Raw genomic sequence first — 57,671 nt, 5'->3', positions numbered from 1 at the left:
CTTAACTATCAGGGCATCATACTTACCTGCGAATAAATTAGCAGGGGATATGTACTATTGGCACCGCATCGATGAAAATCGGTATGGGATCATCCTGTTGGATATGATGGGGCATGGCATATCCGCCTCACTTGTGTGCATGTTCATTTCCTCCGTATTGAGGGATGCCATCAGGACACATACGGATCCAGTGGCAGTAATAAACGAATTGAATCACTGGATGAGTACCCTTAATAAAGAAGAAAATCAAGTGCATTATTATTTTACCGCGATTTATATGATCATTGATACAGAGCAAAAGACAGTGGAATATGTGAATGCCGGACATCCTCCGGGATTTGCTTTAATGGACGATGGAAAAGTGGCCTCACTTTCAAAAGGGACATGTCCTGTTGGGTTCTTCACCGAGATGAAAATAGAGAAGTCCGTTATTCATTATGAAGAGAAGATTCAGCTTATGCTATTTACGGATGGAGTCATGGAAGCGATAGATCGAGAAGGGACGGAAGGACTCGACCAAATAAAAGAAGCGGTCTCGACGAGATGGTTTGATTGTAAAGAATCTCCCCCTATCGATTTTTTGATGTCCCCGGAAATGCAGAAAGATCAACCTGATGATATGTGTGTTGTTGTTATTCAAGCAAATTGAAGAAGGAAAGAGGCGGCAGATTATCTGCCGCCTCTTTTCTATAAAAAGGGGAATCATTTTTATATGAAATGAGAATGTTCGTTAAGAGAGTTAATCATGTATTCGCTATTTGCAATTAACGGTCATTTTTCAATTTACTAATGCCATCTTGGAGATTGCCTTTTAATTTATCGACTTTACCTTCTGCTTGTAAGTGAGGATCATTTTTCGCGTTTCCGACTTGGTCTTTCGTTTCACCTTTAACTTTATTTACAGTACTTTTTACTTTGTCTGATAAACCGCTCATTATGTTACCTCCTTTTTCTTATATACTATATATACCCATGAAGTGTATGGGTAAACCTGAATTATATGGAGAAAGGAGTTTAAGAAGCGATTATTGCCCTGTTACTTAACCTTTGAATGAACTGATATGACCGTTCAATGATATGATCTTTGTCATGATCCAACGAGGCCACATGATATGAATTTTCAAGAGAGGCCATCTCCTTATCACCGGAAACAACAGTATCGTAAATATGATAGGAACACGAGTCTGGTACAACGTGATCTTCTGGAGAATGGAAGAGAAGTATCGGGCACGAAACGTCTATTAGTTTTTGACTGGTATGTTCCATTATATCAAGCAATTGATTAATCGCTTTTGACGGAACTCGATCATATGTGATTTCTTTGGTTGTATCGTCTTTTATGTCAGGCTTGCCTTCAGGAACGAAGCGTGGTACCGATTGGTTACGATATATTTCATATTCAGGAACTTGGAGAGCGGCATTGATGGTGAGAATTCCATCGCAAGCCACTTTTGTCGCTAAGTCGAGAACAAGGGCGCCTCCCATAGATTGTCCGATGGCGAATACATGGGTGCAGGTTCGTTTTAATTTTGTATAAGCCATTTCAACATCTTGTATCCACTCCTGATAATGACTCGTTTCCATTTCATATTCATCCGTTCCGTGGCCCGCCAGTCGAGGAGCGAAGACAGTAAAGCCTTTGGCAGCGAATTTTTCACCTAAATACCTTACGCTTTGTGGCGTTCCGTTAAAACCATGGCAAATAAGAATGCCGATAGAATTGCCGGGTAAGAAAAAAGATTCCGCACCTGGTATTACCATTGCTGCTGTCATATTCCCATCTCCTTTAATTTAGCTAAGTTTTGTTGAAAGAAAGCTTATAAATAAAATTAACTATTCCGATTATTTTACTTGGTTATATAATAGCATAATGAAAATTGTGAAGTCAACTTGGTTATATTTCAAACTTCATTATTCATTAAGAAGCATTTAAAAGAAGATATAAAGATACTTATTAGGTCTATTCGATGTATGGTTGCTATTCATTCTATTATATAAGTTCTGTCTTGGAATCGTTGATAAACTGAAGAAGCTAATAACCTGTGCAAGATATAAATATAAGAAATGGAGAAAAAGCGTTGACATTATGGTAGGAAAGGATTAATATAAATAAGCACCAACTAAGACAAACGAAAAACTTCATCGCTTTTGGCAGATTGCTGAAAAGAAATAATAACTATTGACTTCTTACTATGAAAATGATAAGATGAAATGGTCGCTGAAAAACACAGCGATTAAAAATAAGTTGAAAACTTCGCAGAAGTTGACAACTAATCAATAAGATGTTATGATGAATAAACAAGCCGTTCGAAAGAACGATTGTGAAAATTGCTCTTTGAAAACTGAACAAAACAAAGCGCCAACGTTAAATTTTAAGTGAGCACACACTATTAAAAAAGCAAAATGAGCAAGTCAAACATTTCTTCGGAGAGTTTGATCCTGGCTCAGGACGAACGCTGGCGGCGTGCCTAATACATGCAAGTCGAGCGAATCGATGGGAGCTTGCTCCCTGAGATTAGCGGCGGACGGGTGAGTAACACGTGGGCAACCTGCCTATAAGACTGGGATAACTTCGGGAAACCGGAGCTAATACCGGATACGTTCTTTTCTCGCATGAGAGAAGATGGAAAGACGGTTTACGCTGTCACTTATAGATGGGCCCGCGGCGCATTAGCTAGTTGGTGAGGTAATGGCTCACCAAGGCGACGATGCGTAGCCGACCTGAGAGGGTGATCGGCCACACTGGGACTGAGACACGGCCCAGACTCCTACGGGAGGCAGCAGTAGGGAATCTTCCGCAATGGACGAAAGTCTGACGGAGCAACGCCGCGTGAACGAAGAAGGCCTTCGGGTCGTAAAGTTCTGTTGTTAGGGAAGAACAAGTACCAGAGTAACTGCTGGTACCTTGACGGTACCTAACCAGAAAGCCACGGCTAACTACGTGCCAGCAGCCGCGGTAATACGTAGGTGGCAAGCGTTGTCCGGAATTATTGGGCGTAAAGCGCGCGCAGGTGGTTCCTTAAGTCTGATGTGAAAGCCCACGGCTCAACCGTGGAGGGTCATTGGAAACTGGGGAACTTGAGTGCAGAAGAGGAAAGTGGAATTCCAAGTGTAGCGGTGAAATGCGTAGAGATTTGGAGGAACACCAGTGGCGAAGGCGACTTTCTGGTCTGTAACTGACACTGAGGCGCGAAAGCGTGGGGAGCAAACAGGATTAGATACCCTGGTAGTCCACGCCGTAAACGATGAGTGCTAAGTGTTAGAGGGTTTCCGCCCTTTAGTGCTGCAGCTAACGCATTAAGCACTCCGCCTGGGGAGTACGGCCGCAAGGCTGAAACTCAAAGGAATTGACGGGGGCCCGCACAAGCGGTGGAGCATGTGGTTTAATTCGAAGCAACGCGAAGAACCTTACCAGGTCTTGACATCCTCTGACAACCCTAGAGATAGGGCTTTCCCCTTCGGGGGGCAGAGTGACAGGTGGTGCATGGTTGTCGTCAGCTCGTGTCGTGAGATGTTGGGTTAAGTCCCGCAACGAGCGCAACCCTTGATCTTAGTTGCCAGCATTCAGTTGGGCACTCTAAGGTGACTGCCGGTGACAAACCGGAGGAAGGTGGGGATGACGTCAAATCATCATGCCCCTTATGACCTGGGCTACACACGTGCTACAATGGATGGTACAAAGGGCTGCAAACCTGCGAAGGTAAGCGAATCCCATAAAGCCATTCTCAGTTCGGATTGTAGGCTGCAACTCGCCTACATGAAGCCGGAATCGCTAGTAATCGCGGATCAGCATGCCGCGGTGAATACGTTCCCGGGCCTTGTACACACCGCCCGTCACACCACGAGAGTTTGTAACACCCGAAGTCGGTGAGGTAACCTTTATGGAGCCAGCCGCCTAAGGTGGGACAGATGATTGGGGTGAAGTCGTAACAAGGTAGCCGTATCGGAAGGTGCGGCTGGATCACCTCCTTTCTAAGGATAATTACGAGAGCGCTTTTGTTTTGTTCAGTTTTGAATGAGTAATTCATTCAAATAGGAAAGACAAGCATCACGATGTGATGGATTCTTTCTGCTTTGTTCCTTGAAAACTAGATAATAGATAGAAGGCAATTAATTTTTTTCAAAGCATCTGTAAGATCTTTTTTAACGGTTAAGTTAGAAAGGGCGCACGGTGGATGCCTTGGCACTAGGAGCCGATGAAGGACGGGACTAACACCGATATGCTTCGGGGAGCTGTAAGTAAGCTTTGATCCGGAGATTTCCGAATGGGGAAACCCACTGTTCGTAATGGAACAGTATCTTTACCTGAATACATAGGGTACTGAAGGCAGACCCGGGGAACTGAAACATCTAAGTACCCGGAGGAAGAGAAAGCAAATGCGATTTCCTGAGTAGCGGCGAGCGAAACGGAATTAGCCCAAACCAAGAGGCTTGCCTCTTGGGGTTGTAGGACACTCAACATGGAGTTACAAAGGAACGGGGTAAATGAAGTGATCTGGAAAGGTCCGTCAAAGAAGGTAAAAACCCTGTAGTTGAAACTTCGTTCCCTCCTGAGTGGATCCTGAGTACGGCGGGACACGAGAAATCCCGTCGGAAGCAGGGAGGACCATCTCCCAAGGCTAAATACTCCCTAGTGACCGATAGTGAACCAGTACCGTGAGGGAAAGGTGAAAAGCACCCCGGAAGGGGAGTGAAATAGATCCTGAAACCGTGTGCCTACAAGTAGTCAAAGCCCGTTAATGGGTAATGGCGTGCCTTTTGTAGAATGAACCGGCGAGTTACGATTTCATGCGAGGTTAAGTTGATAAGACGGAGCCGCAGCGAAAGCGAGTCTGAATAGGGCGAATGAGTATGAGGTCGTAGACCCGAAACCAGGTGATCTACCCATGTCCAGGGTGAAGTTCAGGTAACACTGAATGGAGGCCCGAACCCACGCACGTTGAAAAGTGCGGGGATGAGGTGTGGGTAGCGGAGAAATTCCAATCGAACCTGGAGATAGCTGGTTCTCTCCGAAATAGCTTTAGGGCTAGCCTCAAGATGAGAGTATTGGAGGTAGAGCACTGATTGGACTAGGGGCCCCCAACGGGTTACCGAATTCAGTCAAACTCCGAATGCCAAATACTTATTCTTGGGAGTCAGACTGCGAGTGATAAGATCCGTAGTCGAAAGGGAAACAGCCCAGACCACCAGCTAAGGTCCCAAAGTATACGTTAAGTGGAAAAGGATGTGGAGTTGCTTAGACAACCAGGATGTTGGCTCAGAAGCAGCCACCATTTAAAGAGTGCGTAATAGCTCACTGGTCGAGTGACTCCGCGCCGAAAATGTACCGGGGCTAAACGTATCACCGAAGCTGTGGATTGACACCGTATGGTGTCGATGGTAGGAGAGCGTTCTAAGGGCGTTGAAGTCAGACCGGAAGGACTGGTGGAGCGCTTAGAAGTGAGAATGCCGGTATGAGTAGCGAAAGAAGGGTGAGAATCCCTTCCACCGAATGCCTAAGGTTTCCTGAGGAAGGCTCGTCCGCTCAGGGTTAGTCGGGACCTAAGCCGAGGCCGAAAGGCGTAGGCGATGGACAACAGGTTGATATTCCTGTACCACCTATACATCGTTTGAACGATGGGGGGACGCAGAAGGATAGGGTAAGCGCGCTGTTGGATATGCGCGTCCAAGCAGTTAGGCCGGAAACGAGGCAAATCCCGTTTCCATTAAGGCGGAGCTGTGATGGCGAGGGAAATATAGTACCGAAGTTCCTGATTCCACGCTGCCAAGAAAAGCCTCTAGTGAGATGTAAGGTGCCCGTACCGCAAACCGACACAGGTAGGCGAGGAGAGAATCCTAAGGTGTGCGAGAGAACTCTCGTTAAGGAACTCGGCAAAATGACCCCGTAACTTCGGGAGAAGGGGTGCTTTTTAGGGTGAATAGCCCAGAAAAGCCGCAGTGAATAGGCCCAGGCGACTGTTTAGCAAAAACACAGGTCTCTGCGAAGCCGCAAGGCGAAGTATAGGGGCTGACACCTGCCCGGTGCTGGAAGGTTAAGGGGAGAGGTTAGCGCAAGCGAAGCTTTGAACCGAAGCCCCAGTAAACGGCGGCCGTAACTATAACGGTCCTAAGGTAGCGAAATTCCTTGTCGGGTAAGTTCCGACCCGCACGAAAGGTGTAACGATCTGGGCACTGTCTCAACGAGAGACTCGGTGAAATTATAGTACCTGTGAAGATGCAGGTTACCCGCGACAGGACGGAAAGACCCCGTGGAGCTTTACTGCAGCCTGATATTGAATTTTGGTACAGCTTGTACAGGATAGGTAGGAGCCTGAGAAGCCGGAGCGCTAGCTTCGGTGGAGGCGTTGGTGGGATACTACCCTGGCTGTATTGAAATTCTAACCCGCGCCCCTTATCGGGGTGGGAGACAGTGTCAGGTGGGCAGTTTGACTGGGGCGGTCGCCTCCTAAAGAGTAACGGAGGCGCCCAAAGGTTCCCTCAGAATGGTTGGAAATCATTCGTAGAGTGTAAAGGCACAAGGGAGCTTGACTGCGAGACCTACAAGTCGAGCAGGGACGAAAGTCGGGCTTAGTGATCCGGTGGTTCCGCATGGAAGGGCCATCGCTCAACGGATAAAAGCTACCCCGGGGATAACAGGCTTATCTCCCCCAAGAGTCCACATCGACGGGGAGGTTTGGCACCTCGATGTCGGCTCATCGCATCCTGGGGCTGTAGTCGGTCCCAAGGGTTGGGCTGTTCGCCCATTAAAGCGGTACGCGAGCTGGGTTCAGAACGTCGTGAGACAGTTCGGTCCCTATCCGTCGCGGGCGCAGGAAATTTGAGAGGAGCTGTCCTTAGTACGAGAGGACCGGGATGGACGCACCGCTGGTGTACCAGTTGTCTTGCCAAAGGCATAGCTGGGTAGCTACGTGCGGACGGGATAAGTGCTGAAAGCATCTAAGCATGAAGCCCCCCTCAAGATGAGATTTCCCATGGCGCAAGCTAGTAAGATCCCTGAAAGATGATCAGGTTGATAGGTCAGAGGTGGAAGCGTGGCGACATGTGGAGCTGACTGATACTAATAGATCGAGGACTTAACCAACGCTTTAAAAAAATGAAATACCTTCTTATTATCTAGTTTTGAAGGAACAACGTTCCTTTCATGTTTGGTGGCGATAGCGAAGAGGTCACACCCGTTCCCATTCCGAACACGGCAGTTAAGCTCTTCAGCGCCGATGGTAGTTGGGGGTTTCCCCCTGTGAGAGTAGGACGCCGCCAAGCCATTTCAAAGATCAGCCATCCGGCTGGTCTTTTTTGTGTTCATAAGGTCATGAAAAAAGATGGCTGTACAGTGTTGCTTTCTTGACCACATAATAAAAGACTGCATTAAACGGTCTTGTCGTTATTTGATTTCTCTTCATATTGAATGTGATGCTTGGTATCCTGTATTGGATTATCTTTTTGTATATCGTCACCTTTAATTCCCATTGTGATGTCATCATAAGGTGTGTATCTATTTGAAGGCGTTGATTTCTTTTTAATCAGCCGATAACAAACAAAGCCTATTACAGAAATAACAAATAAAGTATAAACATATGCCATTTAATCACTCCTTAAAAAAGATTACTTACTACTTTATTTTAATATCCCATAATACCCCTTTTTCGAAAACAACAAACTTTACGAAAACAGCGAAAAAGATAAAAACCTTTTAGGCTTTGTCGGGATACCTTCAAATCTGACCAACTAATGTGTGTATTTTCCTTTAGCAAAACGGACCTTGAAACCATTCTTGATCTAACTTTGAGAAAAAGAATTATTTATTGTGAAATGTGTTGACTTTATGTTAGGAAAGGATTAATATAAATAAGCACCAACTAAGACAAACGAAAAACTTCATCACTTTTGGCAGATTGCTGAAAAGAAATAATAACTATTGACTTCTTACTATGAAAATGATAAGATGAAATGGTCGCTGGAAAATACAGCGGTTTAAAATAAGTTAAAAACTTCGCAGAAGTTGACAACTAATCAATAAGATGTTATGATGAATAAACAAGCCGTTCGAAAGAACGATTGTGAAAATTGCTCTTTGAAAACTGAACAAAACAAAGCGCCAACGTTAAATTTTAAGTGAGCACACACTATTAAAAAAGCAAATGAGCAAGTCAAACATTTCTTCGGAGAGTTTGATCCTGGCTCAGGACGAACGCTGGCGGCGTGCCTAATACATGCAAGTCGAGCGAATCGATGGGAGCTTGCTCCCTGAGATTAGCGGCGGACGGGTGAGTAACACGTGGGCAACCTGCCTATAAGACTGGGATAACTTCGGGAAACCGGAGCTAATACCGGATACGTTCTTTTCTCGCATGAGAGAAGATGGAAAGACGGTTTACGCTGTCACTTATAGATGGGCCCGCGGCGCATTAGCTAGTTGGTGAGGTAATGGCTCACCAAGGCGACGATGCGTAGCCGACCTGAGAGGGTGATCGGCCACACTGGGACTGAGACACGGCCCAGACTCCTACGGGAGGCAGCAGTAGGGAATCTTCCGCAATGGACGAAAGTCTGACGGAGCAACGCCGCGTGAACGAAGAAGGCCTTCGGGTCGTAAAGTTCTGTTGTTAGGGAAGAACAAGTACCAGAGTAACTGCTGGTACCTTGACGGTACCTAACCAGAAAGCCACGGCTAACTACGTGCCAGCAGCCGCGGTAATACGTAGGTGGCAAGCGTTGTCCGGAATTATTGGGCGTAAAGCGCGCGCAGGTGGTTCCTTAAGTCTGATGTGAAAGCCCACGGCTCAACCGTGGAGGGTCATTGGAAACTGGGGAACTTGAGTGCAGAAGAGGAAAGTGGAATTCCAAGTGTAGCGGTGAAATGCGTAGAGATTTGGAGGAACACCAGTGGCGAAGGCGACTTTCTGGTCTGTAACTGACACTGAGGCGCGAAAGCGTGGGGAGCAAACAGGATTAGATACCCTGGTAGTCCACGCCGTAAACGATGAGTGCTAAGTGTTAGAGGGTTTCCGCCCTTTAGTGCTGCAGCTAACGCATTAAGCACTCCGCCTGGGGAGTACGGCCGCAAGGCTGAAACTCAAAGGAATTGACGGGGGCCCGCACAAGCGGTGGAGCATGTGGTTTAATTCGAAGCAACGCGAAGAACCTTACCAGGTCTTGACATCCTCTGACAACCCTAGAGATAGGGCTTTCCCCTTCGGGGGGCAGAGTGACAGGTGGTGCATGGTTGTCGTCAGCTCGTGTCGTGAGATGTTGGGTTAAGTCCCGCAACGAGCGCAACCCTTGATCTTAGTTGCCAGCATTCAGTTGGGCACTCTAAGGTGACTGCCGGTGACAAACCGGAGGAAGGTGGGGATGACGTCAAATCATCATGCCCCTTATGACCTGGGCTACACACGTGCTACAATGGATGGTACAAAGGGCTGCAAACCTGCGAAGGTAAGCGAATCCCATAAAGCCATTCTCAGTTCGGATTGTAGGCTGCAACTCGCCTACATGAAGCCGGAATCGCTAGTAATCGCGGATCAGCATGCCGCGGTGAATACGTTCCCGGGCCTTGTACACACCGCCCGTCACACCACGAGAGTTTGTAACACCCGAAGTCGGTGAGGTAACCTTTATGGAGCCAGCCGCCTAAGGTGGGACAGATGATTGGGGTGAAGTCGTAACAAGGTAGCCGTATCGGAAGGTGCGGCTGGATCACCTCCTTTCTAAGGATAATTACGAGAGCGCTTTTGTTTTGTTCAGTTTTGAATGAGTAATTCATTCAGATAGGAAAGACAAACATCACGATGTGATGGATTCTTTCTGCTTTGTTCCTTGAAAACTAGATAATAGATAGAAGGCAATTAATTTTTTTCAAAGCATCTGTAAGATCTTTTTTAACGGTTAAGTTAGAAAGGGCGCACGGTGGATGCCTTGGCACTAGGAGCCGATGAAGGACGGGACTAACACCGATATGCTTCGGGGAGCTGTAAGTAAGCTTTGATCCGGAGATTTCCGAATGGGGAAACCCACTGTTCGTAATGGAACAGTATCTTTACCTGAATACATAGGGTACTGAAGGCAGACCCGGGGAACTGAAACATCTAAGTACCCGGAGGAAGAGAAAGCAAATGCGATTTCCTGAGTAGCGGCGAGCGAAACGGAATTAGCCCAAACCAAGAGGCTTGCCTCTTGGGGTTGTAGGACACTCAACATGGAGTTACAAAGGAACGGGGTAAATGAAGTGATCTGGAAAGGTCCGTCAAAGAAGGTAAAAACCCTGTAGTTGAAACTTCGTTCCCTCCTGAGTGGATCCTGAGTACGGCGGGACACGAGAAATCCCGTCGGAAGCAGGGAGGACCATCTCCCAAGGCTAAATACTCCCTAGTGACCGATAGTGAACCAGTACCGTGAGGGAAAGGTGAAAAGCACCCCGGAAGGGGAGTGAAATAGATCCTGAAACCGTGTGCCTACAAGTAGTCAAAGCCCGTTAATGGGTAATGGCGTGCCTTTTGTAGAATGAACCGGCGAGTTACGATTTCATGCGAGGTTAAGTTGATAAGACGGAGCCGCAGCGAAAGCGAGTCTGAATAGGGCGAATGAGTATGAGGTCGTAGACCCGAAACCAGGTGATCTACCCATGTCCAGGGTGAAGTTCAGGTAACACTGAATGGAGGCCCGAACCCACGCACGTTGAAAAGTGCGGGGATGAGGTGTGGGTAGCGGAGAAATTCCAATCGAACCTGGAGATAGCTGGTTCTCTCCGAAATAGCTTTAGGGCTAGCCTCAAGATGAGAGTATTGGAGGTAGAGCACTGATTGGACTAGGGGCCCCCAACGGGTTACCGAATTCAGTCAAACTCCGAATGCCAAATACTTATTCTTGGGAGTCAGACTGCGAGTGATAAGATCCGTAGTCGAAAGGGAAACAGCCCAGACCACCAGCTAAGGTCCCAAAGTATACGTTAAGTGGAAAAGGATGTGGAGTTGCTTAGACAACCAGGATGTTGGCTCAGAAGCAGCCACCATTTAAAGAGTGCGTAATAGCTCACTGGTCGAGTGACTCCGCGCCGAAAATGTACCGGGGCTAAACGTATCACCGAAGCTGTGGATTGACACCGTATGGTGTCGATGGTAGGAGAGCGTTCTAAGGGCGTTGAAGTCAGACCGGAAGGACTGGTGGAGCGCTTAGAAGTGAGAATGCCGGTATGAGTAGCGAAAGAAGGGTGAGAATCCCTTCCACCGAATGCCTAAGGTTTCCTGAGGAAGGCTCGTCCGCTCAGGGTTAGTCGGGACCTAAGCCGAGGCCGAAAGGCGTAGGCGATGGACAACAGGTTGATATTCCTGTACCACCTATACATCGTTTGAACGATGGGGGGACGCAGAAGGATAGGGTAAGCGCGCTGTTGGATATGCGCGTCCAAGCAGTTAGGCCGGAAACGAGGAAAATCCCGTTTCCATTAAGGCGGAGCTGTGATGGCGAGGGAAATATAGTACCGAAGTTCCTGATTCCACGCTGCCAAGAAAAGCCTCTAGTGAGATGTAAGGTGCCCGTACCGCAAACCGACACAGGTAGGCGAGGAGAGAATCCTAAGGTGTGCGAGAGAACTCTCGTTAAGGAACTCGGCAAAATGACCCCGTAACTTCGGGAGAAGGGGTGCTTTTTAGGGTGAATAGCCCAGAAAAGCCGCAGTGAATAGGCCCAGGCGACTGTTTAGCAAAAACACAGGTCTCTGCGAAGCCGCAAGGCGAAGTATAGGGGCTGACACCTGCCCGGTGCTGGAAGGTTAAGGGGAGAGGTTAGCGCAAGCGAAGCTTTGAACCGAAGCCCCAGTAAACGGCGGCCGTAACTATAACGGTCCTAAGGTAGCGAAATTCCTTGTCGGGTAAGTTCCGACCCGCACGAAAGGTGTAACGATCTGGGCACTGTCTCAACGAGAGACTCGGTGAAATTATAGTACCTGTGAAGATGCAGGTTACCCGCGACAGGACGGAAAGACCCCGTGGAGCTTTACTGCAGCCTGATATTGAATTTTGGTACAGCTTGTACAGGATAGGTAGGAGCCTGAGAAGCCGGAGCGCTAGCTTCGGTGGAGGCGTTGGTGGGATACTACCCTGGCTGTATTGAAATTCTAACCCGCGCCCCTTATCGGGGTGGGAGACAGTGTCAGGTGGGCAGTTTGACTGGGGCGGTCGCCTCCTAAAGAGTAACGGAGGCGCCCAAAGGTTCCCTCAGAATGGTTGGAAATCATTCGTAGAGTGTAAAGGCACAAGGGAGCTTGACTGCGAGACCTACAAGTCGAGCAGGGACGAAAGTCGGGCTTAGTGATCCGGTGGTTCCGCATGGAAGGGCCATCGCTCAACGGATAAAAGCTACCCCGGGGATAACAGGCTTATCTCCCCCAAGAGTCCACATCGACGGGGAGGTTTGGCACCTCGATGTCGGCTCATCGCATCCTGGGGCTGTAGTCGGTCCCAAGGGTTGGGCTGTTCGCCCATTAAAGCGGTACGCGAGCTGGGTTCAGAACGTCGTGAGACAGTTCGGTCCCTATCCGTCGCGGGCGCAGGAAATTTGAGAGGAGCTGTCCTTAGTACGAGAGGACCGGGATGGACGCACCGCTGGTGTACCAGTTGTCTTGCCAAAGGCATAGCTGGGTAGCTACGTGCGGACGGGATAAGTGCTGAAAGCATCTAAGCATGAAGCCCCCCTCAAGATGAGATTTCCCATGGCGCAAGCTAGTAAGATCCCTGAAAGATGATCAGGTTGATAGGTCAGAGGTGGAAGCGTGGCGACATGTGGAGCTGACTGATACTAATAGATCGAGGACTTAACCAACGCTTTAAAAAAATGAAATACCTTCTTATTATCTAGTTTTGAAGGAACAACGTTCCTTTCATGTTTGGTGGCGATAGCGAAGAGGTCACACCCGTTCCCATTCCGAACACGGCAGTTAAGCTCTTCAGCGCCGATGGTAGTTGGGGGTTTCCCCCTGTGAGAGTAGGACGCCGCCAAGCCATTTCAAAGATCAGCCATCCGGCTGGTCTTTTTTTGCAGGTGTTTTTCCTTCAGTATCTTTTTATTTAAACCTGTTAAAAAGGTTGGGACTCAAAAGGACCAAAAAGAAAGTTATAGGCAGTATAAATGGTAGGACATACTATAAATGCATCTGAATCTCTACAGCTATCTGTATTATCCATATCTGTTTAAGACAAAGGGACAGAATTCTTCGTTTCTGTAGGGATATATGTTAAACTTAACGTAGTTCTGAAACTGTCAATGGGGGAATAGCCGATGGATACCTCTGCTAAAGATGAAATGATTTTTTCGTTTGCTGAATGGTTGAGAGACCAAGGCAAATCAGCTAATACGATCAAAACGTATACTGGTGTCCTTTCACAGTTTTGTGACCAGACACAAAAGATATTGACGGAGATTCATTCTGAAGATGTTCAGGGTTATCTTGATTATTTAGAAAATTGCAAGAAAAGCCCGGGAACAATCGAAAAACACTATATCGCCCTAAATGTTTTCTTTAAATTTTTAGGCAAACCGCAAGTTATGCTTTCTGTGGAACGTAAGGTTAAGGAGCACAAGTTTGAGATACCTGAGACTTTAAGCATAAATGAGCAGCAGATCCTGTTAAGGGATATAGAAGCAGAAGGAAATCTAAGGAACATTGCCATCGTCTACCTTTTGTTACATACTGGAATCCGTGTCTCTGAATTATGTGACTTAAATGGTCGTGACGTCATTATGGAAACAGAGCGAAATTATATACTTGTCAGGAACGCAAAAGGTGAAATCGATAGATCCGTTCCCCTTACACTATCGGCTATACAACATGTAAAAAATTATCTTTATTCTTTAAAAGAAAAAGCAGATCCGTTATTCATCTCAAGCTATAATCAAAGGATCACTCCCAGGTCGGTTCAATATATTTTAAAAAAATACAATGTGCATCCACATAAACTGCGACATACCTTTTGCCAAAGGTTAGTGGATAATGGAATAGATATACAAACGATATCCAAGCTTGCCGGTCATAAAGATTTAAACGTAACGAAGCGTTATCTAAAAGAAAAATCGCTGGATCTGGCAAATGCGATAGACCAAACTTTCACCAAACACTAATCTATAGAAATTAAAAGGGAAAGCGAGTCCTTTCCTTTTTTTTTGTTTAAATCAAGTTTAAAAACATACAAGTTTCCTTGAAATGAGGAATAGGACGTTTTGTCTTATCAGACGGGGCAGGTTAAATGAAGAGGGAATAAAGTTCCGTCAAAAGAGGTCCTGAAGTATGAGGGTTAATATATTAAGAGCATATTGATCAATTGTTGAATCAAAAAAGAGGGGATTCCTAATATAAGGAATCCCCTCTTTCTTTTTCTTCTTTACTTAACTGTTTTTTTCTTCTTTTTACCTATTTTCATTATTACTTCATATACTACCGGTACTATTACAAGTGTTAGCAATGTAGAACTCACCAGTCCGCCGATAACGGTAATTCCCAAACCTTGTGATATTAATTCGCTGCCTTCCGCACCGATTGCCAAAGGTATTAAAGCGCCGATTGTGGCCAGGGCAGTCATCAGGATTGGACGTAGACGGGTGGATCCTGCCTCGAGTAAAGCTTCCCTGGTAGATAGTCCGGATTCTTCATTTTTGATAACGCGGTCCACTAATACAATGGCGTTGGTTACCACGATGCCAATAAGCATTAGGACACCCATCATTGCCGAAACGCTGATGGTCTCACCTGCAACGAATAGCCCTGCCAATGCCCCGATTACCGTAAATGGTAAGGAGAAGAGAATGGCTATTGGTGCTAAACCACCATGGAAAGTAACGACTAGGACAAAGTATACGATAGCAACGGCCGCTAACATAGCGATACCAAGTTGAGTGAATGATTCTTGGATATCTTCCGTTACTCCGCCATAGTCTATAGAGACGCTTGCGGGAAGGTCTAATTTATCAACTTCCTTTTGTACCTCAGCTGTTACTGCTGCTACATCATCCGATTTGATTGTTGCAGACACGTCGGCATAAATTTTTCCATCGCGGCGGCTGATTGTATCGGAAGCTTTGCCTTCTTCGATTTTCACAAGCTCTTTCAATGGGATTTCCATTCCCATAGGAGAAGAAATTTTCGTATTCTCAAGATCTTTTTTGTCTTCGAATGCCGTTTCTTCTGTCTCGACATATACTTTGACTTCTTCTCCATCTTTCTTAATCGTAGTTATAGCATCATCTTTATTCGTGTTTGCAATGGACATACCAATTTGTGCAGCTGTCAGTCCAAGATCGCTTAGCTTTTCCTGGTCTGCAACTAGTGTATATTGCTCATAAGCATCGGAAAGACTTGTATCAACATCTTTTAAATCTTTATTTTTCTTCATGATATTTTGAATATCGTCAATTACCGGTTCAATGTCTTTTTGTGTATTTCCGTAAACAAATAGTGTGGTTTCGTTGCTTGCTGTTGACGTGAATTCTTGTTGTTTCCATGTTCCTGGTGAATCAAGTTCAGTTAAATCTTTTATGACCGTTTCTTTTTTGTCCCCGAAATTTTCGGTGTCTTCATCATAGAGTACATAGAAGAGAGCCGAGTTACTCGAGCCGCCCATCATGCCGCCCATCATGCTTTCACCAAGTGTGTATTGAACGGTCTTCACATCGTCTTTATCCATGAAGTATTTTTCTACTTTTTCTGTTTGCTTTTCAATATCCTCTTTTAACTCTCCGGGTGCGGGAGTGTAAGTGACGATAATCGTTTTTTCTTCATCTGCAGGCATGAAGCTGACACCGATGCTTGGGATTAGGAATAAGCTGCCGGCCAATAATACAATGGCTGTACCGAAAGTGATTAACTTATGGTTTAACGACCAATCCAGTGCTTTTCGGTAGAATGCAGATAGTTTGCTTGGTTTTTCTTCATGTGATTTTAATTCTTTTTTAGATAGTCCCTTTTTAAATAAAGAGTCTGCCATTGCCGGAACAAGTGTGATGGCGATTATTAAGGAAGCGACTAATGCAAACACCATTGTTAAGGCGAATGGCATGAATAGTTCCCCGACAGGTCCTGTAACGCTTGCTAAAGGCAAGTATACGGCTACAGTAACGATTGTCGATGAAAGGATAGGGATGAACATTTCCTTAGTGGCTGATCGTATTAATTCGCCGCCTTTTAATTGTTCGCCTTTTAAAGCCATTCTCCTATAAATATTTTCAATGACGACAATGGAGTCATCGACGACTCGGCCAATGGCAACTGTCATGGCCCCCAGTGTCATGACATTCAATGAAATATCCATTTGTTTGAGCACCAAAAGGGCTGCTAACAGGGATAATGGAATCGAAATGACAGAAATGAGAGTCGTTTTAAAGTTCCTAAGGAACAGCATGATAACAATGACTGCAAACAGACAGCCGAAGAGTGCCTTGCTGATCATGGTTTCCACAGAATCTTTAATCGGTTGGGCTTGATCAAGCGTAGTGTGTACACTTACGCCTTTAAATTCTTCTTTGAAGTTCGATACTTCTTCTTTTACGTCGTCTACGATTGCGACTGTATCGGCATCAGGCGATCTTGTAACCTGAATCCCAATCGATTCGCTACCGTTTGTTCTTGAAATCGATTCAGCCTTACCGGTGATTTTAACATCGGCAATGTCTGATAATTTGACATTTTGTAGTTGGGCAGGACCCGTTTCCATTTCAGGAGATAATTGATTGGTTTCGGGTACGGTTTGTGTTGGCGTTCCAGTTTGAGAGCCGCCGGTTAAAGGTATCTTAATATTTTTCAGGTCTTTTAATGTGGAGATGTTTCCATCCACAACGATCGTTTTTTCTTTATCATCAAAGTTATATATGCCAAGCGGCATGTTGACGTTTGCGGCCTGGATAACCTTCTTTACGGTATCTTCATCGAGCCCGTATTGAGCCATCTTTTCCTGGTCGAATACAAGGCTGCCTTCATTTACTTGTTGTCCGGAAATTGATACGGATGTCACGCCGTCAATTCCTTCAAGTTTAGGTACTAACACATCTTCCACATTTTTTGTAAGAGCTGGTAAATCCGAACCCTTATCTGTTACACTGAGTGCGACGACAGGAAAAGCGTTTAATTCTAATTTAGATACGCTTGGGTCATCCACTCCCTCAGGCAGTTCTAGTTTCTCTAAAGCTTCTTTCACTTCTTTTACTGCATCGTCCATATCCGTATCATAATCATATTGTAATTGGATGGAAGAGACATTAGCCATGGACGAAGAACTGACTAATTCGACTCCTGGCAAATTTGTTACTTTCTGCTCAATCTGGTCTGTGAGTTTATCTGCTACTTCTTCAGGTGCAGCTCCAGGATATACAGTGGAGATGCTTATTAAAGGAGTCGAGATGCTTGGAATGGTTTCTTGTTTCATGTTTAAACCGGAGTATAAACCAGCTGCTACGATGATGATCGTAAGCAACCAGATTGCCAATTTATTCTTTAATGAAAATTTTATTATTGAATTCAAGCTTGTACCCTCCATACATAAAATTGTGACTAGTCGGTCATAGACTCAAATATATAGTATATGGATTATGATTGCAATAGATAATATTCGTTAGTGTTAACGTTGTGATTTCAAGGGTTTTGGGATACAATTCGGAAGATGTGACCCATTGGTCATCAATTGATAATTTTAAGAGATAGGATGAATTTGATGAAAGAAAAAAATAAGATGATCATAGATAAGTCTGTAGAGCTTTTCGCGGAAAAAGGCTATCATGCTACTTCCGTTCAGGAAATTGCTGAAAAATGTGGGATAGCAAAGGGGTCTTTTTATAATTATTTTAAATCTAAGGAAGAATTACTAGTCTCCATTTTTAAATTTTATTATGAAGCGTTGACGGACTCATTACTTGATCTTGAACTGGATGCTTCATTGTCCAGTAAAGACAAATTCATGAGGCAGATCACTGTTCACATTGAGCATATGACGGGAAATACCAACTTGATTCAAATGATGATGCAGGAACAAATGGTTCATATCAGCAAAGAACTAGATAGATTTTTACATTATATCCATGAAGAGGGCTTGATTTGGTTCAAACGTAAAATTATTGAGCTGTACCCGGGACTTTCGGCTGATCTTCTGCCGGATTGCACCATAATTTTAGATTCCCTTTTCAAAGGATATATCGGAATATTGATAAGGAAACAAAATGCTTTCGATGTGGAATTGTTACCTAGCTTCATATTGAACCGGATGGATTCCATTATCGCAAGCCTGCAGAACATGGAAGATCCATTATTGAAACAATTTCCCCTACCAGGATGCTCGATGCGGGATATGAGCCCAAAAGAAGAAATTCATTCGATTATCGTCAGGATGCTGGAAGTGGAAACACGTAAAGAAGAGGGAATGGAAACACGTAAAAATACGGAAGCTTTAAAGGCGATCCAGGAAGAGTTTTCAAAAGTTAGACCAAGCCCCATCATCTTGGAAAGCCTTTTGTTATTTTTGGAAAAAAATGATAAAAGAAGTCCCTTGTGTTCAAAGCTTATCTTAATGATGAAGGATTATTTGACGAATATATGAAGGCTTTACCGAAAGGGGCGTATAGCCTCTTTTTTTCAATTGAATCTTAATGAGTTTCAAAAGCGGGGGTTTAGGAAAAAGAATAAGTGATGGGAAGAAGACAATTCTTTCAATAATATGGGGGCAAGAATCATGCGATGGAAAAAGGGAATGCTGATTTTTAATGAAAATGCCGGGAATGATAAACTCGAAAGGAATCTTGAGGGTTGTCTTCCAGTAATAGCTCCACATATTGATGAGTTCCTCATTCTACAAACAAAGGAAAAAGGCGATGCATGCCGTTATTGTTTGGAATTTGGTGAAGACATGGATGTAGTTTTTGTATTAGGAGGAGATGGAACGGTACATGAGTGTGTAAATGGCCTTTCACCACTTCGGAGGCGGCCGTTGTTTGGAATTTTACCTGGAGGGACTTGCAATGACTTCTCCAGAACATTAAAGATTCCTCAAAATGTTCGTCAAGCTGCAGAAGCACTAGTAAATGGCAGGGTTCGTTCAATTGATATCGGGCAGGCCAATAACGATTATTTTTCTAATTTTTGGGGAGTAGGACTAATTTCAGATGCATCAAGCAATATTGATGAGCAGGAAAAAAGCAGGTTCGGAAAGATAGGATATTTATTAAGTGCTGTAAGGACGATTGGTGAGAATGCTCCCTTTCCCTATAAACTAGAATATGATGGGGAATTCATTGAAGGGGAAGCAGTAATGATTTTGGTCTTGAATGGTTGTTTTATCGGCACTAATTTATTGCCCTTTCCCATGGTTAGTCCAGACGATGGGCTCTTTGGCGTTGCCATCTTGGAGAATGCAAGCCTTGGTGCATTACTAGAAATAATAGCCATGAAACGTTCACGGACTGAAAATCTGAGCTTTGGCTCTGGGGTGACTTATATACAAGCCGGTGCCCTGACCATTGAAACCAAGATGCCGCTTGATGTGGATATGGATGGAGAGAATTATAGACAAACGCCTGCGCACATTAAAGTCCTTGCCCATCATTTGTCAGTATTAACTCCAAATTAGTTTGGGTGACTAAATTTGAAGGGTAAGGATTATGTGTTTTTTTTGTTTATTCATTCCTTATTTCTGCAATTGTTTCCAAAATAAGATAAAATATATGATGATATATCATTTTTTGCAGGAGGACCACATATGGTGTACCAGGTCAGATTGTTAAAAGGCATTTTAGAGCCTTATCGGAGTCGTTATCAGCTGCAAAATGCAGAGGCAGTCACAAAGCTTGGAGTGAAATTACTATTTTTATATTTTCTTAGCCTTATAGTATTCGCCATTGGAGGATATTTTGGTATTGGTTCAGAATCATTCTCCAAAGAAATCACGAAGATGAGTGTCAATGAATTCGAAGCAGCAAAGTTGCTGATTTTGAGCGGCAATATAATAACAGGCATAATCGACCCTTCCATATACATATTTTTAGCAGCTCTATTCTTTTGGATCGTTACTGATATCCCATATATAAAATTAGTTATCGTTCAAATGATTCTTTTTGGTTTGCAATTAGTGGAAAAAACATTACTGATTCCTCTATTCGTTTTAATGGATATAGGCAGCGATGCTAATCCTTTTTCATTGGGGATCATCAGTCAGTATGTTCTCAGAAGTGATTATTTCATTCACCTTTTCAGCGAAATCACCATTTTTCAATTTCTTATTATTGCTCTGCAATATTTTTATTTAAAGGAATTTTCAGAACGAAATAATTATTTGGTCCTTTTAATGATTGTTCTATTCTATCTGGCCACATGGTTTGTTAAAGCCTTTTTAGCATACATCCAAGTAGGCGTATTTGTATAAGGCGGGTGAAAAGGATGAGCGGGAAATGGAAAATAGCAGCGGTCTCGATTGCGTCGATAGTGTTAATAACCGTTAACATATACCTTATTGAAAAAAAAGAAAGCAAAGTGGAGCGAACTGTTTTCGTTGAAAACTGGACAAAGGTAAAAAAAGATACAATTACGGATACTATTCAAACTAAAGGGGTAATTAAACCTGTAGAAGAGTATGATATCTATTTCGATACCAAGAAAAATGATTTTAAGAAATTCCTTGTAAAAGAAGGCGATTCGATTACGGCTGGCTCCTCGTTGTTTGAGTATACGACGACCGAACTTGATGCGCTTAAAGCGAATTTGGAAGCGGAGAAAACGGCAGCTGAGGGAGAAATTGCAGGGGTTGAGGAATACATAGGGAAGTTGAGGTCTTATCAAGGGACCTTGACCAGTGATCCTGAAAAAGCATCCATTGATGAATCGGTGGAAAAAAACTTGAATATTGATATAACAACAGGCTCTTCAGATCTTATTAAAAGTAACATTGAGCAAGAAATGTACAAGCAGGAACTAGAAAAAAACAGTTTGAATGAAAAAGTGAAAATGCTTGACGCTAAATTAAGTTCAATTGAGGAGCAGTCAAGTGCGATCGTGACGACGAGCGAGGCTGATGGTGTAGTTAAAAATATCAATAAAAACCTGAATAATCCCATTATATCCATCGTTTCAACAAATATGGCAATTGAAGGGGATTTCTCCGAAGAGGAAATGAAAAAGGCTGAAGTGGGCATGACTATAAAAGCAAGTTCCTCTGATTCAAAAAAGGCATTGAAAGGAACGATAGGCCGTATCCATTCCTATCCAGCTGAAGAGCCGTCATTAAAAAAAGATAACAGATTTCCATTTCAGGCTTTAATCGAACCGGAAGGCGAAGAAACGGAACTTTTGTTGGTGGGATCCAAAGTGAACCTTACTGTAATAACCAATGAGAAAGCCGGTGTACCCTCCGTTCCTATAGAGGCGGTACATTACCAAAAACAGCCTCATGTTTACAAATTGACTAAAAAAGGCTATGTGGATAAACATTACATCACAAAAGGGCTTAAGGCTGAAGGTAAGCAAGAAATTATAAAGGGACCGTCGGTAGGTGACGTCATCCTCATGGAGCCGAATGTGGCAGTGAAGAACCATTCTTATTTTATTACTCCAATTCAATTTGAAAAAGTGAAAGCTGCAACTTATAAAAAATTCACCTCTAGGGAAAAAGTAAGATACCTGTTACTTGGCATTTTGGAAAAATAACCGCATTTTTCTTCAAGAGAGGTGATGTCAAATTAGTTATTAATTATATATCAATATAACTTATATTGATTTAAAATTGGGAAGAGTAATTATAGATACAATAGTCTTTAATGCAGAATATTCAGACATATTTAAAGATTTTTTCTAGAACTGGATGCGAATAAATATTTACAGATTATCATTTTTAGTATAATATTTTATTATAAGTTAACTCGCTTAATCTTATTCCAAGAACGGGGGACCCATTTTTGTGGATTTTATCCGCTAGGGGTGAATTCAGAAATGAAAGGGCTTTGTGTTTCCAATTCCTAACCCGACAGCTAACCTCGTCAGCGTCTTTAAGGGAACATGTGTGAATATTCACGCCAATAAGAAATCGACACATGAAGTGTCTTTTTTTTCGGCGTAAAGACAGAGTTTTTCAAAAAAAGAAAAATTACTTTCTTTTTATTAGTATCTTGTTTCCCTTACCGAGACAAAAATGTTTTTGCATCAAAGACTTTATGGAAGGTGAGGAAAGTAAATGAAGAAATTCAAATTAAGTTTAGCTAGCCAAATTTTCATTGGTTTAATTCTAGGGATTATCGTTGGTGCCATTTTTTATGGTAGTGAGACGGCCCAAAACTTTTTACAGCCATTCGGAGACATTTTCCTACGAATGATTAAAATGATTGTAGTACCAATCATTGTGTCAAGTCTTATCGTTGCAGTTGCAGGTGTAGGCGATTTAAAATCAGTAGGTAAACTTGGAGCTAAATCAATATCATACTTTGTTGTGGTAACTATGATAGCGATTGCTGTTGGTTTAATTTCAGCGAATATCATCCAGCCTGGTGTTGGTGTAAATATGGACAAGCTAGAACAAACTGATATTTCTACGTATGTTGATACAGCCGAAACTAAGCAACATGAATCGTTCGTAGATACAATCGTTCACATTGTGCCATCCAATCCAGTTAAAGCCATGGTAGAAGGCGATATGCTAGCAATCATTTTCTTCTCCGTGTTGTTTGGACTTAGTATTGCGGCCATCGGTGAAAAGGGTAAACCAGTATTCCGTTTCTTCCAAGGTGTAGCTGAAGGAATGTTCTACCTAACTAACATGGTCATGAAATTCGCTCCTATCGGTGTATTTGCACTAATCGGTGTGACTATTTCCAAATTCGGTTTGGAATCTTTAATTCCGTTAGGAAAGTTAGCGCTTTCTGTTTACGGAACAATGATTTTCTTTGTAATAGTCATTCTTGGTCTTATTGCGAAATTTGTCGGATTCAATATCTTTACGTTGATTAAACTTCTAAAAGAAGAATTGATTCTTGCTTTCTCTACTGCAAGTTCAGAAGCGGTTCTTCCTAAGATTATGGAAAAAATGGAAAAAGCGGGATGTCCGAAACATATTGCTACATTTGTTATTCCGACTGGATACTCCTTTAACCTTGATGGTTCTACATTATACCAAGCGTTAGCAGCTATCTTCATCGCTCAAATGTACGGAATCGATTTAAGCATGTATGAGCAAATTACGCTAATGCTAGTGTTAATGATCACGTCCAAGGGGATTGCGGGTGTACCGGGTGTATCTTTCGTAGTTCTTTTAGCGACATTGGGAACTGTCGGTATTCCTATTGAAGGTCTAGCATTTATTGCCGGTATCGACCGTATTCTTGATATGGGACGTACAGTAGTAAACGTTATCGGTAATTCACTTGCAGCAATCGTCATCTCTAAATGGGAAGGTCAATTCAACCCTCCTTCCAAAAAGGAACTAGAACAAGTTTCTTAATACAAAAAATCCAGAGTGAAATATCACTCTGGATTTTTTTGAATTAAAATGCGCTTCCTGATTTTTGAACGATCCAGAAGCGGCAATCGGAAGAGAAATCGTTGACATCTTCGTTTTCATCAAATAATTCACTGCGGTAAAAGCTCTCAATGACTGTAAGCCCTGCTTCCTCCAGGCAATCAAGTACTTCAAGTTGTGTTGGGATATGGAGGTATGTATCTTTTTGAAACGTTCCGGATGTGAGAATATCCCCAAACTCATAAAGCCTCTCATCTTGTTTACCTCCACACCAAATAATTTCCTCCTGCTCCCAGAAGTTCAGGTAATTTTCATTTTTATCACGGTCATGTGTTGTGAAAATGAAGATTCCTTCAGGTTTTAAAATACGGTTGATTTCTTTTAAAGCCAATGTGCGGTGTTGTCGCTGGGGAATTTGCATTAACCCATTAAAAGCAAAGATTGCTTTATCGAATGATGCGTCCTTGAAAGGGAGGTTCGTGGCATCTCCAAGGATAAATGGGATGTCCAGGTTATATTCATGCGCTATTTTTTCGGCTTCATTAAGCATGGCAAGGGTTAGATCGATTCCCGTTATATTTTGAAAACCTGTTTTATATAGTGCGAAGGTGGTTCTTCCTGTACCGCATCCGATATCAAGGATTGCATCATTCTGATATAAATATTTTTCGAATGCATATTTCTCTGATTTCCAAAAACCTAATTTTTTAGTTGCATCAGCATAAAGGGAAGCGGCCTCATGAAAAGAATTAATGATAAAACCTTTTTCAATTTTATCCATGATCAATTCCTCCAGAATTTTATTTTTTACTATTAAATGGATATTAAAAGTTGTCGAGTGTGTTCCTTAACCTTAGGTTAATATGGAGGGTTATATAACTTACGTGAAAACCAAAAAGTTTGATAAAATAACATTATTGATAGTGAGCTCGGAGGGGATCAGGTTATGAAGAATGATAGTAATGATATCTTATATATGCATATGCAGGCTTCCGAACGGTTTGTCCTTTTTAATGGAATCAATTTTCGTGAATTCGTCTATTCGCTGCCATATACTTTGGATTCCATCTTATTATTGAAACATCAATTCGATGGTGGGGAATACAATTTGAATGTCCTGCTAGAGAGCGCTTCATCTGAAGATATTGCGAAGCTCGTTAAAGAAAATGTCCGGGCATATGGAGATTTCTGTTGGATCGATTTTGAAGAAGCGGAAGGTCTGGATGAATTGGATGGAAGGGAAATAGCGGAACTTTTATATTTAGGGCACACAAAAACCCATCTAGATCCCCCATTTTTCCGTAAATTGAATAATCAATTTGTGTACCTTGCCCAGGATGATGGCTGGTTCAATAAAATTTATTTTCGTTCTCTTTCGACATATTATATGATGTTAGGAAGCCTGATTCCGCTAAAGCTGGAGCCTTTAAAAGTTGAGAGGACGTGGCTTGGAATCAGAAAGAAAGAAGAGCTGACGGCGATTCCGCCAGAAATCATTTCTTCCTTGGCTCATATTCTGGCAGAGGGGCTCGTTTTTTCCTTTCGTCATGTTAAGTATACAAGAACGAAAATTGAGATACCTGCATGGGTCGTAGGGGATTATTTAAACATGGATGAAATGCATGATGACTTTTCGGATAGAGATATTAAGGAGCCAGATGCTTTTATTACCTTCAATCGAAAAGAAAAGGTATGGGAAAGCATTATTAAAAATACATCATCCTCCTAATTATCCCGACTTCCGAAGTTCGTGGATTGGGTGATTTGAAATCATTGAATTTTTTAGGTGTAAGACTTACCATCTCATGCATAAAAGATAAGAGAGGGCGACGCACAGGATGTGCTAGCACAGGTGTTGCCATAGGACGTGGCGAATTTAACCTGTGCTCCGCTGATGGTAATCATTGTAAAAGCACTAATGATGGAAGTATCGTTTTACCCCGCATTAACAGGCAGTAGGGCAGGCGGGTGTAAGTTGTAATAAAAAAGAAATATGGAGTTTGCTTTATCCGTTTTAGTGTAAAGTGATACAATGGACATGGTTAAAAGAATATTGGAGGGTAATAACTCATGAAAACTAAACTTGGTTTGCTTTATGGTGGAAAATCTGCGGAGCATGAGGTTTCTATGCAGACGGCTTTAGCGGTCATTAAAGCTCTCGATTTAGCAAAGTTTGATATATATCCGATTTACATAACAAAAGAGGGTTCATGGATTAATGGACCGAAGTTAACAGGACCTGCTGAGAATGTGGAGGCTTTGACATTTTCACCGGAAAAATCGAGCTCGCCTCTTGCCTTGCAGGCACATTCAACTGATGAAAATAGTGAATCAACAGGGTATGACGTAATTTTCCCATTGCTTCACGGACCAAATGGAGAAGATGGGACCGTACAAGGGATGCTGGAACTATTGAACCTTCCTTATGTAGGAAATGGCGTTTTAGCTTCATCAGCAGGAATGGATAAGGTCATCATGAAAAACATTTTTGCTCAAGCGGGACTTCCTCAAGTCAAATACACTTGGTTCATTCGTTCTGAATGGGAGAAGAATACTGAAAGTGCCATTAAAAAGGTAGCGGATGAATTGGGGTACCCTTGTTTTGTCAAACCTGCCAATTTAGGCTCGAGTGTGGGTATCAGCAAATGTAATGATGCTGATGAATTGGAAAAAGCGGTAGCGGAAGCTTTTCAATTCGATCGGAAGATCATCATTGAAGAAGGGGTCGTTGCTCGTGAACTCGAGTTTGGTATTCTTGGTAATGATGAACCGTCTTGTTCCGTGGCAGGCGAAATCATCCCTAAGAAAGATTTTGCCTTCTATGATTATTCAGCAAAATATGTAGACGGTAATTCAGCGATGGTCATCCCGGCGGAGATAACGGAAAGCGAGTATGCAGCTTTATCCGAAATGGCCATTACTGCCTTTAAGTCATTGGATTGCTCTGGATTGGTTCGCGCTGATTTCTTCTTAACAAATGAAGGGCAAATCTATATTAATGAAGTGAATACAATGCCTGGGTTTACTCCTTTCAGCATGTTTCCGTTATTGTGGAAGCACACAGGTGTCGACTATCCAGCGTTAATTGAAAAACTCGTGAAACTTGCCTTGGAACGTCATCAGGAAAAACAACAAATCAAATATACAGTTTGATCATGCAGGTAATGTATCAGTAAACTTCACAATCCATCAAACTTTGATTTGATGGATTCCAATCAGCAGGAACCGGTGCGATTTAAACTGGTTTCTGCTTCGTTTGGTTAATGGAAGAAGAGAGCGATTAACGGTTCGATGAATGTAGGAGGAACAAAATGATAAAGAGAACGTTAAAACAAGTACATGAAATGGCAGAGGGATTGAATGATATCAGTCCATTCCAGTCCAAAGGGATTAATGGGGTTACCATCGATTCAAGAACGGTTAAGGAAGGGTGTTTGTTCATTCCGCTTAAGGGTGGGCAGGTTGACGGCCATCAGTATGTCAAGCAAGCTTTAGCGCAAGGAGCGGCGGCTTCTTTTTGGCAAAGGGATGTTCCGAATCCTCCTAATGATTTACCGATAATCATTGTCGAAAATACCGAAAAGGCACTTCAGCAATTGGCGCGTTCTTACCGTCAGCAGTTGAATATAAAAGTCATTGGGATAACAGGCAGCAATGGTAAGACGACTACGAAAGATATGACAGCTGCGCTGCTGGCCACTACCTATAAAGTTCATAAAACCAATGGGAACTTCAATAATCATTTAGGTTTGCCGCTAACGGTGCTTTCTATGGAAGAGGATACTGAAGCGGCTGTTTTGGAAATGGGAATGAGCAGCCGCGGTGAGATTGAGTTCTTATCCAAAATGGCAAAGCCTGATGTAGCGATCATTACCAATATCGGTGAATCACACTTATTGGATTTAGGATCACGCGAGGAAATCGCGAATGCAAAGTTGGAAATTGTCGAAGGTTTGGCGAAAGATGGAACGCTGATTTATCATGGTGATGAACCATTGCTTCGCAATCGGATCAAAAAGGATTTTCCTGATTTAAACGTAATATCTTTTGGACGTACGGAACAAAATGATTTATATCCACAGACAATTAGTCAAGGAGCAGACAGTACCAAGTTTACAATCGCAAGTGATGAAAAGGAAATCAATTATGAGATACCCGTTTTAGGCAATCATAATGTTCTCAATGCATTGGCTGCCATCTTGGTTGCCAAAGAATTCAATGTGGATGATTCAGCGATCCGTAAAGGTCTGTCAACCATTCAGTTAACTAATATGAGAATGGAATTGGTCGAGGGCGCAAAAGGGCAGAAAATCATCAATGATGCGTATAATGCCAGTCCAACTTCAGTTAAGGCAGCAGTGGAGTTGGTTGAGGGATTATCTGGATTCGAGAAAAGGATACTTGTATTGGGAGACATGTTGGAGTTAGGGCCACAGGAAAAAGACTTTCATTTGAAAATTGGTGAATTGATTTCCAGTGAGCGGATTGATATGATCTTCACGTATGGTCCTTTAGCCGAGTTTATTGCCAAGGGAGCGAGCAAGGCTTTTTCATCGGAGAAGGTTCGTCCTTTTCAAGATAAGCAGGAGCTTATAGAGGAACTTAAGTCGTCTACACAGGAAAATGACATCATTCTTGTCAAAGCTTCTAGGGGCATGAAGCTGGAGGAAGTCGTTCAAGCCTTACAAAAATAAAAAAGCGTAGAAAGGGCCGTTTCTTTTTTGAAACGGCCTTTTTTATCGTACTTAAAAAAGTGTCCCGGCAATAATGCAGATGTCATCGTTAATTACTGAATGCCTCATCCTTGAGACCAATAGCTCCTGAAGAAGGTCATGTGTATTTAGATGGACATTTTCGATGAATTCCCTTTCGATATTGTCAGATCGGTCAATGGCGGAAGGGATGAGCGTTTTAGAGAGTCCATCTGTATATATGACAAAACGGCTTCCTGGTTCATAATGAAAGACTATTTTTTTCAGGGGCAATTCGGGAATCGGTCCGCTTGGGGTAGCCCCTTCGTTCAAATTGAGAATTTGATTGGTGCATGGAGAATACAAAAAGGCTGAAGGAAGTCCGTAGTTCACATATTCTATGAGTCGATCCTTTGTATTCACGTATGCGATGAAGGCTGTAATACGAGCATGGTTTTTATTTTCCTGTTTAACTCCTTGAAATAGGTCCCGTATATGTTTGTCCAGTTCCTCTATTATGAAAATGGGATCTTTTGCACGTTTGATAAGGTCGGGCATCAATGTGCGTATGGACATGTTTATAAGTGCTGTATGGATGCCCTTTCCGAATACATCGATCATTATGAAGCCATATATCCCGTCATCAACCTCGGTCCAGTAAAATAAATCCCCTGATAGTTCACTCGAAGGCTGGGAAAGACCTTTGACCTCTATATCTTCATTATTGATCGACAAAGGTAGACCTGACAGTTGAATGCCCTTAGCGATTCGCAGGCTCCTTGCTGATTTTTGGTGTATCTTTTCAAGCTCTTGCCCCTTCATTTTTGCCGAAAACAGTTGCATGCTGATGTTTCGTAGTGACTTTAATTTAATCCTGACTTCTACTGAATCGGCAGGGACCGCCATGGTTTCATATAAGGTCTTTTCTGGTAAATCCAGAGGGGGCTCCATTCCTAAAGCACGTTTGTAAATGAATAAGATAGGGATTTCGTGAGATTCAGCTAAGGCGAACAAAGAAGTTTGCTGCCAAGAATCTTTTGATATGTGTAGAGGTAAAATAAATAATGATTTCATTAAGTCCGTTGAATCCTCGAATAGATGACTTTGGTTGAGTGGATCCTCCAAAAAGGTGACTTTCTTGTTCATTTTCTTTAAGATTCGACCAAAATCCTTACATAAAGGAACATCTATTGTGAATATATTCATATAACCCCCTATTGTTTTGTTGATAGGTCAATCATACTGCATTTAGACTTATTTACTATAATTTTCGAGTGAAAAGATGGAATTTTCAAAAATATGATGATCCCATATACCTGGAAATTCAATGGGGATTCATAATAAGTCCTTTCTTTTTCCAACGGGGGTAACCTTTGAAGGTGTCCATTCATTCGGACTAATCCTTCCTGAAAAAGGTTTGTTGAAACTATTTGATTTACACACATATCATGTATATAAATGGATGTTCGTTTTGTAAAACATATAATATTTCTGCTGCAATTTTAAGATATAAATAAAGTTCCATTTACTCATAAATGGATACAGTGAGTCGACAGGGGGGCGGAATGGTCTCTTAAAACAGGACTAGTTTACTGTTTTATGAAATCCTCCTAACTGGATTTCTGAAAACAACTGAAACGTTTATTAAAGAAAAAAACTGTATGCAAACTCGCTTTCTTCGAATTTTTCTACAGTCTGAATCGACTTTCGTGTGAATGGATATAGTAACTACGGTAATCCTATTGAATAAATAAGGCTGCATAATTATCAGGTGGAAATATCCAATTTCTTTGTTTTTAAAACGATCTAAAGTTTTTAGTAACTCTGAATGGGGCGATATCCTTTATTGCATTAACAGTTTGAAAATGGTAATATGAGTATGAGTTTAAATGTCTTATCATTGATGATTATTTAAATTAATCAGGTTGAGGCAACAAAATTGTATGTTCTTACATGTTTCATGAGTTCATTCTTGAGATTATTTTAGATTAAATAGGCCGCGCGTCTGGTCATATATAAAAGCTGCATCTCTTGGCGGCTTTAGTAGCTATTAGGGAATCAAGCCGCATTTAAGCGCTTTTCCACTTCTGCAAATCCTCAACGCACCGGGCCTGTTTTGTATAAGAATCTTGGCTCTCGTCAAGTTTTGTTCATACAGTCTTTTTAAGTCTGATGAATAATAGGTGCAGCAGCCCTCACCTGAATAAAACGGTGAAACACCCGTTTATGCTACTTTTAATTTTCCATATTGAATTTAATTTTGGTTACATGTACTTTTAAAAAGATGAGCGTATGTTAATGATAAGTCTACACGTGCGCGAAGTTAAAAATGCCAGTGAATGTCCGTACTGGTATATTTCCTTTTTAAAAAATCATATTGAGTTCATTTGAACTAAAAGGCAGACATACTTTTAGGTGATAATGATAAACTTTTTATAAGAGATAAAGAAGAACATCCGTCATGATGATGAGGATTTGAACTAAAACATCTGTGCATGATCCATGAATGCACGTGTAAATTTACGATATAAAAAGGAGTACGAAAACATTGACATTGTTTAGCGAATTAGGATTAGATAGAACGTCCATGAAATCAATAGAAAAAATGGGATTTGAAGAAGCGAGCCCGATTCAATCCCAAACGATACCTCTAGCACTTGAAGGTAAAGATATCATTGGTCAAGCGCAAACGGGAACAGGTAAAACAGCGGCATTCGGTATTCCATTGATGGAAAACATCGATATTAATAACGAAAACGTGCAAGGAATTGTCATTGCACCTACACGTGAGCTTGCGATTCAAGTTTCCGAGGAACTTTTCAAGCTTGGTTACGGAAAACGCGCTCGTGTACTTGCAGTTTATGGTGGACAAGACATCGACCGTCAAATCCGTGCTTTAAAGAAAAAACCACATATTATCGTTGGTACGCCTGGTCGTCTTTTAGACCATATCAAACGTAAAAATATTAAATTAGGCGGAGTTCACACTGTAGTTCTTGATGAAGCGGATGAAATGCTTAACATGGGATTCATTGAGGATATCGAATTGATCCTTTCAACAGTTCCTGACGAAAGGCAAACATTGCTTTTCTCAGCTACAATGCCTGATCCAATCCGTAAAATTGCTGAAAGATTCATGCAGGAACCCGTTCTTGTACGTGTAAAAGCAAAAGAAATGACAGTGGATCGTATCGAACAATATTACTTGGAGTTAAAAGAAAGTGAAAAATTCGATACACTTGCACGCCTTTTCGATATTCAAACACCGGATCTTGCCATCGTCTTCGGACGTACGAAACGCCGTGTCGATGAATTGGCATCTGCATTGAATATCCGCGGTTATATGGCTGAAGGCATTCATGGTGACCTTAGTCAGGCAAAACGCCTTTCTGTATTGAAAAAGTTTAAAGACCGCAGCATCGATGTACTCGTTGCTACTGATGTGGCTGCACGTGGACTTGATATTTCAGGCGTTACTCACGTATACAACTTTGATATCCCTCAAGATCCGGAAAGCTACGTTCACCGTATTGGACGTACAGGACGTGCGGGTAAACATGGTATTGCCATTACGTTTGTAACACCAAGAGAAAGAGGCCAACTGCATGCAGTTGAACATACAACGAAAAAACGTATGGAGAAACTTAAGACTCCTACGTTAACTGAAGCGTTGGAAGGTCAACAAAAAGCAGTAACGGAAAAAATCCTTAACACAATCGAGAATGAGGATTTAACTTTATACCTTGGTCAAGCGGAAGAATTATTACAAAAACATAGCGCAGCGGATTTAGTTGCAGCTATGCTTAAATCAATGACAAAAGAACCGGATCAAACGCCTATCAAGTTAACGGAAGAATCTCCATCTCCAATGCGTCGCAATCGCGGAGGAAGCAGTTCTTCTAGTAACAGACAGCGCAATGGTCGCAGTTCTTCAGGCAGAAAAGATTACGGTAGCGGATCAAGTAAACGCCCAAGCACGAACCGTAAATCGAATGGTTACGGAAACCGCAGCACAAGCCAAAAAAGAGAAAAAACAAATAAGATTTAATTGAATTGGAAATGCCGCTCATTTGAGCGGCATTTTTTTATGTGCATCTCCATACTTCATATGGTATCCGAATGGTTAGCGGTTTTTGGATGGACTGCTCAATGCCTTTGTTTGAAAAGGGGTTAATTCCCAGCATTTAATTATAGTATAATGGATGAAAGCGAAGGATGGATGATGAAAATTGTTTTAAAATTACCTGTCCAGAAGAGGAGAAGCACATGGAACCTGAAAATCGTATATCTAATAAGGCCTTGACCGTATGGAAAATCAGTGGGCTTATAAGCTGTTCAATTACTTGGATTATAAGCATCGCCGTACTCGTGCTTACAATCATTTTTGATTGGACATATTGGGTGTTTGTTGCGTTGATCTTAATTTCGATTATCCAATCCTATCTGGCCATCTTTCTAATTCCATCGGTGAAATGGAAGAGATGGCGTTATGAAGTAAGAAATACCGAAATTGATATCCAAAGTGGTATTTTCGTCATTAAAAGAACACTCATACCCATGATTAGGGTTCAGCATGTTGAAACGAAGCAAGGGCCATTATTAAGAAAATACGATTTAGCCTCCGTTGAAATTTCCACTGCAGCGACCCTTCATGTTATCCCTGCCCTGGACCTAGCTGAGGCAGATGAATTGCGGCACTATATTTCCAGAATGGCAAGTGTGGAGGAAGAAGATGTCTGAACCTAAAAGGCTTCACCCCATAGCTGTATTGCTTAACATTATTAAATCGATTAAGGAGTTAGTCATCCCTTTTTTATTAGTGGTCGTCATTCCTGGGAAGAATGAAGGAATTCCTGGATGGATACAACCGCTGGTCATTTCCATTATTATACTTTTTATTATAGGTAATGCATTCCTTCAATGGGTACGTTTTACATATCGCATAGAAGATGGCGAATTCAGAATTGAGTCTGGAGTATTCGTAAGGAAGAAACGGTATATAAAGTTTGATCGGATCCATAGCATAGATATATCAGAGGGCATCATCCAGCGGATATTCAGCTTGGTGAAGTTGAATATTGAAACGGCAGGCGGGTCTCAGGCCGATGCCGTATTATCAGCCATAAGCAAAAGTGATGCGGATCGAATCAATGCTTTTATAAGTGAGGGAAAAAATGCGAATAATCCTTTTGATAAGGATAAAGATGAAGTCGCGGATAATGAATATGCAGCAAAATCGTCTTCCGTTTTTAAGCAGACGCTGCCGCAACTATTCGTTATGGCTGCCACTTCGGGGGCGGTGGGTGTCTTCTTATCTGGGGCGATCGCTTTTATTTCGCAGTTCGATGAAATGATACCTTTTGAAAGGATATTTAAGGATTATGAAGATTTTATTGAAATGGGGACCATCATTCTGACTGTGTTTGCACTTTTGGCCTTATTGGTGGTTTATGTACTGGCCACATTAAGTATGGTAATTAAATATGCTTCCTTTACCGTGATAAAAACGGATGAGGAAATCGTGATTTCCAGAGGGCTTCTCGAGAAAAGACAGCTGACAATCCCTATCCATAAAATACAAGGTATCCGGATCATGGAGAATTTGATTCGAAAGCCATTGGGATTGGCAACGGTTTATATTGAATATGCGGGAGGCAGTATGGAAGATAAAGAAAGTCTATCCATCATGCTGTTCCCTTTAATCAGGAAAAGGCATTTACATGAAAAAATCCTGGAAATTTTACCGGTTTATGAAACAGCCTCGGAGATGACACCGATACCTAAGCGTGCACTTTCCCGGTATGTATTTCGTAAGTTTTTATATTTCATCCCGATCATCGGTGCCTTGATATGGTTTTTCAGACCTTGGGGTTATCTTTCCCTTCTGCTTGTACCGTTGGTGATTTTTTGGGCTTACATGCAATATAGAGATGCAGGATGGAGCATAGAAGGGAATTTGTTGTTATTGAGCAGCCGTTTTTTCTCAAAGCAAACATTGATCATGCATAGAAGCAGAATTCAATCAATCACATATAAAAAAAGTTGGTTTCAGAATCGGAAAGAATTAGCTACGATTTCAGCATCGATTAAATCAGGAATCACCTCCCGGGTCGGCATGGTTGCGGATGTGGAAGAAAAGGATTGCCTAATAATTAAATCATGGTATTTACCTAAAAAAGCAGTCGACTCCCAATGATTGAAAGGAAGAGTCGGCTGTTTGTCCTACCATTTTTTTCTTAAGTATAATGGAGCTGTTAAAAAGCCGGTTGCTAGTCCAGCCAAATGACCGACAACGTTGACCTGTGGTTGAATGAAAGTCATGATAATGGCAATTCCGGTCAGTGTATATACTGTATTTCTTTCGTTGTTCGTAAAATTGGTTTTATTGAACAGTACAAGATATAGAAAGAATCCGAGTAAGCCAAAAATTGCTCCGCTGGCACCTACGTGGTTATATGTCATTGGGTTAATTAGGAAGGTTGCGATATTGGCAAGGATTCCTGTCGATAAAAAGAAGGTTGAAAACTTGACGGTTCCAAGTAATTTCTCTAGGAATGGACCAAAGATGGCAAGTGAGAATCCATTAAACAGTAAATGTGTAAATGTGCTATGTAGAAAGATGGGGGTGATCAAACGCCACCATTGTCCATCAGCGATATATAAGTTCACACCTGTGCCATAATAAAAGAGTACATTACCGGGAAATATGGGGAAAAGGACGAGAACGAAAACAATCATCATAATAAGTATGAGCACAGTTACAGCTCGATATGAATTTGCGTATTCGCGGAAGCCTTCTGTTCTTGTAAACATAGATTCCTCCTTATTATCATTTTAAATTAGATACAATATTATCATTTTCAGGTAAAAGAGTCCTCCTAATAATATGCAGCTTATTAAATTAATAGAAGAGGTGTCAAAGTGATTAAAGGTATAGGCGTAGACATTACTGAGTTGGATAGAATGGAAACATTGATTAATCGGCAACCCCGTTTAAAGGAGCGTATATTAACAGAAAGTGAAATCTTGATTTTCGAAAAGTTAAATGGAAAAAGGAAGATCGAGTATTTTGCTGGGCGTTTTGCGGCAAAGGAGGCTTTTTCAAAAGCAAACGGTACAGGGATCGGTAAGCACTTATCCTTTTTGGATATTGAAATCATCTCGGATGATAAAGGAAAGCCGGTGATTTCAAAGCCGTTTTCTGAAGGGGTCCATCTTTCGATTAGCCACAGCAGGGATTATGCGGTTGCTCAAGTCGTAATTGAAGGGTGAATGGAGTTTTGTCCAATCGGGTCATAAACCTTAAGGTTGTCTCATATACATTTAGTGCTATAGGGAGACAAGGCCCGGTAAAAGGTACATGGCAGAGTAGGTGCTCTCGAAAAGTTTTTAGCCGGATCGAGAATTGATCCGTGTCTAAAATACTGAGGAATCTAAGACATCAGTCGAGCTCATGTCCGGATCCTGCCTTTTCCTCTCCCTTTTACGTTCAAATGACAAAAAGGGGTTGAAAAGATGAAGAAGATGTTAATGCTTTTTGCAGGGATCATGCTCTTGCTTGCTCTTTCTGCTTGCGGCCAAAAATCACAGAGTGACGTAGTGAGTGATTTGAATGAGAAGCTTGGCGAAATGAAAGGATATAAAGCTAACGCGAAGATGACATTAAAGATGGGGACGGAACCTCAAGTGTATAATGTGGAGATTTGGCATAAGGACCCTTCTTTTTACCGCGTAAATCTGAAAAATGAAGAGAAGGATCAAAGCCAGATGATATTGAAAAATGATGATGGTGTATACGTTTTGACGCCAGCTTTGAATAAAAGTTTTAAATTTCAAAGCGAGTGGCCGGAGAACAGCAGCCAGGCCTATTTGTTCGAGTCGTTGGTGAAAGACATTACGGAGGATAAAAGTGCGACATATAAAGAAACGGATAAACATTATGTCTTTGAAACGAAAACGCGCTACCAAAACAATAAAATGTTGCCATATCAAGAGATTACTATAAACAAAAAGGATTTGTCTCCAGTCAGTGTGAAAGTCATGGACCCCGATAAGACCGCATTGGTTCTTGTTGAATTCTCAAAAGTTAAATTCGATACGACTTTTGATAAAGATTCATTTGATATGAAGAAAAACATGACAAGTGCACAACTTGAAGCGCCTGTTATGGCAGAAGTCCAAAATGAGGGGTTTGCGGTGAAATACCCTGAAAATATTGGTGATATGAATTTAACGGAAGAAAAAGAAATTACGACGGAAAAGGGAGAACGTGTCGTTTTGACCTATGAGGGTACAAAAAGTTTTACATTAGTTCAGGAAAAAGCTGAGGTAGTTCAAACTTCCGTTTCGACGAATGTGAATGGTGAACCGGTTGATTTGGGTTATACTGTCGGAGCCATGACAGGAAATACGATTGCATGGACTTTTGAAGGTGTCGATTATATGCTTGCATCAAAGGATTTGACACAGGCAGAGATGATAGAAGTCGCCCGTTCGGTTGGGGAAGATCCAGTCAAATAGGATTACATAACAAGCTGATGTTTCCCGTCTCCTTACGAAGGTTTCTTCTAGGTAGGATAGGCGGGGAAGCAGCTTGTTGACATTTTTAATCCTTCCATTTGATTTAGGTTGGCAGCTGGGAAATTAGAATCAAGGTGAAAAAGCACTTTATCTTTCTAGCGGTTGGTTATAGAATGGTCCTATAATGAAACGAAAACTTCGCTACTGGGAAGAATCTTATTGTGAGTGTAGGAAAGAAGGAAATGGTCTTGGAAACGAAAATATTTCATCGAGATACGTGGGCAGAAGTAAATTTGGATAATATTTTTGAAAATATCTCTTCAATGAAAAAAAGACTGAGAAATGGCGTTAGTCTTTTCGCTGTCGTTAAAGCAAATGCTTATGGCCACGGGGACTATGAAGTGGCTAATACGGCGCTTGAAGCGGGGGCGGATTTTTTAAGTGTCGCTTTTTTGGATGAGGCTCTCGCCTTACGGAAAAAGGGGATATTGGCTCCGATTCTTGTACTTGGGGCATCGAGGCCTGAAAGTGCAGCACTTGCTGCTGAGTATGGGATTTCCGTGACGGTTTTCGATGTAGCATGGTTGGAGAAGGCGAAGGATTTGTTGAAACCGGGACAAGTTTTGCAAATCCATGTAAAAGTGGATAGCGGCATGGGGAGAATAGGCATTCGTGATAAAGGCCAACTCATGAAAGTGGAAAGTTTGCTTGAGAGGGAAGCTTGTTTCAATTTTCAAGGGATATTCACTCATTTCGCGACGGCAGATGAACTGAAGACCGACTTTTATGAAACGCAGCTCGCTTTCTTTAAAGGGATGCTTTCCGAATTGACTAGAAGGCCGGAATATATTCATGCAGCCAATAGCGCAGCTTCTTTAAGGTTCACCGATCCTGAATGGAATGCAATAAGATTGGGGATTTCCATGTATGGTTTGAGTCCTTCCGTGGAGATGAAGCCAATATTGCCATATCCATTAAAACAGGCTATATCATTGAGAACGAAGATGGTCGCGGTTAAACAGCTTGCTAAGGGTGAAAGCGTTAGTTATGGAGCGACTTATACGGCTGAAGGTGATGAATGGATTGGGACTTTGCCAATCGGTTACGCTGACGGCTGGATCCGTAAGCTGCAAGGTCAGGAAGTTCTTGTGGGTGGAAAAAGAGTGCCCATAGTCGGAAGGATTTGCATGGATCAATGCATGATCAAGTTGCCTGGCCCATACCCTGTAGGAACAGAGGTCACGCTCATGGGGAATGATGGGGATGAATCGATTACGGTCGATGAGATAGCGGCAAAACTGGAAACGATCAACTATGAAGTAACATGTATGATAGGGGCAAGAGTTCCCCGCATATATATAAAAGACAAACAGATGAATCATGTACGCAACTTCATTTTGGAATGACCGGATTGTAAAAAAATCCTAAGATTGTGAATAAGATTTCCTTTATTATGCTGATAATAGGATTGAGAATAGAATATACTCTTTGCAGATAGGCATTTTAATGGTAATATTGAAAAGGATATATAATAAAGGTGTGTAGTGATGGTGGAGGTGTATGTTTGTGTCTGAATCCAGCGCAACAAGAGAGATATTAATTCGATTACCTCAAAATTTTTTGACAGAGTTAGATGGGTATGCGAGTGAGGAAAATGTAAATCGCAGTGAATTTATTTATCGTGCCACAAAAATGTATCTTCGCGAACGTAAAAAGAAAGAGTTTCGTGAATCGATGAAACGCGGTTATATTGAAATGGCGGCCATTAATTTAACGATTGCTTCTGAAGCCTTCCAGGCTGAATTCGAGGCTGGTCATTGCGTTGAACGATTAGTTAGCGGAGGCTGAGCCATTGATTGTTGTTAAGCGTGGTGACGTATACTTCGCAGACCTTTCCCCGGTAGTTGGTTCAGAGCAGGGGGGGACCCGTCCGGTATTAATTTTACAAAATGATATTGGTAATCGCTTTAGTCCGACTGTGATCGTGGCAGCCATTACAGCTCAAATTCAAAAAGCGAAATTGCCTACACATGTTGAGATTAATGCAAAAAAGTACGGATTCGAGCGGGATTCCGTCATTTTATTAGAACAGATCCGGACAATTGATAAGCAGCGTTTAACTGATAAAATTACGCATCTTGACGAACCGATGATGCAAAAAGTCAATGAAGCTTTGCAAATTAGTTTAGGCCTCATTGAGTTTTAAAGAAAATTTTTCCCGTTAAACCGGGCGTTATTATAATACAAATCATTCTTGATATTATTTAGATGGCACGATTCCTGCGACTGTGGGAATCGTGTTTTTTTTGTGAAACCACATAAACATGTGTCCAAAAAGTATACAGCAGGAAATATGAAAAATTTGACGAATAAAAACAGTATACAGTTAGATATTGGATAGAACATTCATTATTTTTTTTATAATATCTCCATAACTTTTCTTTAATTGATGTTTTTCTTCCTTGGATTTCGGGTATGTAGTTATGTTGTAAATACTTAAAAAAAGCAAAAGTTGTAGTGGGGATATCCAAAGAAAATCCAAATGGAAATAACATCATTACAGTTAGTTAACATCCTTGTGACGAGGACAGGGAAACATAGCAATTGTGTTAGAATGGGAGGATATTATGAATCAATTGGTTTACGATTTTATTAAGCAAAATCAGGATTACATCCTTACTGAGTGGATGGGCATCATGAAGGAAAGTACGGACGAAAGATTAATTAAAGTCGTCTCAGATCGAATGTTCACGCAAACGAGCAGCGAATTTATAGATATGATCATCGCGAATGTTGATAGTAAAAACAAGGAATTCACATTGAAGCTTTCAGATTTTGCCGAGAAAGTCGTCCAATTGGGGTGGCCTCTTACTTTCGTCAATGAAGGACTTCATAAATTCACGTTAATTGTCATTAATGGAATGGTGGAAAAGGGTCTCGTGACTCCTGATAATCAAGTCAATCTTGTTAACCATTTGGATAAATGGGCGACACCGATAAATAATGAAATAGTCAATATATATACTCAAACTTGGGAAAGAACTGTTTCCATGCAAAAAATAGCGTTGCAAGAACTTTCGGCACCGCTCATTCCTGTATTGGAAGGCATTACGGTTATGCCTCTGATTGGTACAATTGATACAGAACGTGCCAAACAGATAATGGAAAACTTGCTGACTGGCGTGGTTAAGCATAGATCTGAAGTTGTTCTTATTGATATAACGGGCGTTCCGGTCGTGGATACCATGGTTGCTCATCATATCATTCAGGCAGCAGAAGCAGTCCGATTGGTGGGCGCCAAATGTATACTTTGCGGCATTCGCCCTGAAATAGCCCAAACCATCGTTAATCTTGGAATTAATTTAAATGAAGTGATTACAAAAAATACATTAAAAAAAGGGATAGAAGTTGCGTTGGAATTAACGAGCCGTAAGATCGTAAAGGTGGAGGGGTAAGTATGAGGATTCCGATATTAAAGCTTTATGACTGCTTGTTAGTCTCTATACAGTGGGAATTGGACGATATGACAGCCCTTCAATTTCAAGAGGATTTACTGCATAAGATTCATGAAACAAGCGCGAATGGCGTTGTTATAGATATTACCTCAATAGATTTTATTGATTCTTTTATCGCAAAGGTATTAGGCGATGTCTTTAGCATGTCTAAGCTTATGGGGGCCAAGGTTGTAATTACGGGAATCCAGCCTGCTGTTGCAATAACATTAATTGAACTGGGAATTAGTCTAGACGATGTTCTGACAGCATTAGACTTAGAGAAAGGCCTGGAGAAATTACAACAGGAATTGGGGGATTAAAGAATGGAGTTCCAATCCTGCGTAAAAATCATAAATGAATGGGACATCGTAGCTGCAAGGCAGCTCGGAAGAAATGTCGCTAAAGAGTTGGGATTCGGTACTGTAGACCAGGCCAGGATCACAACGGCTATTAGCGAATTGGCCCGAAACATATACCTATATGCTGGACAAGGCAGTGTTAGCATAGAAAAGCTAAATATAAATGGGAAGTCAGGATTGAAAATCATTGCAGAGGACCAAGGGCCGGGAATTGAGGATATCCGCAGAGTCATGGAAGATGGATATACTACCTCAGGGGGGTTGGGCGCAGGTCTTCCTGGAGCCAAACGTTTAATGGATGACTTTGATATTGAATCGATACCAGGTGAAGGGACTAAGATTATCGCTACGAAATGGCTCCGTTAGGGGGGGACTATGGATATTAGGGAGAACATGGAGAAAAAGTATCATGAGGCGCTTTCTACTTATCTTAAAGACCAAAATGAGCAGGCACTCTACCAAGGGCAAAAGATTAGCCGCCTACATATCAAATACAATATATCTCCAGAAGAAATCATCAGTATGCATAAAAATAACTTAATGGAACTTTACCCGGAATTACCGGGAAAAGTATTGGATTCTTTCGATTTTCTGCTAGAAGTCATGATGGGCTACGGCATTGCATACCGTGAACATCAAAGCCTTAGACATCAACAGCAGGAACTGAAAACGGAAATCGAGATCGCGGCAAACGTTCAACATACTCTTTTGGAAACAGATATTCCTGATATCAAAGCTCTGGAAATAGGAGCGATCAGTGTTCCGGCGAGACAGATGAACGGGGATTATTATCACTTCGTCCAAGACGAAAATGAGCGTATCGGGGTAGGGATAGCTGATGTCATTGGGAAAGGGATTCCTGCTGCATTGTGCATGTCGATGATAAAATATGCGATGGATAGTCTACCTGAGCATAGGCATGAACCGAATAGTGTGCTGGAGAGTTTGAACCGTGTTGTGGAACATAATGTGGATCCAAGTATGTTCATTACGATGTTCTATGGTTTATATGATCCGCATGACAGGCAATTCTCCTATGCTTCAGCCGGACATGAACCGGGTTTTTACTATGATGCTGCCACCGGGACTTTTAGCGATTTGGACGCGAAAGGTTTGTTGCTTGGGGTAGATAAAAAAACAAGGTATCGTCAATATGAAAAAACGGTGAATCGTGGAGATATGATCATTTTGTTGTCGGATGGAGTAACGGAGTGCCGGACAAATGATGGGTTTATAGAAAGGGAAACACTTATTGGTTTCATTAAAAAGAATATGCATTTACAAGCCCAGGAAATGGTGAATAATATATTTAAGCAATTGGAGAAAATGCAGAACTTTCAACTAAGGGATGATTTTACATTAATTATTTTAAAATCAAAGGTTTAGCATTTTTCCCTCTGGGTATAGATATAGAAATGAAGAGGATTTGAAGAGGTGGGTCAAGGATGAATATAACAGTGGATGTTAATGAATTAAATACTGAATTTATTGTAAAACTAAAAGGTGAAATTGATGCCTATACTGCACCAAAACTAAGAGAATCACTATTTCCAATTTCAGAGCAGGACAATGTTTCGATTACTATTGATTTAACTGAAGTTTCTTATATGGATAGTACGGGACTTGGGGTATTTGTCGGTGCTTTTAAAAGCGTAAGGGCACATAATGGCGAATTCACTTTGGTTGGCTTATCAGAAAGGTTACGACGTTTATTTGATATTACAGGTCTTGCAGATATTATTGATATAAAAAGTGGTACAGAGGGTGGGTTAGAATGAGTCAAGTATATGATTACATCGAAATGAAAATACCTGCAAAACCAGAATTCATCGGTGTCATTCGTTTAACGCTTTCTGGAATAGGAAGCCGGATGGGATTTGCGTATGAAGAAATCGAGGATTTGAAAATCGCAACCAGCGAAGCTTGTACAAATGCGGTACAGCATGCATATAAGGATTCTGAAAAAGGTGAAGTGAAAGTGAGTTTCGGGCTTTATCCTGACCGTTTAGAGGTGATGGTTTCTGATAGTGGCAAGAGCTGTAATTTCGAAGAGGTTCGTCAAGGACTAGGTCCGTACGAAAATGGCCAAAAAGTCGAACTTATGAGAGAAGGAGGCTTGGGTCTTTACCTCATTGAAACTCTGATGGATGAAGTGAAAATTCATCAGCATGACGGGGTTACAGTTTTTATGACTAAGTTTTTAGAAGGAGAGCAGGTGGAGATGGATGCAAAAACAGTCTCAACCTAATCAGGCACAAAGAGAACAAGTAAACGAATGGATTAGAGCTTATCAGGAGAATCAAGATGATGAAGCGCAAAGTAATCTAGTCATCCATTATAAAAGTTTGGTTGAAACGATCTCCCGTAAATACGCGAAAGGAAAATCGTTTCAGGAGGATATCTCGCAGGTCGGCATGATTGGTTTGTTAGGTGCCATTCGTCGATATGATGAATCATTCGGCAAAAGCTTTGAGGCCTTTGCGGTCCCTACAATAATCGGGGAAATCAAAAGATTCTTGCGGGACAAAACATGGAGTGTCCACGTGCCAAGGAGAATTAAAGAACTTGGTCCAAAAATCAGGATGACAGTCGAGGAATTGACGACCACTCTGCACCGTTCGCCAAGAATAGATGAAATAGCAGATAGTATAGGAGTGACTGAAGAAGAAGTTTTAGAGGCGATGGAAATGGGAAAAAGCTATCAAGCTTTATCTGTTGATCATTCTATTGAAGCGGATTCTGATGGCGGTACAGTCACATTGCTTGATATTTTCGGGAATGTCGATGAAGGTTTTGAAAAGGTCAATCAGCGCCTTGTACTTGAAAAGGTCCTGCATGTGTTGAGTGACCGTGAAAAGATGATCATTCAACATACTTATTTAGAAAATTTAAGCCAAAAAGAAGCAGGCGATAAACTGGGGATTTCCCAAATGCATGTTTCGAGACTTCAGCGCCGTGCGATCAAGAAACTTCAAGAGGCCATTAATGCTGAAAACTCGGAGTTAATTCAGTGATCAAAGGTATTCTGCGAGAAGAAAAAATAGAAGTCCTTGTCTCTCAATCCTCTAAAAACGGGATGGTATATTGCGGTGATGATTACTTTTTTCTTCATACGAAAGAATACTTTGTGTGCGTATTGGCAGATGGGCTAGGCAGCGGGCAATACGCTTATGAATCCTCACATGCTGTCATCGAGGAAGTTAAACGTAATCATGAGCTGGATGTCGAATCATTGATGGCTGTATGTAATCAAGTTTTAATCGATAAACGGGGGGCAGCCGTTTCCATTTTAAAAATATTTTATGAGAAGAATGAATTTGTTTACAGCTCCGTGGGTAACATCCGCTTTTTTCTGTATAATCCAAGTGACGACAAACTCGTCTATCCATTACCTGTTACAGGGTATTTATCCGGCAGGAAACAAAAATACAGAACGCAGAGCTACAAGTATGAACCAAATGCAAAATTCATTCTTCATTCCGATGGTTTAGAACTTAAGGGAGCTAAATCTTTTTTAAAAAGGCTGATCCCCATCGATAAGAACGCTCAATGCATTTTAGAAAGCAATCCAGCAACTGCAGATGACACAACTTTCATTTTAGGAAGCTTACTTTCGCCATAATCCGGAAGTGAGCTTTTTTGTATGGAATTCGCAACTTCATCTCTCATTTGCTAGACTATACTTATCAGATTAAATGGTTGGAGGTAAACATTATGATCGATGTAGAAGATAAATTAAAGGATTTGGTTAAACAAATATCCAATGAGCTAACTCTAAAGAGTCATCAAGTTCAAAACGTCATACAGATGCTGCAAGAGGGCAACACAGTCCCTTTTATTGCCCGGTATAGAAAAGAAATGACGGGTTCGTTAGATGAAGTTCAAATTCGGTCCATTATGGAAAGATGGAACTATCTAGAAAACCTTGGTCAGAGGAAAGTGGAAGTTACGCGTTCGATTGGTGAACAGGGGAAATTGACGGATGAGTTAACAAGGCAAATCGAGAAGGCGACAAAGCTGCAGGAAGTGGAGGACTTATACAGACCATTCAAGCAAAAAAGGAGAACGAAAGCAACGGTAGCTAAGGAAAAGGGGCTAGAACCACTTGCTAATTGGCTTCTTGAATGTCAATTGCATGCACGGGTTAGCGATAAAGCTGCAGAATACATATCGGCAGAAAAAGAAGTTCCTTCTATTGAAGAGGCCATTTCAGGAGCGCAGGATATAATAGCTGAACATATTTCCGATGATGCAGAATTAAGGAAGTGGATAAGGGCTGAAATCTTCAAAGCCGGAAAAGTGGTTTCGGTTGTGAAAAATGAAGAGAAGGACGAGAAAAAAATCTTCGAGATGTATTATGAATATGAGGAGCCGGTTCAAAGAATCGTCCCGCATCGGGTCTTGGCGCTTAATAGAGGCGAAAAGGAAGAGGTTTTACGAATATCCATTTTGCCCCGTACAGAAATCATCATTGGTCATCTGGAACGAAAAATCATTAAAAATACCAAGTCTGAAGCTCAAGGTGTACTTAAATCAGCGATTGAAGATGGGCTCAAGCGTTTGATTTTGCCATCTGTAGAAAGGGAAATCAGGAAAGAGCTGACGGAAAAAGCTGAGGATCAAGCTATCCATATTTTCTCTGAAAATCTACGGAACCTGCTCCTGCAGCCTCCGCTTAAAGGGAAAGTGGTCCTCGCTCTAGATCCAGCTTACCGGACTGGGTGTAAGTTGGCTGTCATTGATGAAACAGGAAAGGTACTGGATATCAGTGTCATCTATCCGCACCCACCTGCTGCAAAGCTTAATGCTGCACGCGAAAAAACAATCGATATACTTCAGCGATTCTCAGTTGAGATTGTCGCAATCGGCAATGGGACGGCATCACGTGAATCAGAACAATTCATTGCAGATATTCTAAAAGAAGTGAAAGGGAATATTTCTTATATCATTGTCAATGAAGCGGGAGCCAGTGTGTATTCTGCCTCGGATATTGCCCGTGAAGAGTTTCCCGATCTTCAAGTAGAACAGCGAAGCGCCGTATCGATAGGAAGAAGGCTTCAAGATCCCCTTGCGGAACTTGTTAAAATTGATCCCCAATCCGTGGGTGTAGGGCAGTATCAACATGACGTTTCCCAGAAAAAGCTATCGGAATCCCTCACATTTGTCGTGGAGACAGCTGTTAACCAAGTAGGAGTGAACGTAAATACCGCTTCATCATCTCTATTACAATATGTAGCTGGTTTATCAAAATCGGTTGCTCAAAATATCGTGAAGAAAAGGGAAGTGGAAGGGAAGTTTTCAAGCAGGAAGCAATTAAAGAAGATTCCCCGACTTGGTGCCAAAACGTATGAACAATGCATAGGGTTCTTACGTATCATTAATGGAGATGAGCCTTTGGATCAAACCGCGATACATCCTGAGAACTACAGTGCCGTGAATAAATTATTGAAGAAAATGGGATTCAAATCTGAGGATTTAGGCAGTAATGCACTGAATGAAGAGTTAGGTAAACTAAATCCGGCTGATTTGGTCAATGAATTGGAAATTGGGGAAATTACGATTAAAGATATCATAGATGATTTGATGAAACCGGGAAGAGATCCTCGGGATGAATTATCAAAACCGCTGCTTAAGCAGGATGTACTAAAAATGGAGGATCTGCAAACTGGGATGGAATTACAAGGTACAGTGAGGAATGTTGTGGATTTCGGTGCGTTTGTGGACATCGGTGTTAAACAGGATGGACTGGTGCATATTTCTAAACTGAGCAACCGGTTTGTAAAGCACCCATTGGATGTAGTTGCCGTTGGGGATGTTGTAACGGTTTGGGTCGAACAGGTTGACTCCCAAAAGCAAAGGGTATCTTTAACGATGCTCGAGCCAAAGGATCAAAACTAGCCTATGGTAAGCTCCTTCTATATTAGAAGGGGTTTTTTTGAAGTGATGTATTTATATTTTGAACAAAGTTGAATCTATAACCTGAGACTTTCTTTTTTTTGATAAAAAAACCAACATTGATTCAACATCTTCACTTGATAATAATCCTTTTCATAAAAGGCTTTGCGGATTTGATTCTGGAACCAATTAGGCATAGCTTTTCCTCCCTTAGTTTCCTATTGTGTTATTAGTCTATGTTATAATGGGTTGTCATGTTACCAAGGAAAGGGAGGGGGAAATGGATAATCGGCAATTGCAAAAACTAGTAGAAGAAACTTCGTTGAAAGACTTTAAAAAGGCCTTTAGACACCAAGCCAGTTTTAATCCGCGTCTCCGAACAACAGGAGGCCGATACTTGCTCCGTTCACACAATATAGAAATCAATAAGAAATATCTTGAAGAACGCGGTGTGGAAGAAATCATTGGAATCATTAAGCATGAATTGTGCCATTATCATCTGCACATCGAGAAGAAAGGGTACCAGCATCGTGATGCTGACTTTAAGCATTTACTCAAAAAAGTGGGGGCACCGAGATTTTGCGAGGCGCTACCGTCTAACCAATTAAAGAAAAAGATGAATACTATTCAATATAAATGTGAAGACTGTCAGCAGGTGTATATAAGAAAAAAACGAATCGACACTACCCGTTTCGTTTGTGGTAAATGTCGTGGAACATTGATTTACCAAGGGTTTAGGGAGTGAAAAACAAAAATATAAAAAAATACAAAAGAACCCTTGACTTTAAGTTGCAACCTCTTTATAATCATAAGAGTCGACAAGATAACAACTTGTTCTTAACGACAAACACTTAGGTCCTTGAGCGTGAAAAAGGAACCCAATTTTCATTATTCCGCAGTAGCTCAGTGGTAGAGCATTCGGCTGTTAACCGAACGGTCGTAGGTTCGAGTCCTACCTGCGGAGCCATTTTTTTTGGGGAAGTACTCAAGAGGCTGAAGAGGCGCCCCTGCTAAGGGTGTAGGTCGCGTAAGCGGCGCGAGGGTTCAAATCCCTCCTTCTCCGCCAGTTACATATTTTATCAAGGCCCATTGGTCAAGCGGTTAAGACACCGCCCTTTCACGGCGGTAACACGGGTTCGAATCCCGTATGGGTCACTTTCTTTTAAATAATCACAATACTGGTCCCGTGGTGTAGCGGTTAACATGCCTGCCTGTCACGCAGGAGATCGCGGGTTCGATTCCCGTCGGGACCGCCATTAATTTTTTAAAAAACACTTGTAAAAATAATGTTATCGTGATATAATATTATTCTGACTGTTAATTAGTATTTGATTATTGGGCTATAGCCAAGCGGTAAGGCAACGGATTTTGATTCCGTCATGCGAAGGTTCGATCCCTTCTAGCCCAGCCATTATATTTAGAGCCATTAGCTCAGTTGGTAGAGCATCTGACTTTTAATCAGAGGGTCGAAGGTTCGAATCCTTCATGGCTCACCATTTGTTTTCGCGGGTGTGGCGGAATTGGCAGACGCACCAGACTTAGGATCTGGCGCCGCAAGGCGTGGGGGTTCAAGTCCCTTCACCCGCACTGATATTTTTCTTCTTGACATCAAGTTGAAAAGGTGTTAAACTTACAAAGTCGCTTTCGCGGTCGTGGCGGAATGGCAGACGCGCTAGGTTGAGGGCCTAGTGGGGGAAACCCCGTGGAGGTTCGACTCCTCTCGGCCGCACCAATAACATCATAGAAATTAGCGCCCGTAGCTCAATTGGATAGAGCATCTGACTACGAATCAGAAGGTTGTAGGTTCGACTCCCGCCGGGCGCACCATATTTTACGGGAAGTAGCTCAGCTTGGTAGAGCACTTGGTTTGGGACCAAGGGGTCGCAGGTTCGAATCCTGTCTTCCCGACCATTCTTTCTGAAAATATTTTAAAATTAAATGCGGGTGTAGTTTAGTGGTAAAACCTCAGCCTTCCAAGCTGATGATGAGAGTTCGATTCTCTTCACCCGCTCCATTATTATTGCTCTTTGAAAACTGAACAAAACAAAGCGCCAACGTTAAATTTTAAGTGAGCACACACTATTAAAAAAGCAAATGAGCAAGTCAAACATTTCTTCGGAGAGTTTGATCCTGGCTCAGGACGAACGCTGGCGGCGTGCCTAATACATGCAAGTCGAGCGAATCGATGGGAGCTTGCTCCCTGAGATTAGCGGCGGACGGGTGAGTAACACGTGGGCAACCTGCCTATAAGACTGGGATAACTTCGGGAAACCGGAGCTAATACCGGATACGTTCTTTTCTCGCATGAGAGAAGATGGAAAGACGGTTTACGCTGTCACTTATAGATGGGCCCGCGGCGCATTAGCTAGTTGGTGAGGTAATGGCTCACCAAGGCGACGATGCGTAGCCGACCTGAGAGGGTGATCGGCCACACTGGGACTGAGACACGGCCCAGACTCCTACGGGAGGCAGCAGTAGGGAATCTTCCGCAATGGACGAAAGTCTGACGGAGCAACGCCGCGTGAACGAAGAAGGCCTTCGGGTCGTAAAGTTCTGTTGTTAGGGAAGAACAAGTACCAGAGTAACTGCTGGTACCTTGACGGTACCTAACCAGAAAGCCACGGCTAACTACGTGCCAGCAGCCGCGGTAATACGTAGGTGGCAAGCGTTGTCCGGAATTATTGGGCGTAAAGCGCGCGCAGGTGGTTCCTTAAGTCTGATGTGAAAGCCCACGGCTCAACCGTGGAGGGTCATTGGAAACTGGGGAACTTGAGTGCAGAAGAGGAAAGTGGAATTCCAAGTGTAGCGGTGAAATGCGTAGAGATTTGGAGGAACACCAGTGGCGAAGGCGACTTTCTGGTCTGTAACTGACACTGAGGCGCGAAAGCGTGGGGAGCAAACAGGATTAGATACCCTGGTAGTCCACGCCGTAAACGATGAGTGCTAAGTGTTAGAGGGTTTCCGCCCTTTAGTGCTGCAGCTAACGCATTAAGCACTCCGCCTGGGGAGTACGGCCGCAAGGCTGAAACTCAAAGGAATTGACGGGGGCCCGCACAAGCGGTGGAGCATGTGGTTTAATTCGAAGCAACGCGAAGAACCTTACCAGGTCTTGACATCCTCTGACAACCCTAGAGATAGGGCTTTCCCCTTCGGGGGACAGAGTGACAGGTGGTGCATGGTTGTCGTCAGCTCGTGTCGTGAGATGTTGGGTTAAGTCCCGCAACGAGCGCAACCCTTGATCTTAGTTGCCAGCATTCAGTTGGGCACTCTAAGGTGACTGCCGGTGACAAACCGGAGGAAGGTGGGGATGACGTCAAATCATCATGCCCCTTATGACCTGGGCTACACACGTGCTACAATGGATGGTACAAAGGGCTGCAAACCTGCGAAGGTAAGCGAATCCCATAAAGCCATTCTCAGTTCGGATTGTAGGCTGCAACTCGCCTACATGAAGCCGGAATCGCTAGTAATCGCGGATCAGCATGCCGCGGTGAATACGTTCCCGGGCCTTGTACACACCGCCCGTCACACCACGAGAGTTTGTAACACCCGAAGTCGGTGAGGTAACCTTCATGGAGCCAGCCGCCTAAGGTGGGACAGATGATTGGGGTGAAGTCGTAACAAGGTAGCCGTATCGGAAGGTGCGGCTGGATCACCTCCTTTCTAAGGATAATTACGAGAGCGCTTTTGTTTTGTTCAGTTTTGAATGAGTAATTCATTCAGATAGGAAAGATAAACATCACGATGTGATGGATTCTTTCTGCTTTGTTCCTTGAAAACTAGATAATAGATAGAAGGCAATTAATTTTTTTCAAAGCATCTGTAAGATCTTTTTTAACGGTTAAGTTAGAAAGGGCGCACGGTGGATGCCTTGGCACTAGGAGCCGATGAAGGACGGGACTAACACCGATATGCTTCGGGGAGCTGTAAGTAAGCTTTGATCCGGAGATTTCCGAATGGGGAAACCCACTGTTCGTAATGGAACAGTATCTTTACCTGAATACATAGGGTACTGAAGGCAGACCCGGGGAACTGAAACATCTAAGTACCCGGAGGAAGAGAAAGCAAATGCGATTTCCTGAGTAGCGGCGAGCGAAACGGAATTAGCCCAAACCAAGAGGCTTGCCTCTTGGGGTTGTAGGACACTCAACATGGAGTTACAAAGGAACGGGGTAAATGAAGTGATCTGGAAAGGTCCGTCAAAGAAGGTAAAAACCCTGTAGTTGAAACTTCGTTCCCTCCTGAGTGGATCCTGAGTACGGCGGGACACGAGAAATCCCGTCGGAAGCAGGGAGGACCATCTCCCAAGGCTAAATACTCCCTAGTGACCGATAGTGAACCAGTACCGTGAGGGAAAGGTGAAAAGCACCCCGGAAGGGGAGTGAAATAGATCCTGAAACCGTGTGCCTACAAGTAGTCAAAGCCCGTTAATGGGTAATGGCGTGCCTTTTGTAGAATGAACCGGCGAGTTACGATTTCATGCGAGGTTAAGTTGATAAGACGGAGCCGCAGCGAAAGCGAGTCTGAATAGGGCGAATGAGTATGAGGTCGTAGACCCGAAACCAGGTGATCTACCCATGTCCAGGGTGAAGTTCAGGTAACACTGAATGGAGGCCCGAACCCACGCACGTTGAAAAGTGCGGGGATGAGGTGTGGGTAGCGGAGAAATTCCAATCGAACCTGGAGATAGCTGGTTCTCTCCGAAATAGCTTTAGGGCTAGCCTCAAGATGAGAGTATTGGAGGTAGAGCACTGATTGGACTAGGGGCCCCCAACGGGTTACCGAATTCAGTCAAACTCCGAATGCCAAATACTTATTCTTGGGAGTCAGACTGCGAGTGATAAGATCCGTAGTCGAAAGGGAAACAGCCCAGACCACCAGCTAAGGTCCCAAAGTATACGTTAAGTGGAAAAGGATGTGGAGTTGCTTAGACAACCAGGATGTTGGCTCAGAAGCAGCCACCATTTAAAGAGTGCGTAATAGCTCACTGGTCGAGTGACTCCGCGCCGAAAATGTACCGGGGCTAAACGTATCACCGAAGCTGTGGATTGACACCGTATGGTGTCGATGGTAGGAGAGCGTTCTAAGGGCGTTGAAGTCAGACCGGAAGGACTGGTGGAGCGCTTAGAAGTGAGAATGCCGGTATGAGTAGCGAAAGAAGGGTGAGAATCCCTTCCACCGAATGCCTAAGGTTTCCTGAGGAAGGCTCGTCCGCTCAGGGTTAGTCGGGACCTAAGCCGAGGCCGAAAGGCGTAGGCGATGGACAACAGGTTGATATTCCTGTACCACCTATACATCGTTTGAACGATGGGGGGACGCAGAAGGATAGGGTAAGCGCGCTGTTGGATATGCGCGTCCAAGCAGTTAGGCCGGAAACGAGGCAAATCCCGTTTCCATTAAGGCGGAGCTGTGATGGCGAGGGAAATATAGTACCGAAGTTCCTGATTCCACGCTGCCAAGAAAAGCCTCTAGTGAGATGTAAGGTGCCCGTACCGCAAACCGACACAGGTAGGCGAGGAGAGAATCCTAAGGTGTGCGAGAGAACTCTCGTTAAGGAACTCGGCAAAATGACCCCGTAACTTCGGGAGAAGGGGTGCTTTTTAGGGTGAATAGCCCAGAAAAGCCGCAGTGAATAGGCCCAGGCGACTGTTTAGCAAAAACACAGGTCTCTGCGAAGCCGCAAGGCGAAGTATAGGGGCTGACACCTGCCCGGTGCTGGAAGGTTAAGGGGAGAGGTTAGCGCAAGCGAAGCTTTGAACCGAAGCCCCAGTAAACGGCGGCCGTAACTATAACGGTCCTAAGGTAGCGAAATTCCTTGTCGGGTAAGTTCCGACCCGCACGAAAGGTGTAACGATCTGGGCACTGTCTCAACGAGAGACTCGGTGAAATTATAGTACCTGTGAAGATGCAGGTTACCCGCGACAGGACGGAAAGACCCCGTGGAGCTTTACTGCAGCCTGATATTGAATTTTGGTACAGCTTGTACAGGATAGGTAGGAGCCTGAGAAGCCGGAGCGCTAGCTTCGGTGGAGGCGTTGGTGGGATACTACCCTGGCTGTATTGAAATTCTAACCCGCGCCCCTTATCGGGGTGGGAGACAGTGTCAGGTGGGCAGTTTGACTGGGGCGGTCGCCTCCTAAAGAGTAACGGAGGCGCCCAAAGGTTCCCTCAGAATGGTTGGAAATCATTCGTAGAGTGTAAAGGCACAAGGGAGCTTGACTGCGAGACCTACAAGTCGAGCAGGGACGAAAGTCGGGCTTAGTGATCCGGTGGTTCCGCATGGAAGGGCCATCGCTCAACGGATAAAAGCTACCCCGGGGATAACAGGCTTATCTCCCCCAAGAGTCCACATCGACGGGGAGGTTTGGCACCTCGATGTCGGCTCATCGCATCCTGGGGCTGTAGTCGGTCCCAAGGGTTGGGCTGTTCGCCCATTAAAGCGGTACGCGAGCTGGGTTCAGAACGTCGTGAGACAGTTCGGTCCCTATCCGTCGCGGGCGCAGGAAATTTGAGAGGAGCTGTCCTTAGTACGAGAGGACCGGGATGGACGCACCGCTGGTGTACCAGTTGTCTTGCCAAAGGCATAGCTGGGTAGCTACGTGCGGACGGGATAAGTGCTGAAAGCATCTAAGCATGAAGCCCCCCTCAAGATGAGATTTCCCATGGCGCAAGCTAGTAAGATCCCTGAAAGATGATCAGGTTGATAGGTCAGAGGTGGAAGCGTGGCGACATGTGGAGCTGACTGATACTAATAGATCGAGGACTTAACCAACGCTTTAAAAAAATGAAATACCTTCTTATTATCTAGTTTTGAAGGAACAACGTTCCTTTTATGTTTGGTGGCGATAGCGAAGAGGTCACACCCGTTCCCATTCCGAACACGGCAGTTAAGCTCTTCAGCGCCGATGGTAGTTGGGGGTTTCCCCCTGTGAGAGTAGGACGCCGCCAAGCTATAATCTTTGTATTCTTTTTGAGTAAATGGGAATACTTAATTTATAAAAGTAACATTTATACCGTCGCGGGGTGGAGCAGTCCGGTAGCTCGTCGGGCTCATAACCCGAAGGTCGCAGGTTCAAATCCTGTCCCCGCAATCATGAAAAAAACGAAACTTAGGTTTCGTTTTTTTGTTTTATCTGAAATACCTTCTAATATTATCTAGTTTTGAAGGAATGAAATTTTCTTCTTGCATTCTGATCTCATACATGATATGATAATGGATGTAATGTAAAAAAGATATAATGTTTGGTGGCGATAGCGAAGAGGTCACACCCGTTCCCATTCCGAACACGGCAGTTAAGCTCTTCAGCGCCGATGGTAGTTGGGGGTTTCCCCCTGTGAGAGTAGGACGCCGCCAAGCTATAATCTTTGTATTCTTTTTGAGTAAATGGGAATACTTAATTTATAAAAGTAACATTTATACCGTCGCGGGGTGGAGCAGTCCGGTAGCTCGTCGGGCTCATAACCCGAAGGTCGCAGGTTCAAATCCTGTCCCCGCAATCATGAAAAAAACGAAACTTAGGTTTCGTTTTTTTGTTTTATCTGAAATTCGAATAATTATGTCCCTAACTTATTTGTTTCTTCTTTTGAAACAAGGTAAACTACATATAGAATGGTTGTTGTTCCATAATATTGCGTTTATGGTACTCGACATGAACTATAGGACGTTTTCCTAATAATGATAAAGGTGATTGATATATGCAACATGTTGAATTGATTTCTCAGAATGAGGAAGAAACAGCGCAATTTGCGCATAAATTGGCACAAAAGCTTTCGAGTGGAGATGTGCTGGCTTTAGAAGGTGACTTGGGTGCAGGGAAGACGGCATTCACAAAAGTGCTGGCTAAAGGATTAGGTGTTACCAGAATGGTGAATAGCCCTACCTTTACTATAATAAAGGAGTACATGGGTCGCTTGCCTTTATATCATATGGATGTCTATAGGGTAAGTGAATCCGAAGAAGATTTAGGCTTTGATGAATATTTTGATGGTTATGGTGTGACTGTCGTTGAATGGGCCCATTTAATAAAGGATCACCTTCCAGAGGAAATCTTGACCATTTATATTTATCGTCTGGGCGATACAAGCAGGCGTATTGTTTTGGAAGCCAAAGGCGAACGATATGTAAAGTTATGTAAGGAGATTATTTGATGAAGGTTTTAGCTATAGATACATCGAATTTTACATTAGGGATTGCACTGGTTAACGGGAGTCAAGTAATTGGCGAGTATACGACGAACTTAAAGAAAAATCATTCGGTGCGGGTAATGCCAGCAATTGAAACGTTGCTGAGGGATTGTGATACTAAACCGAAGGAATTGACTAAGATAGTGGTCGCTCAAGGTCCAGGCTCCTATACAGGGGTCAGGATTGGAGTGACGATTGCGAAAAGCTTGGCCTGGACGCTTCAGATTCCGTTATCAGGTGTTTCCAGCTTAGAGGTTTTAGCTGCTAATGGACGTTATTTTAACGGGTTGATATCTCCCTTATTCGATGCAAGAAGAGGGCAGATTTATACTGGATTATATGAAATGGAAAAGGATTCTCTAAAGACAGTCATTGAAGATTGTAATATACTATCCTCTGATTGGGCGATTCAATTGAAGGAATTAAATCGTCCTGTTTTATTTGTTGGTCAAGATGTGGACATCCATCGGGATGCAATTACGGATGCATTAGGCGAATTAGCGGTATTTGCTCCAGTACAGTCATATAATTCAAGGCCAAGCGAACTGGCCTTTATTGGCCTTGATAAGACTGAAGTGGATGTTCACCAGTTTGTACCGAATTATATCCGGATGGCTGAAGCAGAAGCTAAGTGGCTTGAACAGCAGGGGAAATAAACAAGGAAAGCGACCGATTATTATGAGTAAAACATTGACGTTCCGAAAGATGAATACGGAAGATATCGACCAAGTGCTTAATGTGGAAAAGCAGTCCTTTACTTTACCTTGGAGCCGGGAAGCCTTTTTTAATGAATTGAATCATAATCAATATGCTGTATACATGGTGATAGAGGATGAAGGGAACATTGCCGGTTATTGCGGTGCATGGATCGTCATTGATGAATCGCACATTACCAATATAGCGATATTACCTGAATACCGAGGGCAAAAGCTTGGAGAAGCTTTGCTCAGGAAGATGATTGAAATCTCCATTTCGATGGGTGTGGTGAGGATGACGCTTGAGGTCCGTGTCAGTAATGCAGTAGCCATTTCGCTTTATGAAAAACTAGGTTTCCAAAAGGGTGGAATCCGAAAAAATTATTATACAGACAATCAAGAAGATGCTTATGTTATGTGGGTGAATTTTTCATGAAAAAAGATCAATTTATATTAGGAATTGAAACGAGCTGCGATGAAACTGCGGCAGCTGTCATAAAAAATGGAACGGAGATACTGAGTAATGTCGTGGCTTCACAAATCGAAAGCCATAAACGTTTTGGCGGTGTCGTCCCAGAAATAGCATCCCGTCATCATGTAGAACAAATTACGATTGTTCTTGAAGAAGCACTGCTACAAGCCGGTGTTACATATGAAGACTTGGATGCCATTGCCGTTACAGAAGGTCCCGGACTTGTAGGGGCACTATTAATAGGTGTGAATGCGGCGAAGGCTGTAGCTTTCGCACATGGAATCCCGATTGTCGGTACGCATCATATCGCGGGTCATATCTATGCAAATCGACTTATTCAGGAGATCGAATATCCTGCGCTTTCTTTGGTCGTTTCGGGAGGTCATACGGAATTGGTGCTTTTAGAAGAACCGGGTTCGTTCAAGGTGATAGGGGAGACGCGGGATGATGCAGCAGGAGAGGCGTATGATAAAGTGGCTCGAACCTTGGGGCTCCCTTATCCTGGTGGGCCTCATATCGATAGGCTTGCACAAGAAGGCTCACCATCTTTGAAACTGCCTCGGGCATGGTTGGATGGCAGCTATGACTTTTCTTTCAGCGGGTTGAAATCAGCTGTGATCAACACTTTGCATAATGCAGAACAGCGCGGGGAAAAAATTGAACCTAAAGATTTAGCTGCAAGTTTCCAAGCAAGCGTCATAGAAGTGCTTGTAATGAAAGCTGTAAAGGCTGCAAAGGAATATAATGTGAAGCAGGTATTGCTTGCTGGAGGAGTTGCGGCAAATAAAGGCCTTAGGGAAGCATTAACGGAAGCTTTTAATGATTTACCTATGGATATATCCATTCCGCCCCTCTATCTTTGTACGGACAATGCCGCCATGATCGGTGCTGCTGGCAGTGTCATGTTTGAAAAGGGAAAACGATCTGGTTTGGACTTGAACGGAAATCCTGGATTGGATATAGAAGCATTTTAATTGACGAGAAGGCAGGATCCCAAACTTCGGAATCCTGTCTTTTTTGTCCTGTTAATAAAAAAATAGAATATTCTGTGGATAAAGTTTTTTTGATAATCATAATGCATGTGTATAAAGTGGTGTTTTTGTGGATAAGTGGATATGTTTCTGTGGATAATGTGTATAACTCAAATTAATGGCTAATGAGCGGTAAGTGATTTGTTAACAAGTTTGTGGATAACTTTCGTGAAACAGTTTAATTGGAAAAGAAAAGACCGAGTCATTTGACTCGGTCAATTGTCATTCTTCCAGTTCAGCCCATTCTTCGAGAAGCTGGTCCAAACTTTCCTGTGCATTATCAAGCTTTGCTTGGACTTCCATTACTTTTTCGTGATCCTGGAAAACATTTGGATCACAAAGGAGGTCATTATATTCGTTTATTTCGGTTTCAAGAAGCTCCATGGCTGTCTCGATTTCCTCAATGCGACGTTTTCGCTGGCGTTCAGCTTTTTTTGCTTCTTTATCAATTTTGTAATTTGTTTTTTCTACGGCTGTATCTAATGTTTTCGCCTGATCCTGCTGTTCAAGTGCTTGGATTTCCGCTTGCTCCTGTTTCTTCTCTAAATAGTAATCATAATCACCGAGGAATTCTTCATTGCCGTCTTTGGAGAGTTCTATCACTTTCGTTGCTATCCGATTTATGAAATAACGGTCATGTGAAACGAATAGAATAGTTCCCGGATAATCGATCAATGCGTTTTCAAGCACCAATTTACTATCGAGGTCCAAATGGTTTGTTGGTTCATCAAGAATTAAAAAATTCCCTTTTTCCATCATCATTTTGGCTAGCGCAAGCCGAGCCTTTTCGCCCCCGCTTAGTGTGGAAACGATTTTCAAAACATCGTCCCCGCTAAATAGGAAATTACCGAGTACGGTGCGAATG

At 42.7% G+C, this 57,671-nt stretch carries 41 protein-coding genes, 13 tRNA genes, 10 rRNA genes and 1 riboswitch (2 of these 65 cut by a window edge); of the genes, 55 read left to right on the top strand and 9 right to left on the bottom strand.

What is annotated here, in order from left to right; genetic code table 11:
* Positions 1-649 carry the 3' portion of a PP2C family protein-serine/threonine phosphatase gene (locus BS1321_RS11000; protein WP_063236151.1) on the top strand. 494 nt of this gene lie to the left of the window's left edge, so the window shows 649 of its 1,143 coding nt (coding positions 495-1,143); the start codon falls outside the window, past its left edge; the stop codon is at positions 647-649.
* A 115-nt stretch (positions 650-764) separates the two neighbouring features.
* On the opposite strand, the gene BS1321_RS10995 is transcribed toward BS1321_RS11000, so the two are convergent.
* Together BS1321_RS10995 and BS1321_RS10990 are read right to left on the bottom strand one after the other, a co-directional pair.
* Positions 765-935 carry a CsbD family protein gene (locus BS1321_RS10995; protein ID WP_069981788.1) on the bottom strand — a complete coding sequence of 57 codons (171 nt, stop codon included), beginning with the start codon at positions 933-935 and terminating at the stop codon, positions 765-767.
* A 79-nt stretch (positions 936-1,014) separates the two neighbouring features.
* On the bottom strand, positions 1,015-1,773 hold the full coding sequence (locus BS1321_RS10990; RefSeq protein ID WP_063236152.1) for an alpha/beta hydrolase: 759 nt from the start codon (positions 1,771-1,773) through the stop codon (positions 1,015-1,017).
* Between the two features lie 648 nt (positions 1,774-2,421).
* On the opposite strand from BS1321_RS10990, the gene BS1321_RS10985 reads away from it, so the two are divergent.
* The 3 genes from BS1321_RS10985 to rrf (BS1321_RS10975) all read left to right on the top strand — a co-directional run bounded on the left by BS1321_RS10985 (position 2,422) and on the right by rrf (BS1321_RS10975) (position 7,260).
* Positions 2,422-3,972 (top strand): 16S ribosomal RNA (locus BS1321_RS10985).
* 176 nt (positions 3,973-4,148) lie between these two features.
* A 23S ribosomal RNA gene (locus tag BS1321_RS10980) occupies positions 4,149-7,081 on the top strand.
* Between the two features lie 63 nt (positions 7,082-7,144).
* Positions 7,145-7,260: ribosomal RNA gene (rrf, locus tag BS1321_RS10975) — 5S ribosomal RNA — on the top strand.
* A gap of 105 nt (positions 7,261-7,365) precedes the next feature.
* Here the strand turns inward: rrf (BS1321_RS10975) and BS1321_RS10970 are convergent.
* Complete coding sequence (locus tag BS1321_RS10970; protein WP_063236595.1) at positions 7,366-7,581, bottom strand: DUF3951 domain-containing protein; 216 nt, start codon at positions 7,579-7,581, stop codon at positions 7,366-7,368.
* A gap of 575 nt (positions 7,582-8,156) precedes the next feature.
* On the opposite strand from BS1321_RS10970, the gene BS1321_RS10965 reads away from it, so the two are divergent.
* The 4 genes from BS1321_RS10965 to BS1321_RS10950 all read left to right on the top strand — a co-directional run bounded on the left by BS1321_RS10965 (position 8,157) and on the right by BS1321_RS10950 (position 14,112).
* Positions 8,157-9,707 (top strand): 16S ribosomal RNA (locus tag BS1321_RS10965).
* A 176-nt stretch (positions 9,708-9,883) separates the two neighbouring features.
* Positions 9,884-12,816, top strand: a 23S ribosomal RNA gene (locus BS1321_RS10960).
* A gap of 63 nt (positions 12,817-12,879) precedes the next feature.
* Positions 12,880-12,995, top strand: a 5S ribosomal RNA gene (gene rrf / locus BS1321_RS10955).
* The 16S, 23S and 5S rRNA genes sit together here, the layout of an rRNA operon.
* Before the next feature lie 277 nt (positions 12,996-13,272).
* Positions 13,273-14,112: a tyrosine-type recombinase/integrase gene (locus BS1321_RS10950; protein WP_063236495.1), complete on the top strand. Its 840-nt coding sequence runs from the start codon at positions 13,273-13,275 to the stop codon at positions 14,110-14,112.
* Between the two features lie 260 nt (positions 14,113-14,372).
* Here BS1321_RS10950 and BS1321_RS10945 read toward each other — a convergent pair whose 3' ends face one another.
* Positions 14,373-17,501 (bottom strand): efflux RND transporter permease subunit, encoded by a 3,129-nt coding sequence (locus BS1321_RS10945; protein WP_063236496.1) that lies wholly within the window; start codon positions 17,499-17,501, stop codon positions 14,373-14,375.
* Positions 17,502-17,690: 189 nt separating this feature from the next.
* Here BS1321_RS10945 and BS1321_RS10940 point away from each other — a divergent pair, with 189 nt between their 5' ends.
* The 5 genes from BS1321_RS10940 (at position 17,691) to BS1321_RS10920 (ending at position 23,447) form a co-directional block, all read left to right on the top strand.
* Positions 17,691-18,569, top strand: a complete 879-nt coding sequence (locus BS1321_RS10940; RefSeq protein ID WP_063236497.1) for a TetR/AcrR family transcriptional regulator — start codon at positions 17,691-17,693, stop codon at positions 18,567-18,569.
* A 132-nt stretch (positions 18,570-18,701) separates the two neighbouring features.
* Positions 18,702-19,595 (top strand): YegS/Rv2252/BmrU family lipid kinase, encoded by an 894-nt coding sequence (locus BS1321_RS10935; RefSeq protein ID WP_063236498.1) that lies wholly within the window; start codon positions 18,702-18,704, stop codon positions 19,593-19,595.
* Positions 19,596-19,724: 129 nt separating this feature from the next.
* Positions 19,725-20,387, top strand: a complete 663-nt coding sequence (locus BS1321_RS10930) for a hypothetical protein (RefSeq protein WP_063236499.1) — start codon at positions 19,725-19,727, stop codon at positions 20,385-20,387.
* 14 nt (positions 20,388-20,401) lie between these two features.
* Positions 20,402-21,664, top strand: coding sequence for an efflux RND transporter periplasmic adaptor subunit (locus BS1321_RS10925; protein WP_063236500.1), 1,263 nt, complete (start codon positions 20,402-20,404; stop codon positions 21,662-21,664).
* Positions 21,665-21,867: 203 nt separating this feature from the next.
* Positions 21,868-22,014, top strand: a riboswitch (cyclic di-AMP (ydaO/yuaA leader).
* 173 nt (positions 22,015-22,187) lie between these two features.
* Positions 22,188-23,447 carry a cation:dicarboxylate symporter family transporter gene (locus BS1321_RS10920; RefSeq protein ID WP_094246605.1) on the top strand — a complete coding sequence of 420 codons (1,260 nt, stop codon included), beginning with the start codon at positions 22,188-22,190 and terminating at the stop codon, positions 23,445-23,447.
* Positions 23,448-23,490: 43 nt separating this feature from the next.
* On the opposite strand, the gene BS1321_RS10915 is transcribed toward BS1321_RS10920, so the two are convergent.
* On the bottom strand, positions 23,491-24,246 hold the full coding sequence (locus BS1321_RS10915; protein WP_063236343.1) for a class I SAM-dependent methyltransferase: 756 nt from the start codon (positions 24,244-24,246) through the stop codon (positions 23,491-23,493).
* Positions 24,247-24,411: 165 nt separating this feature from the next.
* Between BS1321_RS10915 and BS1321_RS10910 the strand changes: the two genes are divergently transcribed.
* From BS1321_RS10910 to BS1321_RS10900, 3 genes are all read left to right on the top strand, one after another.
* Positions 24,412-25,194, top strand: a complete 783-nt coding sequence (locus BS1321_RS10910) for a hypothetical protein (RefSeq protein WP_063236344.1) — start codon at positions 24,412-24,414, stop codon at positions 25,192-25,194.
* Positions 25,195-25,535: 341 nt separating this feature from the next.
* Positions 25,536-26,618: a D-alanine--D-alanine ligase gene (locus BS1321_RS10905; RefSeq protein WP_063236345.1), complete on the top strand. Its 1,083-nt coding sequence runs from the start codon at positions 25,536-25,538 to the stop codon at positions 26,616-26,618.
* 158 nt (positions 26,619-26,776) lie between these two features.
* Entirely contained in the window at positions 26,777-28,159 is a 1,383-nt protein-coding gene (locus BS1321_RS10900; protein ID WP_063236346.1) for a UDP-N-acetylmuramoyl-tripeptide--D-alanyl-D-alanine ligase, read from the top strand.
* Between the two features lie 51 nt (positions 28,160-28,210).
* On the opposite strand, the gene BS1321_RS10895 is transcribed toward BS1321_RS10900, so the two are convergent.
* On the bottom strand, positions 28,211-29,362 hold the full coding sequence (locus BS1321_RS10895; protein WP_063236347.1) for a PP2C family protein-serine/threonine phosphatase: 1,152 nt from the start codon (positions 29,360-29,362) through the stop codon (positions 28,211-28,213).
* Positions 29,363-30,704: 1,342 nt separating this feature from the next.
* Between BS1321_RS10895 and cshA the strand changes: the two genes are divergently transcribed.
* From cshA to BS1321_RS10880, 3 genes are all read left to right on the top strand, one after another.
* Positions 30,705-32,204, top strand: a complete 1,500-nt coding sequence (gene cshA / locus BS1321_RS10890) for a degradosome RNA helicase CshA (RefSeq protein WP_063236348.1) — start codon at positions 30,705-30,707, stop codon at positions 32,202-32,204.
* A 218-nt stretch (positions 32,205-32,422) separates the two neighbouring features.
* Positions 32,423-32,896, top strand: coding sequence for a PH domain-containing protein (locus BS1321_RS10885; protein ID WP_063236360.1), 474 nt, complete (start codon positions 32,423-32,425; stop codon positions 32,894-32,896).
* Positions 32,889-34,352 (top strand): PH domain-containing protein, encoded by a 1,464-nt coding sequence (locus BS1321_RS10880; RefSeq protein ID WP_063236349.1) that lies wholly within the window; start codon positions 32,889-32,891, stop codon positions 34,350-34,352. Before BS1321_RS10885 ends, BS1321_RS10880 begins: the two co-directional genes overlap by 8 nt.
* A 26-nt stretch (positions 34,353-34,378) precedes the next feature.
* Here BS1321_RS10880 and BS1321_RS10875 read toward each other — a convergent pair whose 3' ends face one another.
* Entirely contained in the window at positions 34,379-34,969 is a 591-nt protein-coding gene (locus BS1321_RS10875; RefSeq protein WP_063236350.1) for a rhomboid family intramembrane serine protease, read from the bottom strand.
* A gap of 108 nt (positions 34,970-35,077) precedes the next feature.
* On the opposite strand from BS1321_RS10875, the gene acpS reads away from it, so the two are divergent.
* The 14 genes from acpS to BS1321_RS10805 all read left to right on the top strand — a co-directional run bounded on the left by acpS (position 35,078) and on the right by BS1321_RS10805 (position 46,427).
* On the top strand, positions 35,078-35,428 hold the full coding sequence (gene acpS, locus BS1321_RS10870; protein WP_063236351.1) for a holo-ACP synthase: 351 nt from the start codon (positions 35,078-35,080) through the stop codon (positions 35,426-35,428).
* A gap of 243 nt (positions 35,429-35,671) precedes the next feature.
* A complete protein-coding gene (locus tag BS1321_RS10865) occupies positions 35,672-36,676 on the top strand; it encodes a LolA family protein (RefSeq protein WP_063236352.1) in 1,005 nt (334 codons plus the stop codon).
* A gap of 242 nt (positions 36,677-36,918) precedes the next feature.
* The gene (gene alr, locus BS1321_RS10860) at positions 36,919-38,082 is read left to right on the top strand and encodes an alanine racemase (protein ID WP_063236361.1); all 1,164 of its coding nucleotides are present in this window, start codon (positions 36,919-36,921) and stop codon (positions 38,080-38,082) included.
* Positions 38,083-38,242: 160 nt separating this feature from the next.
* On the top strand, positions 38,243-38,524 hold the full coding sequence (locus BS1321_RS10855; RefSeq protein WP_034306380.1) for a CopG family ribbon-helix-helix protein: 282 nt from the start codon (positions 38,243-38,245) through the stop codon (positions 38,522-38,524).
* 7 nt (positions 38,525-38,531) lie between these two features.
* A complete protein-coding gene (locus tag BS1321_RS10850) occupies positions 38,532-38,882 on the top strand; it encodes a type II toxin-antitoxin system PemK/MazF family toxin (RefSeq protein WP_034306610.1) in 351 nt (116 codons plus the stop codon).
* A 421-nt stretch (positions 38,883-39,303) separates the two neighbouring features.
* Positions 39,304-40,131, top strand: a complete 828-nt coding sequence (locus BS1321_RS10845) for an RsbT co-antagonist protein RsbRA (protein WP_063236353.1) — start codon at positions 39,304-39,306, stop codon at positions 40,129-40,131.
* Positions 40,132-40,133: 2 nt separating this feature from the next.
* Positions 40,134-40,490, top strand: coding sequence for an STAS domain-containing protein (locus BS1321_RS10840; RefSeq protein WP_034306376.1), 357 nt, complete (start codon positions 40,134-40,136; stop codon positions 40,488-40,490).
* A gap of 3 nt (positions 40,491-40,493) precedes the next feature.
* The gene (locus BS1321_RS10835; protein WP_048682056.1) at positions 40,494-40,895 is read left to right on the top strand and encodes an anti-sigma regulatory factor; all 402 of its coding nucleotides are present in this window, start codon (positions 40,494-40,496) and stop codon (positions 40,893-40,895) included.
* Positions 40,896-40,904: 9 nt separating this feature from the next.
* On the top strand, positions 40,905-41,915 hold the full coding sequence (locus BS1321_RS10830) for a PP2C family protein-serine/threonine phosphatase (RefSeq protein ID WP_063236354.1): 1,011 nt from the start codon (positions 40,905-40,907) through the stop codon (positions 41,913-41,915).
* Positions 41,916-41,974: 59 nt separating this feature from the next.
* Positions 41,975-42,307 (top strand): anti-sigma factor antagonist, encoded by a 333-nt coding sequence (locus BS1321_RS10825; protein WP_063236355.1) that lies wholly within the window; start codon positions 41,975-41,977, stop codon positions 42,305-42,307.
* Positions 42,304-42,777, top strand: coding sequence for an anti-sigma B factor RsbW (rsbW, locus tag BS1321_RS10820; protein WP_063236356.1), 474 nt, complete (start codon positions 42,304-42,306; stop codon positions 42,775-42,777). The genes BS1321_RS10825 and rsbW overlap by 4 nt, the downstream gene beginning before the upstream one ends.
* Positions 42,755-43,543: an RNA polymerase sigma factor SigB gene (sigB, locus tag BS1321_RS10815; RefSeq protein WP_063236357.1), complete on the top strand. Its 789-nt coding sequence runs from the start codon at positions 42,755-42,757 to the stop codon at positions 43,541-43,543. The genes rsbW and sigB overlap by 23 nt, the downstream gene beginning before the upstream one ends.
* Complete coding sequence (locus tag BS1321_RS10810; protein ID WP_230161591.1) at positions 43,540-44,151, top strand: PP2C family serine/threonine-protein phosphatase; 612 nt, start codon at positions 43,540-43,542, stop codon at positions 44,149-44,151. Before sigB ends, BS1321_RS10810 begins: the two co-directional genes overlap by 4 nt.
* A gap of 92 nt (positions 44,152-44,243) precedes the next feature.
* A complete protein-coding gene (locus BS1321_RS10805) occupies positions 44,244-46,427 on the top strand; it encodes a Tex family protein (RefSeq protein ID WP_063236358.1) in 2,184 nt (727 codons plus the stop codon).
* A 74-nt stretch (positions 46,428-46,501) separates the two neighbouring features.
* On the opposite strand, the gene cmpA is transcribed toward BS1321_RS10805, so the two are convergent.
* Positions 46,502-46,621, bottom strand: a complete 120-nt coding sequence (cmpA, locus tag BS1321_RS10800) for a cortex morphogenetic protein CmpA (protein WP_089364909.1) — start codon at positions 46,619-46,621, stop codon at positions 46,502-46,504.
* Between the two features lie 83 nt (positions 46,622-46,704).
* Between cmpA and BS1321_RS10795 the strand changes: the two genes are divergently transcribed.
* The 22 genes from BS1321_RS10795 to tsaD all read left to right on the top strand — a co-directional run bounded on the left by BS1321_RS10795 (position 46,705) and on the right by tsaD (position 56,749).
* A complete protein-coding gene (locus BS1321_RS10795) occupies positions 46,705-47,169 on the top strand; it encodes a SprT family protein (protein ID WP_063236359.1) in 465 nt (154 codons plus the stop codon).
* Positions 47,170-47,316: 147 nt separating this feature from the next.
* Positions 47,317-47,391, top strand: a tRNA-Asn gene (locus BS1321_RS10790).
* Positions 47,392-47,399: 8 nt separating this feature from the next.
* Positions 47,400-47,490 (top strand) — tRNA-Ser (locus BS1321_RS10785).
* A 17-nt stretch (positions 47,491-47,507) separates the two neighbouring features.
* Positions 47,508-47,579: transfer RNA gene (locus BS1321_RS10780), tRNA-Glu, on the top strand.
* Positions 47,580-47,604: 25 nt separating this feature from the next.
* A tRNA-Asp gene (locus BS1321_RS10775) sits at positions 47,605-47,680 on the top strand.
* An 80-nt stretch (positions 47,681-47,760) separates the two neighbouring features.
* Positions 47,761-47,835: transfer RNA gene (locus BS1321_RS10770), tRNA-Gln, on the top strand.
* 9 nt (positions 47,836-47,844) lie between these two features.
* Positions 47,845-47,920, top strand: a tRNA-Lys gene (locus BS1321_RS10765).
* A gap of 9 nt (positions 47,921-47,929) precedes the next feature.
* Positions 47,930-48,011: transfer RNA gene (locus BS1321_RS10760), tRNA-Leu, on the top strand.
* A 59-nt stretch (positions 48,012-48,070) separates the two neighbouring features.
* Positions 48,071-48,156: transfer RNA gene (locus tag BS1321_RS10755), tRNA-Leu, on the top strand.
* An 18-nt stretch (positions 48,157-48,174) separates the two neighbouring features.
* Positions 48,175-48,251: transfer RNA gene (locus BS1321_RS10750), tRNA-Arg, on the top strand.
* A 7-nt stretch (positions 48,252-48,258) separates the two neighbouring features.
* Positions 48,259-48,335 (top strand) — tRNA-Pro (locus tag BS1321_RS10745).
* Between the two features lie 29 nt (positions 48,336-48,364).
* A tRNA-Gly gene (locus tag BS1321_RS10740) sits at positions 48,365-48,438 on the top strand.
* A gap of 98 nt (positions 48,439-48,536) precedes the next feature.
* Positions 48,537-50,087 (top strand): 16S ribosomal RNA (locus BS1321_RS10735).
* Between the two features lie 176 nt (positions 50,088-50,263).
* A 23S ribosomal RNA gene (locus BS1321_RS10730) occupies positions 50,264-53,196 on the top strand.
* A 63-nt stretch (positions 53,197-53,259) separates the two neighbouring features.
* A 5S ribosomal RNA gene (rrf, locus tag BS1321_RS10725) occupies positions 53,260-53,375 on the top strand.
* 66 nt (positions 53,376-53,441) lie between these two features.
* Positions 53,442-53,515: transfer RNA gene (locus BS1321_RS10720), tRNA-Met, on the top strand.
* 150 nt (positions 53,516-53,665) lie between these two features.
* Positions 53,666-53,781: ribosomal RNA gene (gene rrf, locus BS1321_RS10715) — 5S ribosomal RNA — on the top strand.
* Between the two features lie 66 nt (positions 53,782-53,847).
* Positions 53,848-53,921 (top strand) — tRNA-Met (locus tag BS1321_RS10710).
* A 198-nt stretch (positions 53,922-54,119) separates the two neighbouring features.
* Entirely contained in the window at positions 54,120-54,572 is a 453-nt protein-coding gene (gene tsaE / locus BS1321_RS10705; RefSeq protein WP_063235590.1) for a tRNA (adenosine(37)-N6)-threonylcarbamoyltransferase complex ATPase subunit type 1 TsaE, read from the top strand.
* Positions 54,572-55,264, top strand: coding sequence for a tRNA (adenosine(37)-N6)-threonylcarbamoyltransferase complex dimerization subunit type 1 TsaB (tsaB, locus tag BS1321_RS10700; RefSeq protein ID WP_063235589.1), 693 nt, complete (start codon positions 54,572-54,574; stop codon positions 55,262-55,264). The genes tsaE and tsaB overlap by 1 nt, the downstream gene beginning before the upstream one ends.
* Before the next feature lie 22 nt (positions 55,265-55,286).
* The gene (gene rimI / locus BS1321_RS10695; protein WP_063235588.1) at positions 55,287-55,739 is read left to right on the top strand and encodes a ribosomal protein S18-alanine N-acetyltransferase; all 453 of its coding nucleotides are present in this window, start codon (positions 55,287-55,289) and stop codon (positions 55,737-55,739) included.
* Complete coding sequence (gene tsaD / locus BS1321_RS10690) at positions 55,736-56,749, top strand: tRNA (adenosine(37)-N6)-threonylcarbamoyltransferase complex transferase subunit TsaD (RefSeq protein WP_063235587.1); 1,014 nt, start codon at positions 55,736-55,738, stop codon at positions 56,747-56,749. The genes rimI and tsaD overlap by 4 nt, the downstream gene beginning before the upstream one ends.
* A 279-nt stretch (positions 56,750-57,028) precedes the next feature.
* On the opposite strand, the gene BS1321_RS10685 is transcribed toward tsaD, so the two are convergent.
* Positions 57,029-57,671 carry the end of an ABC transporter ATP-binding protein gene (locus BS1321_RS10685; protein WP_063235586.1) on the bottom strand. The gene runs 1,277 nt beyond the window's last position, so the window shows 643 of its 1,920 coding nt (coding positions 1,278-1,920); its start codon lies beyond the right edge, outside the window — the gene reads right to left on this strand; it ends in the stop codon at positions 57,029-57,031.

The sequence above is a fragment of the Peribacillus simplex NBRC 15720 = DSM 1321 genome, from assembly GCF_002243645.1.
GTDB classification, from domain to species: domain Bacteria; phylum Bacillota; class Bacilli; order Bacillales; family DSM-1321; genus Peribacillus; species Peribacillus simplex.
The sequence above is the reverse complement of the archived record's forward strand: the minus strand, read 5'-3'. Positions and strand labels throughout refer to the sequence as shown.

Bases quoted from the DNA above. Each gene is read 5' to 3' on its own strand.
- BS1321_RS10995 (WP_069981788.1), bottom strand. From the start codon at position 935: ATGAGCGGTTTATCAGACAAAGTAAAAAGTACTGTAAATAAAGTTAAA.
- BS1321_RS10990 (WP_063236152.1), bottom strand. From the start codon at position 1,773: ATGACAGCAGCAATGGTAATACCAGGTGCGGAATCTTTTTTCTTACCC.
- BS1321_RS10970 (WP_063236595.1), bottom strand. From the start codon at position 7,581: ATGGCATATGTTTATACTTTATTTGTTATTTCTGTAATAGGCTTTGTT.
- BS1321_RS10950 (WP_063236495.1), top strand. From the start codon at position 13,273: ATGGATACCTCTGCTAAAGATGAAATGATTTTTTCGTTTGCTGAATGG.
- BS1321_RS10940 (WP_063236497.1), top strand. From the start codon at position 17,691: ATGAAAGAAAAAAATAAGATGATCATAGATAAGTCTGTAGAGCTTTTC.
- BS1321_RS10935 (WP_063236498.1), top strand. From the start codon at position 18,702: ATGCGATGGAAAAAGGGAATGCTGATTTTTAATGAAAATGCCGGGAAT.
- BS1321_RS10930 (WP_063236499.1), top strand. From the start codon at position 19,725: ATGGTGTACCAGGTCAGATTGTTAAAAGGCATTTTAGAGCCTTATCGG.
- BS1321_RS10925 (WP_063236500.1), top strand. From the start codon at position 20,402: ATGAGCGGGAAATGGAAAATAGCAGCGGTCTCGATTGCGTCGATAGTG.
- BS1321_RS10920 (WP_094246605.1), top strand. From the start codon at position 22,188: ATGAAGAAATTCAAATTAAGTTTAGCTAGCCAAATTTTCATTGGTTTA.
- BS1321_RS10915 (WP_063236343.1), bottom strand. From the start codon at position 24,246: ATGGATAAAATTGAAAAAGGTTTTATCATTAATTCTTTTCATGAGGCC.
- BS1321_RS10910 (WP_063236344.1), top strand. From the start codon at position 24,412: ATGAAGAATGATAGTAATGATATCTTATATATGCATATGCAGGCTTCC.
- BS1321_RS10905 (WP_063236345.1), top strand. From the start codon at position 25,536: ATGAAAACTAAACTTGGTTTGCTTTATGGTGGAAAATCTGCGGAGCAT.
- BS1321_RS10900 (WP_063236346.1), top strand. From the start codon at position 26,777: ATGATAAAGAGAACGTTAAAACAAGTACATGAAATGGCAGAGGGATTG.
- BS1321_RS10895 (WP_063236347.1), bottom strand. From the start codon at position 29,362: ATGAATATATTCACAATAGATGTTCCTTTATGTAAGGATTTTGGTCGA.
- BS1321_RS10885 (WP_063236360.1), top strand. From the start codon at position 32,423: ATGGAACCTGAAAATCGTATATCTAATAAGGCCTTGACCGTATGGAAA.
- BS1321_RS10880 (WP_063236349.1), top strand. From the start codon at position 32,889: ATGTCTGAACCTAAAAGGCTTCACCCCATAGCTGTATTGCTTAACATT.
- BS1321_RS10875 (WP_063236350.1), bottom strand. From the start codon at position 34,969: ATGTTTACAAGAACAGAAGGCTTCCGCGAATACGCAAATTCATATCGA.
- BS1321_RS10865 (WP_063236352.1), top strand. From the start codon at position 35,672: ATGAAGAAGATGTTAATGCTTTTTGCAGGGATCATGCTCTTGCTTGCT.
- alr (WP_063236361.1), top strand. From the start codon at position 36,919: ATGGTCTTGGAAACGAAAATATTTCATCGAGATACGTGGGCAGAAGTA.
- BS1321_RS10845 (WP_063236353.1), top strand. From the start codon at position 39,304: ATGAATCAATTGGTTTACGATTTTATTAAGCAAAATCAGGATTACATC.
- BS1321_RS10840 (WP_034306376.1), top strand. From the start codon at position 40,134: ATGAGGATTCCGATATTAAAGCTTTATGACTGCTTGTTAGTCTCTATA.
- BS1321_RS10835 (WP_048682056.1), top strand. From the start codon at position 40,494: ATGGAGTTCCAATCCTGCGTAAAAATCATAAATGAATGGGACATCGTA.
- BS1321_RS10830 (WP_063236354.1), top strand. From the start codon at position 40,905: ATGGATATTAGGGAGAACATGGAGAAAAAGTATCATGAGGCGCTTTCT.
- BS1321_RS10825 (WP_063236355.1), top strand. From the start codon at position 41,975: ATGAATATAACAGTGGATGTTAATGAATTAAATACTGAATTTATTGTA.
- rsbW (WP_063236356.1), top strand. From the start codon at position 42,304: ATGAGTCAAGTATATGATTACATCGAAATGAAAATACCTGCAAAACCA.
- sigB (WP_063236357.1), top strand. From the start codon at position 42,755: ATGCAAAAACAGTCTCAACCTAATCAGGCACAAAGAGAACAAGTAAAC.
- BS1321_RS10805 (WP_063236358.1), top strand. From the start codon at position 44,244: ATGATCGATGTAGAAGATAAATTAAAGGATTTGGTTAAACAAATATCC.
- cmpA (WP_089364909.1), bottom strand. From the start codon at position 46,621: ATGCCTAATTGGTTCCAGAATCAAATCCGCAAAGCCTTTTATGAAAAG.
- BS1321_RS10795 (WP_063236359.1), top strand. From the start codon at position 46,705: ATGGATAATCGGCAATTGCAAAAACTAGTAGAAGAAACTTCGTTGAAA.
- tsaE (WP_063235590.1), top strand. From the start codon at position 54,120: ATGCAACATGTTGAATTGATTTCTCAGAATGAGGAAGAAACAGCGCAA.
- tsaB (WP_063235589.1), top strand. From the start codon at position 54,572: ATGAAGGTTTTAGCTATAGATACATCGAATTTTACATTAGGGATTGCA.
- rimI (WP_063235588.1), top strand. From the start codon at position 55,287: ATGAGTAAAACATTGACGTTCCGAAAGATGAATACGGAAGATATCGAC.
- tsaD (WP_063235587.1), top strand. From the start codon at position 55,736: ATGAAAAAAGATCAATTTATATTAGGAATTGAAACGAGCTGCGATGAA.